We start from the raw sequence: 54,719 nt of genomic DNA, 5'->3' as shown, positions 1-54,719 counted from the left end.
TCCACAGCCGCGCCGCCCGCACCGAGGAGAAGGACGGGTACAGCTGCACGAAGCCGGCGGCCTGCGCCGCGCGCTCGGCCAGCAGCACGACCGACTCGGCGCGCGCCAGGCGCGCGGCCAGGAAGGCGTGCGCGGTCGCCGCATCCGGCGCCTGCCCGTAGAACTGGCGGTAGGCGTCGAACAGCGCTGCCAGCGCCGGCAGGTCGTGCGCATCGGCCTGGCGCACGCGCAGGTTCATGGGCTGTCGCTCAGCCGCGCCAGCTCGTCGACCTGGTGCTCGTGGCTCAGGCGCCCGATCAGCGCGTCGAGGTCGCCCTCGATCACGTTCGGCAGGTCGTACAGGGTCAGCCCCTCGACACGGTGGTCGGTGATGCGGCCCTGCGGGAAGTTGTAGGTGCGGATGCGCTGGCTGCGGTCGCCGCTGCCGACCTGCAGCTTGCGGTCCTGCGCCTCGGCAGCGGCCTGCTTGCTGCGTTCGGCCTCCAGCAGCTGCGCCTTGAGCCGCTTCAGCGCCTTGTCGCGGTTGGCGTGCTGGCTGCGCTCGGTCTGGCACTCCACCACCACGCCGCTCGGCACGTGGGTGATGCGGATCGCCGACTCGGTCTTGTTGACGTGCTGGCCGCCGGCGCCGGAGGAGCGGAAGGTGTCGATCTTCAGGTCGGCCGGGTTGATCGCGATCTCCTCCACGTCGTCGGCCTCGGGGATGATCGCCACCGTCGCCGCGGAGGTGTGGATGCGGCCCTGCGACTCGGTGGCCGGCACGCGCTGCACGCGGTGCGTGCCGGATTCGAACTTCAGCCTGGAGTAGGCGCCGCGGCCGACGATGCGCGCCACGATCTCCTTGTAGCCGCCGTGTTCGCCGGGGCTGTCCGATTCCACCTCGACCTTCCAGCCCTGGCGTTCGGCGTAGCGGGCATACATGCGGAACAGGTCGCCGGCGAAGATCGCCGCCTCGTCGCCGCCGGTACCGGCGCGCACTTCCAGGAACAGGTTGCCGTCGTCGCGCGGATCGCGCGGTACCAGCAGCAGCGCCAGTTCCGCGTCCAGCTCGGCCAGGCGCGCCTGCGCGGCGGCGATTTCCTCCTCGGCCAGCTCGCGCAGCTCCGGATCGGCGCGCATCGCCTCGGCCGAGGCCAGGTCGGCCTTGGCCGCGGCCTCGGCGGCCAGCGCGGCGGCGACCGGCTCCAGTTGCGCGAACTCGCGCGAGTAGTCGCGGAAACGCGCGTTGTCGCTCACCACCTCGGGATCGGACAGCAGGCGTTCGAGTTCTTCGCGACGCTCGGCCAGCGCCTCCAGCTTACGGCGCAGGGTCGGTGTCATCGGTCTTCAGGATCGGGTGGAAATAGCCCGGCTTTTCCGGGAACAGGCGCTCGGCGGCGCGGGCCAGGTCGGCGTCGCCGCGCAGCGCCGCCTCGCGCAGCGCCGCGGTGGGCGGGTGCAGCAGGCGGTTGGTCAGGGTGTTGGCGAGGAACTCCAGCACCTCCTCGGCGGGCTTGCCGTGCGCCAGTTGTTGCCGCGCCTTGGCCAGCACGTCGTCGCGGGTGTTGTCGCCGTGCGCGCGCAGGCGCTTGAGCGGCGCCTGCCGGGTGCTGGCCTGCAGCGCCTCCATGTAGCGCACCACCTGCAGGTCGATGATCGCCTCGGCCGCCTCGGCGGCTTCGCGGCGGCCGCGGCGGTTGTCTTCGACCGCGCGCTCCAGGTCGTCGACGGTGTACAGGTAGGCGTCGGCCAGGTCGGCCACGCCGGCCTCGATGTCGCGCGGCACCGCCAGGTCGAACAGCAGCATCGGCTTGTGCTTGCGCGCGCGCAGCGCCTGCTCGACCTGCGCCCGGGTCACTACCGGCTCGCGCGCGGCGGTGGCCGAGAACACCACGTCGGCCTCGTGCAGGTGGCGCTCCAGCTCGCTCAGCGGCAGCGCCACGCCGCCGTGGCGGCTGGCCAGTTCCTGCGCGTGGGCGAGGGTGCGGTTGGCGATCAGCAGGCGCCGCACGCGGCCCTCGCTGAGATGCTTGGCGGCCAGCTCGATGGTCTCGCCGGCGCCGACCAGCAGCACGGTGGATTCGCTGAGCCGGGCGAAGGAGTTCTGCGCCAGGCGCACCGCGGTGGAGGCGACCGACACCGGATTGGCGCCGACCCGGGTGTCGGTGCGCGCGCGCTTGGCCACCGAGAAGGTCTGCTGGAACAGCCGGTCCAGGCGGCCGCCCATCGCCCCGTGCTCGCGCGCCAGCGACCAGGCGTCCTTCACCTGGCCGAGGATCTGCGGCTCGCCCAGCACCATCGAGTCCAGCCCGGTGGCGACCCGGAACAGGTGCCGCACCGCGTCCGCGTCCTGGTGCTGGTACAGGTAGCCGTGCAGGCCGGCGGCGTGCGAGTCCAGCCAGTCGGCCAGGTGCTGCGCATCGCTGGCGATGGCGTACAGCTCGGTGCGGTTGCAGGTGGACAGCAGCGCCGCTTCGGCGACATCGGGCAGCGCGCGCAGCGACTGCAGCGCGCGCGGCAACGCATCGCCGGCGAATGCCACCCGTTCGCGCAGGTCGACCGGCGCGGTCTGGTGGTTCAATCCGAGCACCCACAACGTCATCTGTTCAGTTGCTTGCGATAAGCTGCTGGCCATTCAAGGGCCCCATTTTACGGCCCGGCCGCTTCCGATGCCCGCACTGATTCGCATCCGTACCTTTCTGTTGCTGTCCGCAATCGCCGCCGTGGCCGCACCGGCCGCCGCCAAGGCGCCGAGCCCCGCTCAGGATGTGATGACGCCGGTGCTGGCCGGCGAGTTCGCCCTGCAGGCCGGGCAACTGGCCGACGCCTCGCGCTGGTACCTGCAGGCGGCCAACGCCAGCCCGGGCGATGCCGGCCTGGCCGAACGCGCCACCCGCATCGCGATGCTGGCCAACGACAGCACCGCCGCCGCCCAGGCCCTGGCGCTGTGGCGGCAGCGTGCGCCCGAGTCGCTGGCCATGCGCAGCGCCGAGGCCGCGCTGGCCCTGCGCAACGGCAACCTGCGCCAGGCGCGCAGCCTGCTGGTGGCCCTGCTGCGCGACAAGGACCCGCGCGGCTGGCGCTTCGCGCTGATCGCCCTGGTCAGCGGCAACCGCGATCCGGAGGTGGCGGCCAAAGCCCTGGACCAGTTGCTCGACGCCAACGCCATCCCCGACCAACTCGAGGCCTGGCAGGAGTTCGGGCGTCTGGCGCTGCGCCTGGATCAGCCCAAGCTGGCCGAACGCATCGTCGACCAACTGGTCAAGCGCTTCCCGCAGGAGCCGCGGGTCGCGCTGCTGCATGCCACGCAGTTGCAGCAGGCGGGCAAGACCGAACAGGCGCGGGTGCTGCTGCAGGGCGTCGAGCCCAAGGTGGCGGGCGACCCGGACCTGCGCACCGCGCTGGCCTACGCCTACGACGCGATCGGCGACACCGCTGCCGCGGCGCGGGTGCTGGCGCTGGGGCCGCAGACCACCCAGAACTACGGACTGCGCGCCTCGATGCTGGCCAAGCTGCAGGACAACGCCGCCCTGACCGCGCTGTACGACGAGCTGCGCAAGGGCGCCGACCGGCCCGATCCGGAGCGGCGCCTGCTGCTCGGCAAGATCGCCGAGTTCCTCAAGCGCAACCAGGAAGCGGTGGACTGGTACCGCGGCGTGCCGGGCGGCCCGCTGCGCAGCGAGGCGCGGCTGCGCGCCGCCGGCGCGCTGTACGCGCTCGGCCAGAAGGACGCCGCCTTCGCCGAGGCGCGCGCGCTGCAGGACGATGCCGAGGCCGACGATGCCGCGCGCCGCGACGCCTACGTGCTGGAGGCGGAACTGCGCCAGCGCAGCGGCGACGACGCCGGCGAGCTGCAGGTATTCGAGCGCGGCCTGGCCGCGTACCCGGACGACAACGCGCTGCTGTACGCACGCGGGTTGGCCTGGGAGCGCCGCGACCGCATCGACCGCGCCGAAGCCGACCTGCGCAAGATCCTGGTCACCGAGCCGGAGAACGTGGCGGCGCTGAATGCGCTCGGCTACACCCTGGCCGACCGTACCAAGCGCTACCGCGAGGCGCTACAGCTGATCGACCGCGCACGCACCGCCGATCCCGACAATGCCGCGATCATCGACAGCTACGGCTGGGTGCTGTACCGGCTCGGCAAGACCCAGGAAGCGTTGGTGCAACTGCGCCGCGCCTGGAGCCTGGTCAAGGATCCGGAAATCGCCGCACATATCGGCCAGGTGCTGTGGGAGCAGGGTAAGCGCGAGGAAGCCAACAAGTATTTCGAGGAGGCGCGCAAGCTCGATCCGGACAATCGCGCGCTGCGCCGCGCGTTGGAACAGGTGGCGTCGTGAGCTTCGGTCTGCGCACCGCCTGGGCGCTGGCCGCCGCGCTGCTGCTGGCCGGTTGCAGTGCGCTGCCGACGCGCGCCCCGGCGCCGGTCGCCGTCGCCGCGCCCGATGCCGCCGCGCAGCAGGCCGAGGCGGCACGCGTGCAGTGGCTGCAGGCGCATCCGGACTGGGCGTTCCAGGGTCGGGTGGCGATCACCAAGGGCCGCAACGGCGGCAGCGGCCGCATCGACTGGACGCAGCGGCAGCGGCAGTACGAAGTGCAGCTCAGTGCGCCGGTGACCCGGCAGAGCTGGCGCCTGATCGGCGACAGCCACTCCGAGGCCGGGCGCCTGGAAGGGTTGGAGGGCGGCCCGCGCGAGGGCGAGAACGCCGAGCAACTGCTGCTGGAGGCGACCGGCTGGGAAATCCCGGTCAACCTGCTGCCGGACTGGGTGCGCGGGCTGGTGGCGACCGACGCGCAGGCGCCGGAGCGGGTCGACTACGACGCGCAGGGGCGGCCGCACACGCTGCGGCAGATGGGCTGGGAGATCGAATTCCAGGACTGGTACCCGCCTAGCGACGGCCGTCCGGCACTGCCGCGGCGCATCGAGGCGCGCAACGGCGACGCCAAGGTGCGCCTGCTGGTCGACGCCTGGACCGTGCCCGCGCCATGAGTGGGACCATCGACGGGGGCTGGTCGTCCTGGCCGGCCCCGGCGAAGCTGAACCTGTTCCTACAGATCACCGGCCGCCGCGCCGATGGCTACCACCAGCTGCAGACCGTGTTCCGGCTGCTGGACTGGGGCGATACGGTGCACCTGCGGTTGCGTCCCGACGGGGTGGTGGCGCGGATCGGCCCCTCTGTGGCCGGCGTCGCCGAGGCCGACGACCTGCTGGTGCGGGCTGCGCGGCTGCTGCAAAAAGCGGCGAATGTCGCGCAAGGTGTGGAGATCCGCGTCGAAAAGCGCATCCCGGCCGGTGGTGGCTTCGGGGGCGGCTCGTCCGATGCGGCGACCGCACTGGTGGCGCTGAACGCGCTGTGGGGTGCTGGGCTGGACGAGGATGCCCTGGCCGCGCTCGGCCTGTCGCTGGGGGCGGACGTGCCGGTGTTCGTGCGCGGGCGCGACGCCTGGGCCGAGGGGGTGGGGGAGCGGTTGACCCCGCTCGCGCTGCCGCCGGCCTGGTATGTGCTCGCCGATCCGGGGGTGCACGTGCCCACCGCGGCACTGTTCCAGTCCCCCGATTTGACGCGGGATGCTGCGCCCGCGAAAATAGCGGACTTCGTTTCAGGTCTCCTGCTCGGCAACGCGTTCGAGCCGGTCCTGCTTCGCCGCGAGCCGGCCGTCCAGGCCACGTTCCAGGCGCTCGCGCGGATCGGCACGCCACGCTTGACCGGATCGGGAAGCGGTTGTTTCGTCGAGTTCGCCGATCGCGCTGCCGCCGTGCGCGCGCTGGCGGACTTGCCGGATGGGATGCGCGCCTGGGTGGCAGGCGGCGTCCCGCGTTCGCCGCTGCTCGACGCGCTGGAGGCTTGGCACAGGTTTACGCAGGGGCGTCGCCAAGAGGCCCAAGGCACCAGGTTTTGATCCTGGCATTCGTAGGTTCGAATCCTACCGCCCCTGCCATTGTTCCACGCGGATCCGCCTGCATGCGCATGCGCGGCCGGATCCGACAGGCGCGGCGCCGCCCCGCCTGACCGCCGCCGGTTCCACGTCGTTTCGTCGCTACACGCTCTTTGCAGCCACCCGAGAGACCCTCATGCAAGACCAACGCAACCTGCTGGTGTTCTCCGGCAACGCCAACAAGCCCCTGGCCAAAAGCATCTGCCGCGAGCTGGGCGTGCGCCCAGGCAAGGCGATGGTCTCCAGCTTCTCCGACGGCGAAGTGCAGGTGGAGATCGAGGAGAACGTGCGCCGGCAGGAAGTGTTCGTGATCCAGCCGACCTGCGCGCCCAGCGCGGAGAACCTCATGGAGCTGCTGGTGATCATCGACGCGCTCAAGCGCGCCAGCGCCGCCAGCGTCACCGCGGTGGTGCCGTACTTCGGCTACTCGCGGCAGGACCGGCGCATGCGCTCCTCGCGCGTGCCGATCACCGCCAAGGTCGCGGCGAAGATGTTCAGCGCGGTCAATGCCGACCGCGTGCTGACCGTGGACCTGCACGCCGACCAGATCCAGGGCTTCTTCGACATCCCGGTCGACAACGTCTACGCCTCCCCGCTGCTGCTGGCCGACATCTGGCGCGCCTACGGCACCGACAACCTGATCGTGGTGTCGCCGGACGTGGGCGGCGTGGTCCGCGCGCGCGCCGTGGCCAAGCGCCTGGACGATGCGGACCTGGCGATCATCGACAAGCGCCGCCCGCGCGCCAACGTGTCCACGGTGATGAACATCATCGGCGACGTCGAGGGCAAGACCTGCGTGCTGGTCGACGATATCGTCGACACCGCCGGCACCCTGTGTGCCGCCGCGGCCGCGCTGAAGGAGCGCGGCGCGCTGAAGGTCGCCGCGTACTGCACGCACCCGGTCCTGTCGGGCCCGGCGGTGAGCAACATCACCAATTCGCAGCTGGACGAACTGGTGGTCACCGACACCATCCCGCTGTCGGAGGCCGCCCGCGCCTGCGGCAAGATCCGTCAGCTCAGCGTCGCCGAGCTGCTGGCCGAAACCATCCGCCGCATCGCCTTTGGCGAGTCGGTGAGTTCGTTGTACGTCGATTAAGGCTGGGAATGGGGAATCGGGAATAGGGAATGGGCCGAGCGCGGCATTGTGCTGTTGCGATTCCCCATTCCCGATTCCCCAATCCCGGCTTCACAGACTCTTCTGGTCGCGGAAGAGTCCCTCAAACCGCCGCGAGGCGGTTCATTCAACCAAGGTAGTAAACACAAATGGCAACCACGCATGAAATCAAGGTTCAGCGCCGCGAGGTCGAGGGTAAGGGTGCGAGCCGCCGCCTCCGTCGCGACGGCCTGATCCCGGCCATCGTCTACGGTGGCGAGCTGAAGCCGGTCAACATCCAGCTCGACCACAACGAAGTCTGGCTGGCCAGCCAGAACGACTGGTTCTATTCGTCCATCCTCAGCCTGAGCCTGAACGGCGACGTGCAGAAGGTGCTGCTGCGCGATATGCAGCGTCACCCGTTCAAGCAGCTGATCATGCACATCGACTTCCAGCGCGTGAACGACAACGAGGCGCTGCACGCTTCGGTGCCGCTGCACTTCATCAACGAGGACGTGTCCCCGGCCGGCAAGTCGGCTGAAGTCGTCGTCACCCACGAGCTGAACGAAATCCAGGTCGTGTGCCTGCCGAAGGACCTGCCGGAGTTCGTCGAAGTCGACCTGTCCGCGCTGTCGGTCGGCGACGTGATCCACCTGTCCGACCTGAAGCTGCCGGCCGGCGTCGAGCTGCCGGAACTGAAGCTGGGCAAGGAGCACGACGTGGCGGTGGTCATCGCCAAGCACGGCCGTGTCGAGGAAGAGCCGGAAGCCACCGACGCGGCGGCCGCCGCCGAGCCGGCCAAGAAGGACGCCAAGTAATCGCCTGCGCGGCGTCCGGGCCTTCGGTCCGGGCGTCGCGGCGATGCATTGCGCATGACTGGTCTGCGGCTGATCGTCGGCCTGGGCAATCCCGGTGCCGAACACGCGAACACCCGGCACAACGCCGGGTTTCGTTTTGTCGACGCGTTGGCCGAGCGGGCCGGCGCGCGCTGGAGCGTGGACGCCAAGCTGTTCGGCGAGACCGCCAAGGTCGAGATCGCCGGGCAGGCGGTATGGCTGCTAAAGCCGGCCACCTTCATGAATCTCAGTGGCAAGTCGGTGACCGCCGCGCTGCGCTTCTGGAAGATCGAACCGGCGCAGGCGCTGCTGGCGCACGACGAACTGGACCTGGCGCCGGGCACGGCGCGGCTCAAGTTCGACGGCGGCCACGGCGGCCAGAACGGACTGCGCGATACCATCCGCCTGCTCGGACATGCCGGCTTCCATCGCCTGCGCATCGGCATCGGCCATCCCGGGCACAAGGACAAGGTGGTGCCTTGGGTGCTGGGACGCGCCGGCAAGGACGACCAGATCCTCATCGATCGCGCCATCGACGACGCCATCGCGGTGTTGCCGCTGGCGGTGCAGGGCGACTTCAACGAGGCGATGAAGCGGTTGCATACGCAGGGGAAATAGGGAATGGGGAATGGGGAATGGAAAGGCGGCTATGCTTTCCGATTCCCTATTCCCGATTCTCCATTCCCGGATTACACACATGGGCATCAAATGCGGCATCGTCGGCCTGCCCAACGTCGGCAAGTCGACCCTGTTCAATGCGCTGACCAAGGCGGGCATCGCCGCGGCCAACTTTCCGTTCTGCACCATCGAGCCGAACGTGGGCGTGGTGCCGGTGCCGGATCCGCGTCTGAACGCGCTGGCGGCGATCATCAATCCGCAGAAGGTCGTGCCGACCGCGGTCGAGTTCGTCGACATCGCCGGCCTGGTCGCCGGTGCGGCCAGCGGTGAAGGCCTGGGCAACAAGTTCCTGGCGCACATTCGCGAAGTCGACGCGATCACCCACGTGGTGCGCTGCTTCGAGCACGGCGACATCATCCACGTGAACAACAAGGTCGACCCGGTCTCGGACATCGAGACCATCGACACCGAGCTGGCCCTGGCCGACCTGGACAGCGTGGAGAAGGCGCTCAACCGCGCCGAGCGTTCGGCCAAGGGTGGCGACAAGGACGCGGCGGCGCGCAAGCCGGTGCTGGCCAAGCTGCAGGCCGCGCTGGCCGAGGGCAAGGCCGGGCGCAATGCGGGCCTGGACGAGGAGGAGAAGGCGCTGGTGCGCGACCTGTTCCTGCTCACGCTCAAGCCGGTGATGTACATCGCCAACGTGCTGGAAGACGGGTTCGAGAACAATCCGCACCTGGACGCCGTGCGCGCGCATGCCGCCGCCGAGGGCGCCGAGGTGGTGCCGGTGTCGGCGGCGATCGAGGAAGAGCTGTCGCAGTTGGACGACGCCGACCGCGATGCGTTCCTGGCCGACCTGGGCCTGAGCGAGCCCGGCCTGAACCGGGTGATCCGCGCCGGCTACACCTTGCTGGGGCTGCAGACCTACTTCACCGCCGGGGTGAAGGAAGTGCGCGCCTGGACGGTCAAGGCCGGGTCGACCGCGCCGCAGGCCGCGGCGGTGATCCACACCGACTTCGAGAAGGGCTTCATTCGCGCTGAAACCATCGCCTACGACGACTTCATCAAGTACAAGGGCGAGGCCGGGGCCAAGGAAGCCGGGCGTCTGCGCCTGGAGGGCAAGGAATACCGCGTGCAGGAAGGCGACATCCTGCATTTCCGCTTCAACGTCTGAGGCGTGCGTGCGTCCTGGCCGGGCGCACGCGGGCAGCGACGATTTCCTGCGACATCGCGTCAAAATAGTGTTGACAAGACGGGGATGTCAGGGAAGAATAGCGGGCTGTTTCACCCCTCTCTGATTTCGGCCTCACAGCCGGGTCCGAGTGGGCAGTTGGAGGGATACCCAAGCGGCCAACGGGGGCAGACTGTAAATCTGCTGGCTTACGCCTTCGGTGGTTCGAATCCACCTCCCTCCACCAGTTATTTTGTTGTGGCAATGCGGCATCCCGTAGCGGGAGTAGTTCAACGGTAGAACCTCAGCCTTCCAAGCTGATGGTGCGGGTTCGATTCCCGTCTCCCGCTCCATTGAACGCGCTTGTGTCACAATAGAACAACGCTCACGTAGCTCAGTCGGTAGAGCACCTCCTTGGTAAGGAGGAGGTCGAAGGTTCGATTCCTTTCGTGAGCACCATATTCAGTCGTCAAATCTTTCTACGATCATCGAGAAGAAGCAGCCATGGCCAAGGGTAAGTTCGAGCGCACCAAGCCGCACGTCAACGTCGGCACCATCGGTCACGTCGACCACGGCAAGACCACGCTGACCGCGGCGCTGACCAAGATCGGCGCAGAGCGCTTCGGCGGCGAGTTCAAGGCGTATGACGCGATCGACGCGGCGCCGGAAGAGAAGGCACGCGGCATCACGATCTCGACCGCCCACGTGGAATACGAATCCCCGACGCGCCACTACGCGCACGTGGATTGCCCGGGTCACGCGGATTACGTGAAGAACATGATCACCGGTGCGGCGCAGATGGACGGCGCGATCCTGGTGTGCTCGGCCGCTGACGGCCCGATGCCGCAGACCCGCGAGCACATCCTGCTGTCGCGTCAGGTCGGCGTGCCGCACATCGTGGTGTTCCTGAACAAGGCCGACATGGTCGACGACGCCGAGCTGCTCGAGCTGGTCGAGATGGAAGTGCGCGAGCTGCTGAGCAAGTACGACTTCCCGGGCGACGACACCCCGATCATCCACGGTTCGGCCCGTCTGGCGCTGGAAGGCGACCAGAGCGAGATCGGCGTGCCGGCGATCCTGAAGCTGGTGGACGCGCTGGACTCGTTCATCCCGGAGCCGCAGCGCGACGTGGACAAGCCGTTCCTGATGCCGGTGGAAGACGTGTTCTCGATCTCGGGCCGCGGCACCGTGGTGACCGGCCGTATCGAGCGCGGCGTGATCAAGGTGGGCGACGAAATCGAAATCGTCGGCATCCGTGCGACGCAGAAGACCACCGTGACCGGCGTGGAAATGTTCCGCAAGCTGCTGGACCAGGGCCAGGCGGGCGACAACGCGGGCCTGCTGCTGCGCGGCACCAAGCGTGACGACGTGGAGCGCGGCCAGGTGCTGTGCAAGCCGGGTTCGATCAAGCCGCACACCGACTTCGAAGCCGAAGTGTACGTGCTGTCGAAGGACGAGGGCGGCCGTCACACCCCGTTCTTCAAGGGCTACCGTCCGCAGTTCTACTTCCGCACCACCGACATCACCGGTGCGGTGCAGCTGCCGGAAGGCGTGGAAATGGTGATGCCGGGCGACAACGTCAAGATGGTGGTGACGCTGATCAACCCGGTGGCGATGGACGAAGGCCTGCGTTTCGCGATCCGCGAAGGCGGCCGTACCGTCGGCGCCGGCGTGGTGGCCAAGATCATCAAGTAATGCCCTCCGGCGGCCGTGGCCGCCGGGCTCGACGGCAGGACGGCGGCCTCGGTCGCCGGAATCCGACGAGGTGCAAGGCGGCTCCGGCCGCCGGGTTCAGCGAAGGGCGGGCCGGAACCTTCGGTCCGCCTTCGCCGTCTCAGGGAAGTGCAGTCGTTCTTACTACACGCCAGTAGCTCAATTGGCAGAGCAGCGGTCTCCAAAACCGCAGGTTGGGGGTTCGAGTCCCTCCTGGCGTGCCAATCTGCCGCTCCCTATCCAGTGACCTCGGTCGCATAGCAGCAAGAGTCGGATGAACAGCAAGATCGAGCATTCCAAAGGCCCCGCCGCATCCTCTGGCGGCGATATCGTCAAGTACGTCATCGCTGCGCTGCTGGTGGTCGCCGGCCTGTTTGTCTGGTTCTGGTTCGGCGAGCCGAGTCGTGCTGCGCAATTGGGAGGCTGGTCCGGTCCGTTGCGCGGACTGGCCGTGTTGGCCGGCCTGGTCGCCGGTGCCGCGGTGTTCCTGTTGACCGCCAAGGGCCGCGAAAGCCGCGAGTTCCTGTCCGAATCCCGATTCGAACTGCGCAAGGTGGTGTGGCCGACCCGTCAGGAAGCCATTCGCACCACCTGGGTGGTGATCGTGGTGGTGATCATTCTGAGTCTGCTGCTGGGCGGGTTCGATTTCCTGATCCAGAAGCTGATGCAGTGGTTCGTGAGCCGTTGAGGAGAGTGCAGCAGTGAAGCGTTGGTATGTCGTTCACGCCTATTCAGGCTTCGAGAAGTCCGTGGCGCAAGCGCTGCGCGACCGTATTGTGCGTGACGAGATGCAGGAGCGCTTCGGCGACGTGCTGGTCCCCACCGAGGAAGTGATCGAGATGCGCTCCGGCCAGAAGCGCCGTTCCGAGCGCAAGTTCTTCCCGGGTTACGTGCTGGTGCAGATCGAGACCCACGACGAAGGCGGCATCCCGCGCATCGACAACGAAAGCTGGCACCTGGTCAAGGAAACGCCGAAGGTGATGGGCTTCATCGGCGGCACCGCCGACCGTCCGCTGCCGATCCGCGACGAAGAGGCCGATGCGATCCTGCAGCGTGTTCAGGATGGCGTGGAAAAGCCGCGTCCCAAGGTGTTGTTCGAGCCGGGCCAGATGGTCCGCGTCACCGACGGCCCGTTCAACGACTTCAACGGCGTGGTCGAGGAAGTCAACTACGAGAAGAGCCGCCTGCGCGTGGCGGTGCTGATCTTCGGTCGCTCCACCCCGGTGGAACTGGAATTCGGCCAGGTCGAGAAGGCCTGAGCCCGCCCCGGCGCGGCTGCGCCGGGCGCCAAAATCTCTGCTATACTGCGCGGCTCCCTGTCCAGGCAAGCCGCCGGGCAGAACGGAAGCCGCCGCGAGGCGGCTTTCTGCGCACTTCAAAAACGTGATGGCGGGACACGTGATTTTCCCGTCGCGATGGGGAGCCTGCGGTTCAGGCGCTAGCACCCGGAGACACTAAAATGGCAAAGAAAGTCGTCGGTTACATCAAGCTGCAGGTGAAGGCCGGTCAGGCCAACCCCTCGCCGCCGGTCGGTCCTGCGCTGGGTCAGCGCGGTCTGAACATCATGGAATTCTGCAAGGCGTTCAATGCCGCCACGCAGAAGCTGGAGCCGGGCCTGCCGACTCCGGTCATCATCACGGCCTATTCGGACCGTACCTTCACCTTCGTCACCAAGAGCACCCCGGCCAGCGTGCTGCTGAAGAAGGCCGCGGGCGTCAGCTCCGGCTCCAAGCGCCCGAACACCGAGAAGGTGGGCAAGGTGACCCGCAAGCAGCTCGAAGAGATCGCCAAGGCGAAGGAAGCCGACCTGACGGCGGCGGAGCTGGAAGCGGCGGTACGCACGATTGCGGGTTCCGCCCGCAGCATGGGCCTGACGGTGGAGGGTTAAGCAATGGCACAGACCAAGCGACAGAAAGCGATCCGTGCTGCCGTGCAGCCGGGCAAGGCGTATTCGATCGACGAAGCGCTGAAGATCGTCAAGACCACCAGCAAGGCCAAGTTCGTCGAAGCCGTCGACGTGGCCGTGCGTCTGGGCGTGGACGCCAAGAAGTCCGACCAGCAGGTGCGCGGTTCCACCGTGCTGCCGGCCGGTACCGGCAAGAGCGTGCGCGTGGCCGTGTTCGCCCCCGCCGGCGCCAAGGCTGACGAAGCGCTGGCCGCCGGTGCCGACGCGGTCGGCATGGACGACCTGGCCGAGAAGATGCAGGGCGGCGACCTGAACTACGACGTGGTCATCGCCACCCCGGACGCGATGCGCGTCGTCGGCAAGCTGGGCACCCTGCTGGGCCCGCGCGGCCTGATGCCGAACCCCAAGGTCGGCACCGTGTCCGCCAACCCGGCCGAAGCGGTCAAGAACGCCAAGTCGGGTCAGGTGCGCTACCGCACCGACAAGGCCGGCATCATCCACTGCACCATCGGCAAGGCCAGCTTCGAAGACGACGCGCTGAAGAGCAACCTGCAGGCGCTGCTGCTGGACCTGGTCAAGGCCAAGCCGGCCACCTCGAAGGGCACCTACCTGCAGAAGATCTCGGTGAGCTCGACCATGGGTCCGGGCGTCACCATCGATCAGGCCTCGCTGTCCCTGAAGTAATCGCAACACGGCGCCGCCCCTCAGGTGCGGCGCCGGTTTCACCCTTTTGAAGGCGTCGCCCGGGGCAACCCGGCGCGAAGCCGTCAAAGACCGCAGGCGCGGTCTGCGCACACCGACGACGGGCACGGAAGCTCGACACGGCAAGGAGTCGCCGTCGGTACAGCGGGATCGCTTAATCCAGTCCCCTCGGGGACGCGCCGGCGTAGATGGTGCCGCCTTTCTGGAGTTTTTCTGGTGCAGGCCAGCCCGGTGTTCCGGGCGCGCTCACTCCAGGTCTGGAACGGCCACCAACTGGGATGCCATGCGGCATCCCCGGCATCCAGGAAGGACGCCGCCCAGGACCGCAAGCGGCAGGAGCCGCGAGCGGAGTAAGTTTGAAGCAGGGATTCGAGATTAGAGATTGGGGATTGGCAAGAGCGGCGTTGCGGCTCCTGACGAATCCCGAATCACCAATCCCAAATCCCGGCTTTAACGGAGGAGTGCAATGGCTCTCAATCTGTCCCAGAAGCAAGAAGTCGTCGCCGAACTGGCCGACGTCGCCGCGAAGGCCCACTCCTTGGTTGCTGCCGAGTACGCCGGCATCACGGTCTCCCAGATGACCGCGATGCGCAAGAAGGCGCGCGAAACCGGTGTGTACTTGCGTGTTGTCAAGAACACCCTGGCCGCGCGTGCCGTTGCCGGTACCGAATACGAGTGCGTCCAGGACGCGCTGGTCGGTCCGCTGCTGTATGCGTTCTCGACGGAAGAACCCGGCGCTGCCGGTCGTCTGATCAAGGAATTCGCCAAGGGTAACGACAAGCTGCAGGCCAAGGTCGTGTCGCTGGGTGGTCAGCTGTATCCGGCCGCTCATCTCGAGGTGTTGGCGTCGCTGCCGACCCGCGAGCAGGCGCTGGCCATGCTGGCACGCGTCCTGGCCGAGCCGGCGAGCATGTTCGCCCGTGCGGTCAAGGCCGTGGGCGACAAGCAGGGTGGCGGCGACGCCGCTCCCGCCGACGCCGAAGCGGAAGCCCCGGCCGAAACGGCTTAAGTTCGCGACACCTGAAACGGTTCAATAGAACCTCATCCAGAAAAAATTCCAAAGGTAATCACAATGTCCCTGTCTAACGAGCAGATCGTCGACGCAATCGCCGAAAAGACCCTCATGGAAGTGATGGAGCTGGTCAAGGCCATCGAAGACAAGTTCGGCGTCTCCGCCGCCGCCCCGGTCGCCGCTGCCGGTCCGGCCGTGGCCGCCGCGCCGGTCGAAGAGCAGACCGAGTTCAACGTCATCCTGGTCGACGCCGGCGCCAAGAAGGTCGACGTCATCAAGGCTGTCCGCGCCATCACCGGCCTGGGCCTGAAGGAAGCCAAGGACCTCACCGAGGCCGGCGGCGTGCTGAAGGAAGCCGTGTCGAAGGAAGACGCCGACAAGTTCAAGAAGGACCTGGAAGCCGCTGGCGCGAAGGTCGAAGTCAAGTAAGCAGTCCCTTGCATCGCCAGCCGTTCAAGGCGATGCACTGAAGGCTGGGGGCGAAAGCCCCCGGCCTTTGGCCGTTTCAGGCGGGAACCGGGAATCGGGAATGGAGAATCGGAACAGCCACGGCACGTGCGCTCCACGATTCCCCTTTCTCCAGTCCCCATTCCCCGCTTCACCGAGTTGGTAGTTGGAAGTAGCGGGAGAAGGCGTGCTGGTGCCGGCAATACCAGCGACTTCCAACTGACAATTTATGTTCACTCAGGGCCGCGGACGCGCGGCCCGCATCAGCCAAGGTGATACCTCATGACGTCTTATTCGTTCACCGAAAAGAAGCGTATCCGCAAGGACTTCGGCAAGCAGCGCTCGATCCTCGAAGTGCCGTTCCTGCTCGCCATCCAGGTGGATTCCTACCGCGAATTCCTGCAGGAGAACACCGACCCGAACAAGCGTTCGGACCACGGCCTGCACGCGGCCCTGAAATCGGTGTTCCCGATCTCCAGCTACAGCGGCAACGCGGCGCTGGAGTACGTCGGCTACAAGCTCGGCGAGCCGGTGTTCGACGAGCGTGAATGCCGCCAGCGCGGCATGAGCTACGGCGCGCCGCTGCGCGTGACCGTGCGCCTGGTGATCTACGACCGCGAGTCCTCGACCAAGGCGATCAAGTACGTCAAGGAGCAGGAGGTCTACCTCGGCGAAATCCCGCTGATGACCGACAACGGCACCTTCATCGTCAACGGTACCGAGCGCGTCATCGTCTCGCAGCTGCACCGTTCGCCGGGCGTGTTCTTCGACCACGACCGCGGCAAGACCCACAGCTCGGGCAAGCTGCTGTACAGCGCCCGCATCATTCCCTACCGCGGCTCCTGGCTGGACTTCGAGTTCGACCCGAAGGACGCGCTGTTCACCCGTATCGACCGCCGCCGCAAGCTGCCGGTGTCGATCCTGCTGCGCGCGCTCGGCTATTCGAACGAGGAGATGCTGTCCGAGTTCTTCGAGATCAACACCTTCCACATCGACCCGAAGGAAGGCGTGCAGCTGGAGCTGGTGCCCGAGCGCCTGCGCGGCGAGACCCTGAACTTCGACCTGGCCGATGGCGACAAGGTCATCGTCGAAGCCGGCAAGCGCATCACCGCGCGTCACGTCAAGCAGCTCGAGGCCTCCGGCATCGCCGCGCTGGCCGTGCCCGATGAATACCTGGTCGGCCGCATCCTGTCGCACGACGTGGTCGATGCCTCGACCGGCGAACTGCTGGCCAGCGCCAACGACGAGATCAGCGAAGATCAGCTGACCGCGTTCCGCAAGGCCGGCGTCGACGCCGTGGGCACGCTGTGGGTCAACGACCTGGATCGCGGTCCGTACCTGTCCAACACCCTGCGCATCGATCCGACCAAGACCCAGCTCGAGGCGCTGGTCGAGATCTACCGCATGATGCGTCCGGGCGAGCCGCCGACCAAGGACGCCGCGCAGAACCTGTTCCACAACCTGTTCTTCACCTTCGAGCGCTACGACCTGTCCACGGTCGGCCGCATGAAGTTCAACCGCCGCGTCGGCCGCAAGGAAGTCACCGGCGAGTCGGTGCTGTACGACAAGAAGTACTTCGGCGAGCGCAACGACGAGGAGTCCAAGCGCCTGGTGGCCGAACACGGCGACAGCTCCGACATCCTGGACGTGATCAAGGTCCTGACCGAGATCCGCAACGGCCGCGGCGTGGTCGACGACATCGACCACCTGGGCAACCGTCGCGTGCGCTCGGTCGGCGAAATGGCCGAGAACGTGTTCCGCGTGGGCCTGGTCCGCGTCGAGCGCGCGGTCAAGGAGCGCCTGTCGATGGCCGAGTCCGAGGGCCTGACCCCGCAGGAACTGATCAACGCCAAGCCGGTGGCCGCGGCGATCAAGGAGTTCTTCGGCTCCTCGCAGCTGTCGCAGTTCATGGACCAGAACAACCCGCTGTCGGAAGTGACGCACAAGCGTCGCGTGTCCGCGCTGGGTCCGGGCGGTCTGACCCGCGAGCGCGCCGGCTTCGAAGTGCGCGACGTGCATCCGACCCACTACGGCCGCGTCTGCACCATCGAAACGCCGGAAGGCCCGAACATCGGCCTGATCAACTCGCTGGCGGTGTACGCCCGCACCAACCAGTACGGCTTCCTGGAGACGCCGTACCGTAAGGTCGTGGACGGCCAGATCACCGACGAAGTCGAATACCTGTCGGCGATCGAAGAGAACGAGTACGTCATCGCCCAGGCCAACGCGCTGCACGACGCCAAGAGCCGCCTGACCGAGCAGTTCGTGCCGTGCCGCTACCAGGGCGAGTCGCTGCTGAAGCCGCCGGCGGAAGTGCACTTCATGGACGTGTCGCCGATGCAGACCGTGTCGATCGCGGCCGCGCTGGTGCCGTTCCTGGAGCACGACGACGCCAACCGCGCGCTGATGGGCGCGAACATGCAGCGCCAGGCCGTGCCGACGCTGCGTGCGCAGAAGCCGCTGGTCGGTACCGGCATCGAGCGCGCCGTGGCGCGCGACTCGGGCGTGACCGTGAACGCGCGCCGTGGTGGCGTGATCGAGCAGATCGACGCCGGCCGCATCGTGGTCAAGGTCAACGAGGCCGAGATCGGCGGCGGCACCGACGCCGGCGTGGACATCTACAACCTGATCAAGTACACGCGTTCCAACCAGAACACCTGCATCAACCAGCGTCCGCTGGTGAACGTGGGCGACGTGATCGCGCGCGGCGACGTGCTGGCCGACGGTCCCTCGACCGACATCGGCGAGCTGGCCCTGGGCCAGAACATGCTGATCGCGTTCATGCCGTGGAACGGCTACAACTTCGAGGACTCCATCCTGCTCTCCGAGCGCGTGGTGGAAGAGGATCGCTACACCACGATCCACATCGAAGAGCTGACCTGCGTGGCGCGCGACACCAAGCTGGGGCCGGAGGAAATCTCCGCCGACATCCCCAACGTGTCCGAGCAGGCGCTGAACCGTCTGGACGAGAGCGGCGTGGTGTACATCGGTGCGGAAGTGCGCGCCGGCGACATCATGGTCGGCAAGGTCACGCCGAAGGGCGAGAGCCAGCTGACCCCGGAAGAGAAGCTGCTGCGCGCGATCTTCGGCGAGAAGGCCTCCGACGTGAAGGACAGCTCGCTGCGCGTGCCGCCGGGCATGGACGGCACCGTCATCGACGTGCAGGTGTTCACCCGCGACGGCATCGAGAAGGACAAGCGCGCCCGCCAGATCGAGGAAAACGAGATCAAGCGGGTCAAGAAGGACTTCGACGACCAGTTCCGCATCCTCGAGAGCGCGATCTACGCACGTCTGCGCACCCAGCTGATCGGCAAGGTCGCCAACGGCGGTCCGAACCTGAAGAAGGGCGACACCATCAGCGACGCCTACCTGGACGGCCTGAAGAAGTCCGACTGGTTCGCGCTGCGCATGAAAGACGAGGACGCCTCCGAGGCGATCGAGCGCGCGCAGAAGCAGATCCAGGCGCACGAGAAGGAGTTCGAGCGTCGCTTCGCCGACAAGCGCGGCAAGATCACCGCCGGCGACGACCTCGCCCCGGGCGTGCTGAAGATGGTCAAGGTGTTCCTGGCGGTGAAGCGCCGCATCCAGCCCGGCGACAAGATGGCCGGTCGTCACGGCAACAAGGGTGTCGTGTCGATGATCCAGCCGATCGAGGACATGCCGTACATGGCCAACGGCGAGACCGTGGACATCGTGCTGAACCCGCTGGGCGTGCCGTCGCGCATGAACATCGGCCAGGTGCTGGAAGTGCACCTGGGCTGGGCCGCCAAGGGCCTGGGTCGCAAGATCCAGAACATGCTCGAGGCCCAGGCCAAGGTCGCCGACCTGCGCAAGTTCCTGGCGCAGATCTACAACCACGACCAGAAGCTGGGCGAGGACCGCGTGGATCTGGACCAGTTCAGCGACGCGGAGCTGCTGGCGCTGTCGAAGAACCTGACCGACGGCGTGCCGATGGCCACCCCGGTGTTCGACGGTGCCACCGAGGCCGAGATCAAGCACATGCTCGAACTCGCCGACCTGCCGATCAGCGGCCAGACCCAGCTGTACGACGGCCGCACCGGCGAGGCGTTCGATCGCCACACCACGGTCGGCTACATGCACATGCTGAAGCTGAACCACCTGGTCGACGACAAGATGCACGCGCGCTCCACCGGCCCGTACTCGCTGGTCACCCAGCAGCCCCTGGGCGGCAAGGCGCAGTTCGGCGGCCAGCGCTTCGGCGAAATGGAAGTCTGGGCGCTGGAAGCCTACGGCGCGGCCTACACCCTGCAGGAAATGCTGACGGTGAAGTCCGACGACGTGCAGGGCCGCAACCAGATGTACAAGAACATCGTCGACGGCGAGCACGAGATGGTCGCCGGCATGCCGGAGTCCTTCAACGTGCTGGTGAAGGAAATCCGCTCGCTGGCGATCAACATGGAACTGGAAGACTGAGGGCAGGGAATGAGGAGTCGGGAGTAGGAAACCGCCCGGGCGCGTGCCGACAGGCCGCCGGCGTTTCCCACCCCGACTCCCCGCTTCCAACGATTCCCTATTCGCTATTCCCGATTCCCGGAGAAATCAAATGAAAGACCTGCTCAACCTCTTCAACCAGCAGCGCCAGACGCTGGACTTCGACGCGATCAAGATTGCGCTGGCCTCGCCGGACCTGATCCGTTCGTGGTCCTTCGGCGAAGTGAAGAAGCCGGAAACCATCAACTACCGTACCTTCAAGCCGGAGCGCGACGGCCTGTTCTGCGCCGCCATCTTCGGTCCGATCAAGGACTACGAGTGCCTGTGCGGCAAGTACAAGCGCATGAAGCACCGCGGCGTGGTCTGCGAGAAGTGCGGCACCGAAGTGACCCTGGCCAAGGTGCGTCGCGAGCGCATGGGCCACATCGACCTGGCCTCGCCGGTCGCGCACATCTGGTTCCTGAAGTCGCTGCCGTCGCGCATCGGCCTGATGCTGGACATGACCCTGCGCGACATCGAGCGCGTGCTGTACTTCGAAGCCTACGTGGTGACCGAACCGGGCCTGACCGCCCTGGAGCGCCGCCAGCTGCTGACCGAAGAGCAGTACCTGACCGCGCGCCAGGAGCACGGTGACGACTTCGACGCCGCCATGGGCGCCGAGGCGGTGTACGAGCTGCTGCGCACCATCGACCTGCAGTCGGAAATGACCCGCCTGCGCGAAGAGATCGCCGGCACCGGGTCGGAAACCAAGCTCAAGCGCCTGACCAAGCGCATCAAGCTGATCGAGGCCTTCATCGAGTCCGGCAACCGTCCGGAGTGGATGGTGATGACCGTGCTGCCGGTGCTGCCGCCGGATCTGCGTCCGCTGGTGCCGCTGGACGGCGGCCGCTTCGCGACCTCCGATCTGAACGACCTGTACCGCCGCGTCATCAACCGCAACAACCGCCTGCGCCGCCTGCTCGAGCTGAACGCGCCAGACATCATCGTGCGCAACGAAAAGCGCATGCTGCAGGAATCGGTCGATGCGCTGCTGGACAACGGCCGCCGCGGCCGTGCCATCACCGGCACCAACAAGCGCCCGCTGAAGTCGCTGGCCGACATGATCAAGGGCAAGCAGGGCCGGTTCCGCCAGAACCTGCTCGGCAAGCGCGTGGACTACTCCGGCCGTTCGGTGATCGTGGTCGGCCCGACCCTGCGCCTGCATGAGTGCGGCCTGCCGAAGAAGATGGCGCTGGAGCTGTTCAAGCCGTTCGTGTTCGCCAAGCTGCAGCGTCGCGGCCTGGCCACCACCATCAAGGCCGCCAAGAAGCTGGTCGAGCGCGAAGAAGCCGAGGTCTGGGACATCCTGGAAGAGGTGATCCGCGAGCACCCGGTGCTGCTGAACCGTGCGCCGACCCTGCACCGCCTGGGCATCCAGGCGTTCGAGCCGGTGCTGATCGAAGGCAAGGCGATCCAGCTGCACCCGCTGGTCTGCACCGCGTTCAACGCCGACTTCGACGGTGACCAGATGGCCGTGCACGTGCCGCTGTCGCTGGAAGCGCAGCTGGAAGCGCGCGCGCTGATGATGTCCACCAACAACATCCTGTCGCCGGCCAACGGCGAGCCGATCATCGTGCCGTCGCAGGACGTGGTGCTGGGTCTGTACTACATGAGCCGCGCCCTGGAGAACAAGAAGGGCGAGGGCATGGTGTTCGCCAACATCGCCGAAGTGAAGCGCGCCTACGACAACCGTGCGGTCGAACTGCACGCCAAGGTCAAGGTCCGCATCACCGAGACGGTGATCGACGAAGAGGGCAACCGCAGCAAGAAGACCTCGATCGTGGACACCACGATCGGGCGCGCGCTGCTGGCCGAGATCCTGCCGGAAGGCCTGCCGTTCGCGCTGGCCAACACCGAGCTGACCAAGAAGAACATCAGCCGCCTGATCAACTCCAGCTACCGCCAGCTGGGCCTGAAGGACAGCGTGGTGTTCGCCGACAAGCTGATGTACACCGGCTTCGCCTACGCCACCCGCGCCGGCGTGTCGATCGGCATCGACGACATGCTGATCCCGTCGGAGAAGAAGGGCATCCTCGGCGAGGCCGAGCAGGAAGTGCTGGAGATCCAGGAGCAGTACCAGTCCGGTCTGGTCACCGCCGGCGAGCGCTACAACAAGGTCGTGGACATCTGGTCGCGCACCAACGAGCGCATCGCCAAGGCGATGATGGACACCATCGGCACCGAGAAGGTGGTCAACGCCAAGGGCGAGACCATCGACCAGAAGTCGATGAACTCGCTGTACATCATGGCCGACTCCGGCGCGCGTGGTTCGCAGGCGCAGATCCGTCAGCTGGCCGGCATGCGCGGCCTGATGGCCCGCCCGGACGGCTCGATCATCGAGACGCCGATCAAGGCGAACTTCCGCGAAGGCCTGAACGTGCAGGAGTACTTCAACTCCACCCACGGTGCCCGTAAGGGTCTGGCCGATACCGCGCTGAAGACCGCCAACTCCGGTTACCTGACCCGTCGCCTGGTCGACGTGGCGCAGGACGTGGTGATCACCGAGCCCGATTGCGGCACCACCGACGGCCTGACCATGACCCCGATCGTGGAAGGCGGCGACGTGGTCGAGCCGCTGCGCGACCGCGTGCTCGGCCGCGTGGTGGCCGAGGACGTGTTCCTGCCGGGCAACGACGAGGATCCGATCGTCACCCGCAACACCCTGCTCGACGAGCAGTGGGTGGCCAAGCTGGAAGAGGCCGGCGTGCAGTCGGTCAAGGTCCGCTCGACCATCACCTGCGAATCGGCGTTCGGCGTGTGCGCGCGCTGCTACGGCCGCGACCTGGCCCGTGGCCACCTGGTCAACATCGGCGAAGCGGTCGGCGTCATCGCCGCGCAGTCGATCGGCGAGCCGGGTACCCAGCTGACCATGCGTACCTTCCACATCGGCGGCGCGGCCTCGCGTGCGGCGGCGGTGGACAACATCACGGTCAAGACCACCGGTTCGATCAAGTTCAACAACCTCAAGTCGGTCGAGCACGCCAACGGCTCGCTGGTGGCGGTGTCGCGCTCGGGCGAACTGTCGGTGCTCGACGGCCACGGCCGCGAGCGCGAGCGCTACAAGCTGCCGTACGGCGCCACCATCACCGCCAAGGACGGTGATGCGGTCAAGGCCGGCCAGTCGGTGGCGAACTGGGATCCGCACAACCACCCGATCGTGTCGGAAGTGGCCGGTTTCATCCGCTTCATCGACTTCATCGACGGCGTCACCGTCATCGAGAAGACCGACGAACTGACCGGCCTGGCCTCGCGCGAGATCACCGATCCGAAGCGTCGCGGCACCCAGGCCAAGGACCTGCGCCCGATCGTGCGCATCGTCGACGCCAAGGGCAACGACCTGACCATCCCGGGCACCGATCTGCCGGCGCAGTACCTGCTGCCGCCGCGCTCGATCGTCAACCTGCAGGACGGCGCACCGGTCGGCGTGGGCGACGTGGTCGCCAAGATCCCGCAGGAAGCGTCCAAGACCCGCGACATCACCGGCGGTCTGCCGCGCGTGGCCGACCTGTTCGAGGCGCGCAAGCCGAAGGATCCGGCGATCCTGGCCGAGCGTTCGGGCATCATCAGCTTCGGCAAGGACACCAAGGGCAAGCAGCGCCTGATCATCAAGGACACCGACGGGTCGGAGCACGAAGAGCTGATCCCGAAGTACCGCCAGATCATCGTGTTCGAAGGCGAGCACGTGGCCAAGGGCGAAACCGTGGTGGACGGCGAGCCGAGCCCGCAGGACATCCTGCGCCTGCTGGGCGTCGAGCCGCTGGCCGCGTACCTGGTCAAGGAAATCCAGGACGTGTACCGCCTGCAGGGCGTGAAGATCAACGACAAGCACATCGAGGTCATCACCCGGCAGATGCTGCGCAAGGTCGAGATCATCGACCAGGGCAACAGCAAGTTCCTCAACGGCGAGCAGGCCGAGCGCCAGCGCGTCATCGAGGAGAACGCCCGCCTGGTCGCGCGCAACGAGCTGCCGGCCAAGTACGAGCCGGTGCTGCTGGGCATCACCAAGGCCTCGCTGGCCACCGAGTCGTTCATCTCGGCGGCGTCGTTCCAGGAGACCACCCGCGTCCTCACCGAGGCGGCGGTCCGCGGCACCAGCGACACGCTGCGCGGCCTGAAGGAAAACGTGATCGTGGGTCGCCTGATCCCGGCCGGTACCGGCCTGGCGTACCACAACACGCGCCGCCGCAATGCCAGCGGCCTGACCGAGTCGGAGATGCAGACCCTGTCCGGCGGCAGCGCCGAGCCGGCGGTCGAGACCTCCGCAGCGGCGGCTGCCGGCAGCGAAGAGTAAGCAGCACGCCGGACCGGTCCCGCCCGCGGGGCTGGTCTACCAAGCGAAAGGGGGCGCAGCGGAAGCGCCCCGTATTCCGGCCCCGGATGGGCCAGCAAGTAAAAATTCCGTTGTGTTGACGGCGCTTTGACTTGCCCGCTATACTTTCCTGTCTCGGCAGGCCGTCCTTCGGCCTGCCTTCGTTTTCACGCATCCAGGCCCGACGGCCTCAATCAGAAGAATCCACTGATGGCGACGATCAACCAGCTGGTCCGCAAGCCGCGGCAGGCGACCACCTACAAGAGCGCCTCTCCGGCGCTGGACAAGTGCCCGCAGCGCCGTGGCGTCTGCACGCGCGTGTACACCACCACCCCGAAGAAGCCGAACTCGGCCCTGCGCAAGGTCGCCAAGGTGCGCCTGACGAACCAGGAAGAGGTCATCAGCTACATCGGCGGCGAAGGCCACAACCTGCAGGAGCACTCCGTGGTCCTGATCCGCGGCGGCCGCGTCAAGGACCTGCCGGGCGTGCGCTACCACACCGTGCGCGGTTCGCTCGACGCCGCCGGCGTTGCCAAGCGTCGCCAGGGTCGTTCCAAGTACGGCGCCAAGCGCCCGAAGAGCTAAGGGAAAGTACACATGTCTCGTAAAGGTAATACGCCGCAGCGCGCCGTTCTCCCGGATCCCAAGCACGGGAGCGAAACCATCGCCCGCTTCATCAACATGGTGATGCTGAGCGGCAAGAAGTCGGTCGCCGAAAAGATCGTCTACGGCGCGATGGACGTCATCGGCGAGAAGAACCCCAGCGCCATCGAGCTGGTGCAGAAGGCGCTGGACAACGTCGCTCCGGCGGTCGAAGTCAAGTCGCGCCGCGTCGGCGGTGCCACCTACCAGGTGCCGGTCGAGGTGCGTTCCTCCCGTCGCATGGCGCTGGCGATGCGCTGGCTGATCGACTCGGCGCGCAAGCGCGGCGAGAACTCGATGCCGCGCAAGCTCGCGGCCGAGCTGGTCGATGCCTCGGAAAACCGTGGTGGCGCCATCAAGAAGCGCGAAGAGACTCACCGCATGGCGGAAGCGAACAAGGCGTTCGCGCACTACCGCTGGTGACCTTCCGGGCCTTGGAAACGGGGCCCGCTGGCACCATCTGAGTGCCGCTAGCCGCGCCGTTGCGCGCGGCACAAATCCGAAGGCCGCCGCAAGGCGGCGTTCGGCCATCCGAAATCCAAGAAATTTGAGAGGCTCCCTGTGGCCCGTACCACTCCCATCGAGCGTTACCGCAACTTCGGCATCATGGCCCACATCGATGCCGGCAAGACCACCACCTCCGAACGCATCCTGTTCTACACCGGCGTCAGCCACAAGATCGGCGAGGTGCATGACGGTGCCGCGACGATGGACTGGATGGAGCAGGAGCAGGAGCGTGGCATCACGATCACCTCCGCGGCCACCACCGCGTTCTGGACCGGTATGGACAAGTCCATGCCGCAGCACCGCTTCAACATCATCGACACCCCCGGGCACGTGGACTTCACCATCGAAGTCGAGCGCTCGCTGCGCGTGCTCGACGGCGCGGTGTTCGTGCTGTGCGCGGTCGGCGGCGTGCAGCCGCAGTCCGAGACCGTGTGGCGTCAGGCCAACAAGTACGCGGTGCCGCGTCTGGCGTTCGTCAACAAGATGGACCGTACCGGCGCCAACTTCGACAAGGTCGTCGAGCAGCTGAAGGCCCGCCTGGGCGCCTACCCGGTGCCGATGCAGGTGCCGATCGGCGCCGAAGACGGCTTCGAGGGCGTGGTCGACCTGGTCAAGATGAAGGCGATCCACTGGGATACCGCTTCGCAGGGCACCGTGTTCGAATACCGCGACATCCCCGCGCACCTGGTCGACAAGGCCACCGAGGCGCGCGCGTTCATGGTCGAGGCCGCGGCCGAAGCCAATGAAGACCTGATGGACAAGTACCTCAACGAGGGCGACCTGTCCGAGGCCGAGATCCTGGGCGGTCTGCGCGAGCGTACCCTGAAGGTGGAAGTGGTGCCGGTGTACTGCGGTACCGCGTTCAAGAACAAGGGCGTGCAGGCCATGCTCGATGGCGTGATCCAGCTGCTGCCGTCGCCCAGCGACCGCCCGCCGGTCAAGGGCATCGACGAGGACGAGAAGGAAGACAGCCGTCCGGCCACCGACACCGCGCCGTTCTCGGCGCTGGCGTTCAAGATCATGACCGACCCGTTCGTCGGCTCGCTGACCTTCTTCCGCGTCTACTCGGGCACGCTGAACTCCGGTGACCAGGTGTACAACCCGGTCAAGTCGAAGAAGGAGCGCGTGGGCCGCATCCTGCAGATGCACTCCAACAACCGCGAAGAGATCAAGGAAGTGCGCGCGGGCGACATCGCCGCGGCGGTGGGCCTGAAGGACGTCACCACCGGCGACACGCTGTGCGCGCAGGACCACATCATCACCCTGGAACGCATGGTGTTCCCGGAGCCGGTGATCTCGATGGCGGTCGAGCCGAAGACCAAGTCGGACCAGGAAAAGATGGGCATCGCGCTGAGCCGTCTGGCGCAGGAAGATCCCTCGTTCCGCGTCAACACCGACGAAGAGTCCGGCCAGACCATCATCCGCGGCATGGGCGAGCTGCACCTGGAAATCATCGTCGACCGCATGAAGCGCGAGTTCAACGTGGAGGCCAACGTCGGCAAGCCGCAGGTGGCCTACCGCGAGACCATCCGCAAGGCGGTCAAGCAGGAAGGCAAGTTCGTGCGCCAGTCCGGCGGTAAGGGCCAGTACGGCCACGTCGTGCTCGAGATCGAGCCGCAGGAACGCGGCCAGGGCTACACCTTCGAGAACGCGATCGTCGGCGGCGTGGTGCCGAAGGAATACATCCCGGCGGTGGACAAGGGCATCCAGGAAGCGGTGGCCAACGGCGTGATGGCCGGCTACCCGATCGTGGACGTCAAGGTGCGCCTGATCGACGGTTCGTACCACGACGTCGACTCGTCGGAAATGGCGTTCAAGATCGCCGGCTCGATGGGCTTCAAGGAAGGCTTCAACAAGGCCAACCCGGTGCTGCTGGAGCCGATCATGAAGGTCGAGATCGTCACCCCGGAGGACTACCTGGGCGACGTGATGGGCGACGTGAGCCGCCGTCGCGGCATCCTGCAGGGCCAGGACGACAGCCCGTCGGGCAAGGTGATCAACGCGATGGTGCCGCTGGGCGAAATGTTCGGCTACGCCACCACGCTGCGCTCGATGTCGCAGGGTCGCGCCACGTTCTCGATGGAGTTCGACCACTACGCCGAAGCGCCGGCCAACATCGCCGACTCGGTCATCAAGAAGAACTGAGATTAGAGCGGCGGGATGCGTGCCGCGGACCGGGTCCGCGCCGCATCCCGCTCGCTCGTTCCCCAATACGAATCACGAGGTAGAGAAGACATGGCAAAGGGTAAGTTCGAGCGCACCAAGCCGCACGTCAACGTCGGCACCATCGGTCACGTCGACCACGGCAAGACCACGCTGACCGCGGCGCTGACCAAGATCGGCGCAGAGCGCTTCGGCGGCGAGTTCAAGGCGTATGACGCGATCGACGCGGCGCCGGAAGAGAAGGCGCGCGGCATCACGATCTCGACCGCCCACGTGGAATACGAATCCCCGACGCGCCACTACGCGCACGTGGATTGCCCGGGTCACGCGGACTACGTGAAGAACATGATCACCGGTGCGGCGCAGATGGACGGCGCGATCCTGGTGTGCTCGGCCGCTGACGGCCCGATGCCGCAGACCCGCGAGCACATCCTGCTGTCGCGTCAGGTCGGCGTGCCGCACATCGTGGTGTTCCTGAACAAGGCCGACATGGTCGACGACGCCGAGCTGCTCGAGCTGGTCGAGATGGAAGTGCGCGAGCTGCTGAGCAAGTACGACTTCCCGGGCGACGACACTCCGATCATCCACGGTTCGGCCCGCCTGGCGCTGGAAGGCGACCAGAGCGAAATCGGCGTGCCGGCGATCCTGAAGCTGGTGGACGCGCTGGACTCGTTCATCCCGGAGCCGCAGCGCGACGTGGACAAGCCGTTCCTGATGCCGGTGGAAGACGTGTTCTCGATCTCGGGCCGCGGCACCGTGGTGACCGGCCGTATCGAGCGCGGCGTGATCAAGGTGGGCGACGAAATCGAAATCGTCGGCATCCGTGCGACGCAGAAGACCACCGTGACCGGCGTGGAAATGTTCCGCAAGCTGCTGGACCAGGGCCAGGCGGGCGACAACGCGGGCCTGCTGCTGCGCGGCACCAAGCGTGACGACGTGGAGCGCGGCCAGGTGCTGTGCAAGCCGGGTTCGATCAAGCCGCACACCGACTTCGAAGCCGAAGTGTACGTGCTGTCGAAGGACGAGGGCGGCCGTCACACCCCGTTCTTCAAGGGCTACCGTCCGCAGTTCTACTTCCGCACCACCGACATCACCGGTGCGGTGCAGCTGCCGGAAGGCGTGGAAATGGTGATGCCGGGCGACAACGTCAAGATGGTGGTGACGCTGATCAACCCGGTGGCGATGGACGAAGGTCTGCGTTTCGCGATCCGCGAAGGCGGCCGTACCGTCGGCGCCGGCGTGGTGGCCAAGATCATCAAGTAATGCCCCCGGCGGCCGTGGCCGCCGGGTGGATCTGCCAGCGACCGCGGTCGCCGGCAGCGCGAAGGGTCGGTGCAAGCCGGCCCTTCGTCGTTTCCGGGGATGCCAACGGCCCCGCGATTTTTTGCCGTGCCGTGTTGCGCAGGCGTGAAGTCGTCGCTATAATGCGCGGCTCGGCGTTCCTGGGTAGGGCGCCGGCAAGACAGCGAAAAGAGAGGCAGGACGCCGCTCGTGTTCGCAGGACCGGGAAGGTCGCGTCGCATGGAGCACTCAACAACCCCGGGTTGTTGACGTTGCTCTAGCTGCGCATTATACTTTTCCGTCTGGGCAGGCCGGGTCGACTGGTCTGCCCCAGTTTTTGGGGCGGAGGAATGCCCCCGCCGAGCCGGATGCTTGGCGGTACGACTTCAGGAAACAACCGGGGCAGGTATCCCAGAGGCCTTGCCCGTCGCTCTTTTAACGAAGGAACCCACCGTCATGGCGGACCAAAAGATCCGGATTCGGCTGAAGGCGTTCGATCATCGTTTGATCGACCGTTCGGCCAGCGAGATCGTCGAGACGGCCAAGCGGACCGGCGCGCAAGTGCGTGGCCCGATCCCGCTGCCGACCAAGATCGAACGCTACACCATCCTCGTTTCCCCGCACGTCGACAAGGACGCGCGTGACCAGTACGAGACCCGCACGCACAAGCGCGTGCTCGACATCGTCGACCCCAACGACAAGACCGTGGACGCGCTGATGAAGCTCGAACTCGCGGCTGGCGTCGATGTCCAGATCAAGTTGACCTGAGGACTACGACCATGACGAAGAAGTATTCGTTGGGCTTCGTGGGCCGCAAGGCCGGCATGAGCCGCGTCTTCACCGAAGACGGCCGCTCCATCCCGGTGACCCTGATCGAAGCGACCCCGAACCGCATCACCCAGCTCAAGACCGTCGAAGCCGACGGCTACAGCGCCGTGCAGATCACCGTGGGCGCCCGTCGCGCCGCGCTGGTCAACAAGCCGGCTGCTGGCCACTTCGCCAAGGCGAAGGTGGAAGCGGGTCGTGGCCTGTGGGAGTTCCGCGTCGAGGACGCGCAGCTGGGCGAGTTCGCCGTCGGCGGCGAAATCAAGGCGGACATCTTCGCCGTCGGCCAGAAGGTCGATGTCCAGGGCGTCACCAAGGGTAAGGGCTTCCAGGGCACCATCAAGCGGCACAACTTCCGCATGGGCGACGCCACCCACGGTAACTCGCTGTCGCATCGCGCGCCGGGTTCGCTGGGCCAGCGCCAGACCCCGGGCCGCGTTTTCCCGGGCAAGAAGATGTCCGGCCACATGGGCGCGGTGCAGCAGAGCACGCAGAATCTGGAAGTGGTCAAGGTCGACGTCGAGCGTGGCCTGATCGCCATCCGCGGCGCTGTGCCTGGCGCTGCCGGTGGCGACGTGATCGTGCGTCCGGCTAGCAAGGCATAAGGAGAGATGACGATGGAACTCGTTATCACGGGTAGCAACAACAAGGTCTCGGTCTCCGACGCCGTGTTCGGCCGCGATTTCAGCGAGGATCTGGTCCACCAGGTCGTCGTCGCCTATCGCAACGCCGGCCGCGCCGGCACCAAGGCGCAGAAGACGCGTTCGGAAGTCAACGGCACCACCAAGAAGTCGAAGAAGCAGAAGGGCGGTGGCGCTCGCCACGGCGCGCTGACCGCTCCGATCTTCGTCGGTGGTGGCGTGACCTTCGCGGCCAAGCCGCGCAGCTTCGAGCAGAAGGTCAACCGCAAGATGTACCGCGCGGCCATCTGCGCGATTCTCTCGGAACTGAACCGCCAGGGCCGCCTGATGGTCGTCGACGCGTTCGACGTCGAGGCCAGCAAGACCAAGGGCCTGGTCGAGAAGCTGAAGGGTCTGGAAGTGGGCAAGCGCCCGTTGATCGTGACCGAAGAAGCCTCCGAGCATCTGTACCTGTCGGCCCGCAACCTTCCCTATGTGGAAGTGCGTGACGTGCAGGGCCTGGATCCGGTGTCGCTGGTCGGGGCCGACACGGTCGTGATCACCGCCGATGCGGTCAAGAAGGTCGAGGAGTGGCTGGCATGAGCAGCAACGAAAAAATCTTCAGCGTGCTGCGCGCTCCGCGTGTCTCGGAAAAGACCGCGCGCCTGCAGGAACTCTCCAATCAGTACGTCTTCGAGATTTCGAACGAAGCCACCAAGGCCGATGTCAAGGCCGCGGTCGAGCAGCTGTTCGACGTCAAGGTCGAGTCGGTCAACGTGTTGAACGTCAAGGGCAAGAACAAGTCCTTCCGTTCGCGCAGCGGTCGTCGCGGCGATTGGCGCAAGGCGTACGTGCGTCTGGCCGAAGGCCAGTCCATCGACGTAACGGCCAAGGCCTGAGGTACATCCCATGCCATTGATGAAATTCAAGCCCACCTCCGCAGGCCGTCGTTCGGCCGTGCGCGTGGTCACGCCCGATCTGCACAAGGGCGCCCCGCACGCTGCACTGGTGGAAAAGCAGAGCAAGTCCGGTGGTCGTAACCACCACGGCCGCATCACCACCCGCCACGTCGGCGGTGGCCACAAGCAGCACTACCGCGTCATCGACTTCAAGCGCAACAAGGAAGGTATCCCGGCGCGCGTGGAGCGGATCGAATACGATCCCAACCGCACCGCCCATATCGCCCTGCTGTGCTACGCCGACGGCGAGCGCCGCTACATCATCGCGCCGAAGGGTCTGAAGGCCGGCGACCAGGTGATCGCGGGTTCGGATGCGCCGATCAAGACCGGCAATACCCTGCCGCTGCGCAACATCCCGGTCGGTACCACCGTCCACGGGATCGAGCTGAAGCCGGGCAAGGGCGCGCAGATCGCGCGTGCCGCCGGCGCCGCGGTGCAGCTGGTCGCGCGTGAAGGCATCTACGCCACCCTGCGTCTGCGCTCCGGCGAAATGCGCAAGGTGCCGTCCGAGTGCCGCGCCACCATCGGCGAAGTCGGCAACGACGAGCACAACCTCGAGAAGCTGGGCAAGGCGGGCGCCAAGCGCTGGCGCGGCGTGCGTCCGACCGTTCGCGGTGCGGCCATGAACCCGGTGGACCACCCGCACGGTGGTGGTGAGGCGAAGGCCGGTCAGGGTAATCCGCATCCGGTCACCCCGTGGGGTGTCCCGACCAAGGGTTACAAGACGCGCCATAACAAGCGCACCGAACAATTCATCGTCCGCGATCGTAGGGGCTAATCGACCATGGCACGTTCACTCAAGAAGGGCCCGTTCGTCGATCACCACCTCGTCAAGAAGGTGGAGGCCGCGGCCGGTAGCAAGCGTCCGATCAAGACCTGGTCGCGTCGCTCGATGATCCTGCCGGAGATGGTGGGTTTCACCATCGCCGTGCATAACGGCAAGAACCACGTTCCGGTGCTGGTCAACGAGAACATGGTCGGCCACAAGCTCGGCGAATTTGCCGTCACCCGGACCTTCAAGGGTCACGGTGGCGACAAGAAGTCGGGCCGGTAAGGAGAGATGACGATGGAAGCGAAAGCAATCCTGCGCACCGCGCGCATCTCCCCGCAGAAGGCCCGCCTGGTCGCTGACCAGGTCCGCGGTCTTTCCGCCGAGCGGGCGGTCAACCTGCTGAAGTTCTCGGACAAGAAGGCTGCCCACCTGATCAAGAAGGTGGTGGAGTCGGCGATCGCCAATGCCGAGAACAATCAAGGCGCGGATGTCGACGAGCTGAAGGTCAAGACCATCATGGTTGATGAAGGTCCGACCCTGAAGCGTTTCATGGCGCGGGCGAAAGGCCGCGGTACCCGCATCCTCAAGCGCACCAGCCACATCACTGTGGTTGTGGGCGCCGCCAAGTAAGCGGAAAGGAAAAGACGATGGGTCATAAAGTTCATCCGATCGGAATCCGCCTGGGTATCGCCAAGGACTGGAATTCCAAGTGGTACGCCAACAAGGCCGAGTTCGCCGGTTACCTGGCGGCCGACCTCAAGGTCCGCGAAATGCTGCGCAAGAAGCTGGCGCAGGCGGGCATCAGCAAGATCCTGATCGAGCGTCCGGCCAAGACCGCGCGCGTGACGATCCACACCGCCCGCCCGGGCGTGGTGATCGGCAAGCGCGGTGAGGACATCGAGAAGCTGCGCAAGGAAGTGAGCGAGATGATGGGCGTCCCCGCCCACATCAACGTCACTGAAGTGCGCAAGCCGGAGCTGGATGCGCAGCTGGTCGCCGAGTCGATCGCGCAGCAGCTGGAGCGTCGCATCATGTTCCGCCGCGCGATGAAGCGCTCGGTCGGCAACGCGATGCGCCTGGGTGCCCTGGGCATCAAGGTCAACGTCGCCGGCCGTCTGAACGGTGCGGAAATCGCCCGTTCCGAGTGGTACCGCGAGGGCCGCGTGCCGCTGCACACGCTGCGTGCCGACATCGACTACGGCTTCGCTGAAGCCAAGACGACCTACGGCATCATCGGCATCAAGGTCTGGATCTACAAGGGCGAGATCTTCGATTTCTCCCAGGTTGGCCAGGAAAAGCAGGACGATTCCCCGCGCAACGATCGTAACGATCGCGGCGACCGTGGCGACCGTCCGTCGCGTCCGGCCCGTGAAGCGAGGTAACGGCAATGTTGCAACCCAAGCGAACCAAATACCGCAAGATGCACAAGGGTCGTAACGACGGCCTGGCGTGGAGCGGAAACGCCGTCAGCTTCGGCGAGTACGGGCTGAAGGCCACGGCGCACGGTCAGCTGACCGCGCGCCAGATCGAGGCGGCGCGCCGCTCGATCAGTCGCTACGTCAAGCGCGGCGGCAAGATGTGGATCCGCGTGTTCCCGGACAAGCCGATCACCAAGAAGCCGATCGAAGTGCGAATGGGCTCCGGTAAGGGTAACGTCGAGTACTGGGTCGCCCAGATCCAGCCCGGTCGCATGATCTATGAAATCGAAGGCGTCGGCGAAGATGTCGCGCGCGAGGCGTTCCGCCTGGCCGCTGCCAAGCTTTCGGTGACCACCACCTTCGTGACCCGGACGGTACGCTGATGGACATCAAACAACTCCGCGAGAAGTCGGCCGACGATCTGAAGGCCCACCTGACCGATCTGCGCAAGGAGCAGTTCGCCCTGCGCATGCAGCAGGTCACCGGGCAGCTGCCGAAGACTCACGAAACCCGCCGGGTGCGCCGCGAGATCGCTCGCGTCAAGCACCTGCTCGGCAGCACGAAGTAAGGATGGCCGCGATGAGCGACAATAACGAAAGCAAGACGCTGCGCACGGTCGAAGGCCGTGTGGTCAGCAACAAGATGGACAAGACCGTCACCGTGCTGGTGGAGCGTCAGGTCAAGCATGCGCTGTACGGCAAGTACATCAAGCGCTCGACCAAACTCCACGCCCACGACGCCGACAACGCCTGCAACGAAGGCGATGTCGTGCGCGTGACTGAGATTGCGCCGATGTCCAAGACCAAGAACTGGCGGGTGGTGGAAATCGTCACCCGCGCGGCCGAATAAGGGAGATCTGAATCATGATCCAGATGCAGAGCTACCTCGACGTCGCCGACAATTCCGGTGCCAAGGAAGTGATGTGCATCAAGGTGCTCGGCGGCTCCAAGCGCCGCTACGCGCACATTGGCGACATCATCAAGGTCACCGTCAAGGACGCGATCCCGCGCGGCAAGGTCAAGAAGGGCGAAGTCTACGACGCCGTCGTGGTGCGCACCCGCAAGGGTGTGCGTCGTCCGGACGGTTCGTTGATCCGCTTCGACGGCAACGCCGCGGTGTTGCTCAACAACAAGCAGGAGCCGATCGGTACGCGCATCTTCGGGCCTGTGACCCGCGAGCTGCGTTCCGAGAAGTTCATGAAGATCGTCTCGCTCGCTCCCGAAGTGCTGTGAGCGGAGGACATACACATGGCTAACCGTATCAAGAAGGGCGACCAGGTCGTCGTCACCACCGGCAAGGACAAGGGCAAGCAGGGCGAAGTCGTCCGCGTCGACGGCGACCGCGTGGTCGTCTCCAACGCGAACATCGTCAAGCGCCACACCAAGCCGAACCCGCAGGCGGGCGTCGCCGGCGGCGTGGTCGAGCGCGAAGCGTCGATCCATATTTCCAACGTTGCGATCCTCAACCCGGCGACGGGCAAGGGCGACCGCGTTGGCTTCAAGGTGCTGGAGGATGGACGCAAACTGCGTGTGTTCCGCTCCAGCGGTGAGGCGCTCGACGCCTGAGGAATGACACAATGACTTCCCGTCTCGAAAAGATCTACAAGGAAGAAGTGGTACCGGCTCTGATGAAGAAGTTCGGTTACACCAATCCGATGGAAGTGCCGAAGCTGGTCAAGGTCACGCTGAACATGGGCGTGGGCGAGGCCGCGACGAACAAGAAGATCCTGGAAAACGCCGTCGCCGACATGGCCAAGGTCTCCGGCCAGAAGCCGGTGGTGACCAAGTCGCGCATCTCGGTGGCCTCGTTCAAGATCCGCGATGGCTGGCCGATCGGCTGCAAGACCACGCTGCGTCGCGCCAAGATGTACGAGTTCCTGGATCGCCTGATCAACATCTCGCTGCCGCGCGTGCGCGACTTCCGCGGTGTCTCGGGGCGTTCGTTCGACGGCCGCGGCAACTTCAACATGGGCGTGAAGGAGCAGATCATCTTCCCGGAAATCGACTTCGACGCCGTCGACGCGATCCGCGGTATGGATATCGCCATCACCACCACCGCCAAGACCGACGCCGAAGCCAAGGCGCTGCTCGAAGCGTTCAAGTTCCCGTTCCGTAACTGATTGACGCCGGGATTCGGGACTCGGGATTCGGGATGGAAGGGCGTCACGCCCGCCACCCCGGATCCGCAGATCTCCAATCCCCAATCTCGAATCCCGAGGATTTACAGATGGCAAAGACCTCCATGGTCAACCGCGACATCAAGCGCAAGAAGCTGGCGAAGAAGTTCGCCGACAAGCGTGATGCGCTGAAGAAGATCATCGCCTCCGGCACCGCCTCGTACGACGAGAAGGCCGAGGCCGTGACCAAGCTGCAGAAGCTGCCGCGCGATTCGTCGCCGAGCCGCCAGCGCACCCGTTGCGAACTGTCCGGCCGCCCGCGTGGCGTGTACAGCAAGTTCGGCCTGGGCCGCAACATGCTGCGCAAGGCGACCATGAACGGCGACGTGCCGGGCCTGCGCAAGGCCAGCTGGTAATTCCAGCGGCGCCGGTCCCGTCCGCGGGGCCGGGGCAGGGCGGTCCCGCCGCCCGCGTGTCGTTCAGACAACGAGTCCGACGCAAGTCGGACTTTTTGTCGTATACTCCCGCTCCTTGCCTCGCGGCAGGGATGGGTATGCAGCCGTCGCGGGTTCCTCCGGCGGTTGCGCTTCACCCCCAGCGTCATTCCACAGCTCCACCACACAAGATTTTCGCGAAAGCGGATATCGGTGCACTCAAAGGTAGACACCATGAGCATGACTGATCCCATCGCCGACCTGCTGGTCCGCATCAAGAATGCGGCCGCGGTTGGCAAGCCGACGGTGAAGATGCCGTCCTCCAAGATCAAGGTTGCGATCGCGGAAGTGCTGAAGGCCGAAGGCTACATCAGCGATCTGCGCGTCAACGTGATCGAGAACAACAAGTCCGAACTGGAAATCGTGCTGAAGTATTTCGAGGGCCGTCCGGTCATCGATACGCTCAAGCGCGTTTCGCGTTCGGGTCTGCGCCAGTATCGCGGCAAGACCGAGCTGCCGAAGGTTCTCGGCGGTCTGGGCGTTGCCATCATTTCCACGTCCAAGGGCATCATGACCGATGCGCAGGCCCGTCAGGCCGGCGTCGGTGGCGAAGTCCTGTGCTTCGTGGCCTAAGGGAAGGAGTACTTACATGTCCCGCGTAGCCAAGAAGCCGATCTCCCTCCCGAAGGGCGTCGAACTCACCGTCCAGGCCGACCAGGTCAGCGTCAAGGGCCCGAAGGGCACCCTGTCGCTGCCGAAGCCCGCCGGCGTCGAAATCAAGCAGGAAAATGGCGTCGCCACGCTGTCGGCGAACGATCCGTCGCACATCGCCATCACCGGCACCGTCCGCGCCATCCTGGCGAACATGGTGCAGGGCGTGTCCGCGGGCTTCGAGCGCAAGCTCGAGCTGGTGGGCGTCGGCTACCGTGCCACGATGCAGGGCAAGGACCTGAGCCTGGCGCTCGGTTTCTCGCACCCGATCGTGTTCAGCGCGCCGGAAGGCATCACCCTGGCCGCTCCGACCCAGACCGAGATCCTGGTGCAGGGCGCCGACAAGCAGCGCGTCGGCGAAGTTGCCGCCAAGATCCGCGGTTTCCGTCCGCCGGAGCCCTACAAGGGCAAGGGTGTGAAGTACGCCGGTGAAGCCATCATTCGCAAGGAAGCCAAGAAGGCCTAAGCCAGGTCCTTCCGCCAGGAGTCCGGCCGCGAGGCCGGGTTCCCCACGAACGCCTCGCTTCCTTCAGCTTCCGTAGGACACAGACATGACCATCAACAAGAACATCGCCCGCCTGCGTCGCGCCAAGTCGACCCGCGCCCACATCCGCGAGCTCGGCGTCGCCCGCCTGTCGGTGCTGCGCACCGGCCAGCACCTGTACGCGCAGGTCTTCACCGCCGACGGCTCCAAGGTCCTCGCCGCGGCGAACACCCTGCAGGCCGACGTCAAGGAAGGCCTGAAGAACGGCAAGAACAGCGACGCCGCCGCCAAGGTCGGCAAGCTGATCGCCGAGCGCGCCAAGGCCGCGGGCGTCGAGAAGGTCGCCTTCGACCGCTCGGGCTACCGCTACCACGGCCGCATCAAGGCGCTGGCCGACGCCGCGCGCGAAGGCGGCCTGCAGTTCTGATCCTTGCGGGTGCGGCGATGCCGCGCCCGTCCCGCCGATGCGGGGTGCATCGGACCTTGGCGCGCCTTCTGCGCGCGTCCGGGGAACACGGCTCCAGACCACAACCACAAGCGGCAACGAAGCCGTAAATCTTTTCCTCTATCAAGGACATCACAATGGCTGAAGAACAGCGTGCACCGCGGGGTCGTGATCGCGACCGCAACCGCGAAGAGAAAGTCGACGACGGCATGATCGAGAAGCTGGTCGCGGTCAACCGCGTCAGCAAGACGGTCAAGGGCGGTCGCCAGTTCACCTTCACCGCGCTGACCGTGGTCGGCGACGGCAACGGCAAGATCGGTTTTGGCTACGGCAAGGCGCGCGAAGTGCCGGTCGCGATCCAGAAGTCGATGGAGTACGCGCGCAAGGGCATGCTCAACATCGACCTGAACAACGGCACCCTGTGGCACCCGGTGAAGTCCGGCCACGGCGCGGCGCGCGTGTTCATGATGCCGGCCTCGGAAGGTACCGGCGTGATCGCCGGCGGCGCGATGCGCGCCGTGCTGGAAGCGGTCGGCGTGAAGAACGTGCTGGCCAAGGCCGTCGGTTCGCGCAACCCGATCAACCTGGTGCGCGCCACCCTGCGCGGCCTGGAAGACATGCAGTCGCCGGCCCGCATCGCGGCCAAGCGCGGCAAGAAGGTGGAGGATCTGACCCATGGCTAATGAATCCACCAAGACGGTGAAGGTGCGCCTGGTGCGCGGCCTGCGTGGTACCCAGTCGCGTCACCGCCTGTCGGTGCGTGCCCTGGGCCTGAACAAGCTCAACGATGTGCGCGAACTGAAGGACAGCCCGCAAGTGCGCGGCCTGATCAACAAGGTTCAGTACCTCGTCCAGGTTGAGGAGTAATCGACCATGACTTTGCATCTGAATGATCTGAAGCCCGCGCCGGGCGCGCGCACCGAGCGCACCCGCGTCGGTCGCGGCATCGGTTCCGGCCTGGGCAAGACCGCCGGCCGCGGCCACAAGGGTTCTTTCGCGCGCAAGGGCGGCGGCAAGATCAAGGCCGGCTTCGAAGGCGGCCAGACCCCCATGCAGCGCCGTCTGCCGAAGATCGGCTTCCGTTCGAAGATGGCCAAGGACACTGCCGAAGTGCTGTCCTACCAGCTCGACAACCTGCCGGCCGGCGAGATCGATTTCGCTGCGCTGCGCGCCGCGAAGCTGGTCCCGAGCACCGCGAAGAAGGCCAAGGTGGTGCTGAAGGGCGAACTGACCAAGGCGTTCGTGCTGAAGGGCGTCGCCGCGACCGCCGGTGCCAAGGCGGCAATCGAAGCTGCCGGCGGCAGCGTGCAGGAGTAACACGCAGATGGCGCAGGCTGGCATGGGTAACCTCGGCGGCGGGCTCGGCAAGTTCACGGAACTTCGCCAGCGCCTGTTGTTCGTTCTCGGCGCATTGATCGTCTACCGCATCGGCTGCTACGTGCCGGTGCCGGGCGTCAATCCCGAAGCCATGCTTGCGCTGATGCAGGCGCAGGGCGGCGGCATCGTGGACATGTTCAACATGTTCTCGGGCGGCGCCCTGCACCGTTTCAGCATCTTCGCGCTGAACGTGATGCCGTACATTTCGGCATCGATCGTGATCCAGCTGGCCACGCACATCTTTCCGTCGCTGAAGGCGATGCAGAAGGAAGGCGAATCGGGCCGGCGCAAGATCACCCAGTATTCGCGCATCGGCGCGGTGCTGCTGGCGGTGGTGCAGGGCGGCAGCATCGCCCTGGCGCTGCAGAACCAGACCGCACCGGGCGGTGCGCCGGTGGTGTACGCCCCCGGCATGGGCTTCGTGCTCACCGCGGTGATCGCGCTGACCGCCGGCACCATCTTCCTGATGTGGGTCGGCGAGCAGGTGACCGAGCGCGGCATCGGCAACGGCGTCTCGCTGATCATCTTCGCCGGCATCGTCGCCGGCCTGCCGGCGGCGGCGATCCAGACCGTGGAGTCCTACCGCGACGGCAACATGAGCTTCATCTCGCTGCTGCTGATCGTGCTGACCATCCTCGCCTTCACCCTGTTCGTGGTGTTCGTCGAGCGCGGGCAGCGCCGGATCACGGTGAACTACGCGCGCCGCCAGGGCGGCCGCAACGCGTACATGAACCAGACCTCGTTCCTGCCGCTGAAGCTCAACATGGCCGGCGTGATCCCGCCGATCTTCGCCTCGAGCATCCTCGCCTTCCCGGCGACGCTGTCGATGTGGTCGGGCCAGGCCGCCTCCAACAGCACCTTCGGCAGCGTGCTGCAGCGCATCGCCAATGCGCTGGGCCCGGGCGAGCCGGTGCACATGATCGTGTTCGCCGCGCTGATCATCGGTTTCGCGTTCTTCTACACCGCGCTGGTGTTCAACTCGCAGGAAACCGCGGACAACCTGAAGAAGTCCGGCGCGCTGATCCCCGGCATCCGCCCGGGCAAGGCCACCGCCGACTATGTCGACGGCGTGCTGACCCGCCTGACCGCGGCCGGCTCGGTGTACCTGGTGATCGTCTGCCTGCTGCCGGAAGTGATGCGCGTCCAGCTCGGCACCACCTTCCATTTCGGCGGCACCTCGCTGCTGATCGCGGTCGTGGTGGTGATGGACTTCATCGCGCAGATCCAGGCGCACCTGATGTCGCACCAGTACGAAAGCCTGTTGAAGAAGGCCAACCTCAAGGGCGGCTCGCGCGGCGGCGGTTTTGCCCGCGGTTGATTGCTATACTGTTTGAATCCTTCCGCGAAGACGCCCCGGCTCCCGGGCGCAGTCTTCCGACTTGAAGGGCGGCCCGTGCAGCGGTCTCGTGCGCGGGTGAGACGTGGTGGTCCTGCGCTGGAGTAGCGCGGGCGGCAGGGTGGAGGTTTCTCCCTGTCAACGACGTCCGGCGCCGGAGCATGGGCACACTCCCCATGCCGGGCTTGCGGAACCGTGAGGTTCCGCGGGCTTCCATGTAACCCGAGACCTTGCTAGACTTACAAGTTCACTTTTTGATCCATCCTGCCGGATGGCGCCGTGGTGCGCCGTCGGGCCATCACTCAGTTGGAGAACCGCGTCATGGCGCGTATTGCAGGCGTCAACCTGCCAGCCCAGAAGCACGTCTGGGTCGGGTTGCAAAGCATCTACGGCATCGGCCGTACCCGTTCGAAGAAGGTCTGCGAAGCCGCAGGCGTGACCTCGACCACCAAGATCCGCGACCTGTCCGAGCCGGAAATCGAGCGCCTGCGTCTCGAAGTCGGCAAGTACATCGTCGAAGGCGACCTGCGTCGCGAAATCGGCATCGCCATCAAGCGACTGATGGACCTGGGCTGCTACCGCGGCCTGCGCCACCGTCGTGGCCTGCCCCTGCGCGGTCAGCGCACCCGTACCAACGCCCGCACCCGCAAGGGTCCGCGCAAGGCGATCAAGAAGTAAGGGACCGACATGGCTAAGCCCGCAGCAGCAAAGACCAAGAAGAAGATCAAGCGCGTCGTCACCGACGGCGTCGCCCACGTCCACGCTTCGTTCAACAACACCATCGTGACCATCACCGACCGTCAGGGCAATGCGTTGTCCTGGGCGACCTCCGGTGGCGCCGGTTTCCGCGGTTCGCGCAAGTCCACGCCGTTCGCGGCGCAGGTGGCCGCCGAGAAGGCCGGGCGCGCTGCGCTCGACTACGGCGTGAAGTCGCTGGAAGTGCGCATCAAGGGCCCGGGTCCGGGTCGCGAGTCCGCCGTCCGTTCGTTGAACAACGTCGGATACAAGATCACCAACATCATCGACGTGACGCCGATCCCGCACAACGGGTGCCGTCCGCCGAAGAAGCGTCGCGTCTAAAGGAGCGATAAGAAATGGCTCGTTATATCGGTCCTACCTGTAAGCTCGCGCGCCGCGAAGGCGCCGATCTTTCCCTCAAGAGCCCGGCGCGTGCGCTGGACTCCAAGTGCAAGCTGGAGCAGAAGCCCGGCCAGCACGGCGCGACCGCCCGCAAGGGCAAGCTGTCCGACTACGCCACCCAGCTGCGCGAAAAGCAGAAGGTCAAGCGTATCTACGGCCTGCTGGAGCGTCAGTTCCGCAACTACTACAAGAAGGCCTCGACCAAGAAGGGCAACACCGGCGAGAACCTGCTGCAGCTGCTGGAAACCCGCCTGGACAACGTCGTCTACCGCATGGGCTTCGCCGTCACCCGTCCGGCCGCGCGCCAGCTGGTGTCGCACCGTGGCGTGCTGGTCAACGGCAAGTCGGTGAACCTGGCCTCGTACCAGGTCAAGGCCGGCGACGCGATCGCCCTGTCGGAAAAGGCGCAGAAGCAGCTTCGCGTGCAGGAAGCGCTGAGCGTTGCCGAAACGCACGACCTGAACCCGTCCTGGGTCGAGGTCGATTCGAAGAAGTTCAGCGGCATCTTCAAGGCCGTGCCGGATCGTGCGGACCTGCCTGCCGACATCAACGAAGCGCTGATCGTCGAGTTGTATTCGAAGTAATCACATTGGAGAGCCTCCGGTCACGGAGGCTCGTCAGGAGAACCCGCAACATGACGGTTACCGCCAACCAGGTTCTGCGCCCGCGTGGGCCGCAGATCGAACGCCTTACCGACAACCGCGCCAAGGTCGTGATCGAGCCCTTGGAGCGCGGGTATGGGCATACGCTGGGCAATGCCCTGCGTCGCGTGCTGCTGTCCTCGATTCCCGGCTTCGCGATCACCGAAGTCGAGATCGACGGCGTGCTGCACGAGTACACCACGGTCGAAGGGCTGCAGGAGGACGTGCTGGAAGTCCTGCTGAACCTCAAGGACGTGGCCATCCGCATGCATACCGGTGACAGCGCCACGCTGTCGCTGTCCAAGCAGGGTCCGGGCACGGTCACTGCCGCCGACATTAAGACCGACCACAACGTCGAGATCCTCAACAACGACCACGTGATCTGCCACCTGACCAAGGACACGGCGATCAACATGCGTCTGAAGATCGAGCGTGGCTTCGGCTACCAGCCGGCCGCCGCGCGTCGCCGTCCGGACGAAGAGACCCGTACCATCGGTCGCCTGGTCCTGGACGCCTCGTTCTCGCCGGTGCGCCGCGTCGCCTACGCGGTCGAGTCGGCCCGTGTCGAACAGCGTACCGACCTGGACAAGCTGGTCCTGGACATCGAAACCAACGGCACGATCGATGCCGAGGAAGCCGTGCGCACCGCCGCCGATATCCTCAGCGACCAGCTGTCGGTGTTCGGCGACTTCACCCATCGCGACCGTGGCGCGGCCAAGCCGGCCAGCAACGGCGTGGATCCGGTGCTGCTGCGCCCGATCGATGACCTGGAACTGACCGTGCGTTCGGCCAACTGCCTGAAGGCCGAGAGCATCTACTACATCGGCGATCTGATCCAGAAGACCGAAGTGGAGCTGCTCAAGACCCCGAACCTGGGCAAGAAGTCGCTCACCGAGATCAAGGAAGTGCTGGCCCAGCGTGGCCTGTCGCTCGGCATGAAGCTGGAGAACTGGCCGCCGGCCGGCGTCGCCCAGCACGGCATGCTCGGCTGAGTCTTGCGTATCCGGCCGGTGCCGCAAGGTGCCGGCCGCGCGTTGTTCGCTTCATCCGCACCATCACGTCGACGGGTCGCCAAGCCCGCGGCGTCGCCCGGTCAAGGACGGCCGGCACGGACCATCCGCAGTCCACATTCAACGCCAGGACGGCGACAGCGATGTCCAACAGTCCCACTCTTCCATAGGAATCCCAACCCATGCGTCACCAGAAATCCGGCCGCAAGTTCAGCCGCACCAGCGCCCACCGCGAAGCGATGTTCAAGAACATGGCGGCGTCGCTGATCAAGCACGAGCTGATCAAGACCACCCTGCCGAAGGCCAAGGAACTGCGCCGCGTCGCCGAGCCGCTGATCACCCTGGCCAAGGTCGACAACGTCGCCAACCGCCGCCTGGCCTTCGCGCGCCTGCGCGACAAGGAAGCGGTGGGCACCCTGTTCACCACGCTGGGCCCGCGCTACCAGGCGCGCCCGGGTGGCTACCTGCGCATCCTCAAGTGCGGCTTCCGCGCCGGCGACAACGCGCCGATGGCCTACGTCGAGCTGGTCGACCGCCCGGCCGTGGCCGAGGAAGTGGCCGAGTAATCGGTCCGCCCCTGCAGCAGCAAGAAGCCCGGCTTGTCCGGGCTTTTTTGTTTTTGCGGCCGGGATTGGGGAGTCGGGATTGGGGATTGGTAGAGTACGGCGGCGGTGCGGGCAGGGCGGCCAATGGCGCCATGACACATGGTGATGGAACGCACGATCGCGGATAATGCGCGGATCGTCGCTGCGAGTCCGAGTCCGATGAATCCGTTACGCTGGGGTTTCCGCGCGCAGTTCCTGCTCGGCTTTCTGATCTGCGCCGGCTTGCTGGGCTATGCGATCTTCGTGCAGCTGCAGCTGGGCATCGAGCCGTGCCCGCTGTGCATCTTCCAGCGCATCGCCTTCGCCGCGCTGGGTGTGCTGTTCCTGCTCGGCGCCCTGCACGGGCCGCGCAGCGCCGGTGGGCGCAAGCTCTACGGCGTCCTGGCGTTCCTGGCCGCGGCCGTGGGCGCCGGCATCTCCACCAAGCACGTGTCGGTGCAGCTGTTCCCGGATCCGATGGCCTCCTGCGGCCCGCCGCTGAGCTTCCTGCGCGAGACCATGGGGCCGTTCGAGGTGTTGCGCCGGGTGCTGACCGGCACCGGCGACTGCGGCAACATCGACTGGCGCTTCCTCGGCCTGTCGATGCCGATGTGGTGCCTGATCTGCTTCGTGCTGCTGGCCGTGTTCGCGCTCTATGCCGGCTTCAAGAGCCGCCGGCGCACGCTGATCTGAGCGTGCCGCTGCGGCGCGCCGAGCGCGCGGCCTGACGGCGCCTTTGGGCGGCTGCCGCTGAGGCTGCCGCAGGCGGCGGCGCCTGCAAGCGCTCGCCGCCACACACCGAGGTTCTCCACCCGGTCCGGCCGGCGCCCCCGGCGATCGCGATGGCGAGCTGTGCGTCAGTGCGACGCGCTGGCCGGCGCCGGCGACGGTAAGGGTGTCGCCCGCGGGACGACCTGGGCGAGGAACGCCGCCACCGGCCTGGCCCACACCTTGGGAGTGGCCTGGGCAAAGGTCTTGTGGCCATCGTCGCCAAACGCCGGCAGGTCGACGAAGGTCACCGGTGGCCTTGAGCCGGCGCGGTAGGCCGCGTACATGCGGTGCGCCAGCTCGGGCCGGAAGAAGTGATCGTTCTCCGCGTACAACCACAGCTGCGGCAGCGTATTGGCCGCACCCAGGGTCTTTTCCGCGTCGACCAGGCGGTCCTCGCCGGCGCAGATGACCTCCTTGCCGTTGCTGCCGCGCCCGCCGGCGAAACTGATCACGCCGAGCACGCCCAGCGGCGGCGCATCGGCCAGCGCCACCGCGCCGAGGCCGCCGGCGGACTGGCCGACCACGACGATGCGCTGCGGGTCCACGCCGGGAAGGCGCGCGGCGGCGTCGACGATCGCCGCTTCGGCCGCGGCGATCTTGCGCCCGGCGACGACGAAATCGACGTCATGGCAGTTGCCGGCGCCTTCCAGGTAGCGTCCGCTGGAGCTGCCGTAGCCGGGCCGCAGCGCCAGCACCACCATGTAGCCGCGAGCGACGAACCAGCGGGCGGCACGGGCGAAGCCGAGGCGGGTGTCGGCGAGCTTGCGCTTGTCCGCAGGCGTGCCGTGGTGGATGACGATCAGCGGGAATGGGCCGGGGCCGGTGGGGCGATACACGCGTGCGGCGAGATCGTAGTCGACGCCTTGCACGGCGACCGGCATTCGGAAGTCCGTGACGCTTTCGGCATGCGCCAGCGGGGAGGCCGCGAGGAGGAGGAAGGCGCTCGTGAGGGCGGCGGCGAATAGGTGTTTGCGCATGGGCGGGACCTGGCATGGACGGAGGCGTGGCAACGCGTCGTGGCGGTCCGCTGCGATCGGCATGCCGTCGCGGGCCTGCCTGCGCTGGGCTAGGCCGCGGCCACGACGCGGCACGCGGGCTTCGCTGGAATGCCGGACGGGGCGCGGCAAGTGGCCGGACCCGTCGCGTCCTGCAGCGACCTGCCGTGGCGGATCGGGGCGGCGCGCCGCCGCTCCGCTGCCACGACGCCTGCGGCGCACGACCGGTGCGCCGCAGGCCACCACCCCGCCCTGCTCAGAAGTCCTGCTGCAGGCTCAGGTAGACGCCGCGGCGCGGCGCCCATTGCGGCGCGAACACGCCGATGCCGCCGCCGTCGCGCAACTGGTAGTGGCGGTCGAGCACGTTGAGCACCGCCAGCTGCGCGTGCAGCGGGTGGCTGCTGGCCAGGGCGAAGTCGTGGCCGGCGCTGAGGTTGAGCTGGAAGTACGCAGGCAGCTCGCCGCCGTTGGGCACGCCGTCGGCGTCGGTGCGCAGGCCGCTGCCGAACAGGTAGTCGGCGCCGATGCGGCTGTCGTCGGCCAGGGCGTAGTTGATGCCGCCGGAGGAGGTCAGCTTCTGGTCGTGGTCCAGGTGGATCCAGTGGTCGTAGGCGTAGGCCAGCGCATCCGGGTCGAAGTTGTATAGGCTGGTCATCACCCGCTTGCCCATGGCCTTGCTGTAGGCCGCGTTGAAGTAGGCGTTGATCGGGCCGTTGCTGTAGTCGGCGCTGAACTCGGCGCCGCGGATGCGGCCGTAGCGGTAGTTGAAGGTGGAATAGACGTAGGCGGCGCCGAACTGGCCTTCGTCCTGCAGGCGGTCGGCCTTGCGGTAGTAGGTGTCCAGGCCCAGGGTCAGGTGGTCGCCGACCATCTGCGAGATGCCCAGGTCGTAGTAGTCGCTGCGCTCGCTCAGCGGCTTGGTCGGGCCGCCCGCCGCCGACTGCTGGTTGGTGGTGCCGTCGTACAGGGCGATGTCGCTGGTGGAGATCAGCTCGGTGGCCGGCGGGGTGAAGTAGCGCGCATAGCCGGCGTGCAGGGTGGTGCTGTCGCTGGCGTGCCAGACCACGCCCAGGCGCGGGCTGAGTTGGCCCTCGGTGGTGCCGAAGGCCTTGTAGCGGTCGCCGCGCACGCCGTAGTTGATGGTCCAGGCGTCGCTCGGCTGCCATTCGTCCTGCAGGTAGACCGCGTAGGTGCTGGCGTGGAAGCGGCTGGCGTCGGGGATGAACAGCGGCACGTCGCTGCTCTGGCTGCCGTCGTCGTTGGCCGGGAACACGTAGGCGTTGTTGCTGGCGTTGGCGTGTTCGAAGTTGCCGTACACGCCATAGCGCAGGGTGTGCGTGCTGCCCCACGGCGTGGAGAAGTCGGCCTGCAGGGTGCTGGCGCGGTTGGCGCGCTGCACCTGCGAGGCGATGCCGTTGAAGATCAGGTCGCCGGCGATGTCCGGGGAGAACGCGACGCTGCTGTAGCGTTGGCCGGCCGACAGCTGGTAGCTGGTGTCGCCGAGCGCGCCCTGCAGCACCAGGGTGCCGAAGCGGGTGTTCTCGCGCTGGTTCTCGTCGAGCTGGGAGGAATCGAAGGTGCTGGTGCCCTGGTAGGTGAACGCCGGCGTCTGCCCCGGATTGTTGGGGATCTGGAAGCGGTTGTTGGCGTAGCCGACCAGCAGGCTGAGCCGGGTGTTCTCGTTCAGCAGGTAGCTGAGGTCGGCGAAGCCCTTGCCCTGGTGGGTCTTGTCGTGGATCGGGTTGGCGCTGTCGGTCGGATTCTCCATGCCGATGCGGTTCTGCAGGTAGTTGCCGCTGGCGAACCAGCTGAAGCGGCCGTCGCTGCCCCACCACGAGGCGTTGGGGTTGAGCGTGCCGTAGGAGCCGCCGGTGATGCCGACGCTGCCGCCGTTGCCCAGTTCCACGCCGTTCTTGGTGGTGATGTCGACCACCGCCGCGGTGCGGTCGCCGAACTGCGCCGGCAGCGCGCCGTCGAGCAGGCGGATGTTCTTGATCGTGCGCGGGTCCAGGGTCTGGCCGAAGCCGGAGATGGATTCGGGGATCATCACGCCGTTGATGCGGTACTGCAGGTTGGCGTGGTCGCCGCGCACATGGATGCCGCCATAGGAGTCCTGGACCACGCCCGGCGCCTGCAGCAGCACCTGGTTGAGCGGGGTGGAGGCGCCCAGCGGCAGGCGCGCGATGTCCTCGGCGCTGATCGCGTACTGGCTGCTGCCGATGTCCGGCGACAGCGCGTTGCGTGCGGCTTCCAGCTTGGCGGTGACGGTGACTGGGTCGAAATCGACGGTCGGCTCGGTGGCGGCGGCGGTGCTGTCGACGGCGTCGTCCGCGGCGAGGGCGAGACCGGGGGCGACCAGGAGGATCAGGGCGATGGCGGAGGAGAGGGGGCGACGTGTCATGGCAAGGCGGACCGAAGGGGAGGAATTGTTACTTAATAACAGTGTGCTTTCGCAAAAACGCCGGCGTAGGCCGGAAGTCATGGCGGCATCGCGATGTTGCTTGCCGTTCATGTCGTGGCGCTGCCAGCGTGACCGGCGCACGACGCTATGCGGCGCGCTCCGGCTCTGCGAACATCACACACTGCCAAGGAGTCCTTTCATGAATCTGTCCGCCGCCGCCGTGTCCGCATCCGCCTCGTCGTCCTGGTCGCCCGCGAGCTGGCGCGAGCGGCCGGCGTTGCAGATGCCGGTGTATCCGGACCCGCAGGCGCTGGAGGCCACGCTGGCGGAACTGCGGCAGTTGCCGCCGCTGGTGACCTCCTGGGAGATCTTCGCGCTGAAGAAGCAGTTGGCCGAGGCGCAGGAGGGCAAGCGGTTCCTGCTGCAGGGCGGCGATTGCGCGGAAAACTTCAACGATTGCGAATCCGGCACCATCTCCAACCGGCTCAAGGTCCTGCTGCAGATGAGCCTGGTGCTGGTGCACGGCCTGCGCCTGCCGGTGGTGCGCGTCGGCCGTTACGCCGGGCAGTACGCCAAGCCGCGCTCGGCCGACACCGAGACCCGCGACGGCGTGACCCTGCCCAGCTACCGCGGCGACGTGGTCAACGGGCCGGAGTTCACCGCGCAGGCGCGGGTGCCGGATCCGCGGCGCATGATCACTGCGCACTCGCGTTCGGCGATGACCATGAACTTCGTGCGTGCGCTGATCGACGGCGGCTTCGCCGACCTGCACCATCCCGAGTACTGGAACCTGAGCTGGGTCGGCTACTCGCCGCTGGCCGAGGACTACCAGAAGATGGTGGCCTCGATCGGCGATGCGGTGCGCTTCATGGAGACCCTGTCCGGCGCGCAGCTGTACAACCTCAACCGCGTCGATTTCTACACCTCGCACGAGGCCTTGCTGCTGCCCTACGAGGAAGCGCTGACCCGCGAGGTGCCGCGGCAGTGGGGCTGGTTCAACCTCAGCACGCACTATCCGTGGATCGGCATGCGCACCGCGGCGCTGGATGGCGCGCACGTGGAGTACTTCCGCGGCATCCGCAATCCGATCGCGATCAAGGTCGGGCCGTCGGCGCAGCCGGACCAGTTGCTGCGCCTGATCGACGTGCTCAATCCGGAAGACGAGCCGGGCCGGCTGACCTTCATCCACCGCATGGGCGCGGCGCAGATCGCCGAGAAGCTGCCGCCGCTGCTGGATGCGGTGAAGCGAGACGGCCGCCGCGTGCTGTGGGTGTGCGATGCGATGCACGGCAACACCGAGAGCACCAGCAACGGCTACAAGACCCGGCGCTACCAGAACGTGCTGGGCGAAGTGGAGCAGTCGTTCGACATCCATGCCGCGGCCGGGACCCGCCTGGGCGGCGTGCATCTGGAGCTGACCGGCGAGGACGTCACCGAGTGCACCGGCGGCGCGCGCGAGCTGACCGAGCGCGACCTGGAGCGCGCCTACCGCTCCAGCGTCGACCCGCGCCTGAACTACGAGCAGTCGTTGGAGATCGCGATGGCGATCGTGCGCAAGCAGAACGGGCGCAACGTCGCCACGCCGCTGGCCTAGTCGGTTGGTGTAGTTGGTTGGTCTAGTCGGCGGCGCGCGTACCCGCGTGTCGACGCTGTCGCCGTGCACAGATGCGCGTGGCGCCGCTGCAGTCCCCACGCGCCGGCATCGCGCGGCTGCCGCCGGCATGCGGCCCGGTGTTCGCAAGCGCTAGCGTGCGCGCCGGTGCGCCAGGCGGCGCCTGGCGCGTACGCTCGACATCGCGCTAATCCCCGCGCTGCCACACTGTCGCGACTCCTCCCCCCCGACACAGGAGCGCATCTTGGCCCTCGATCTCCACTGGCTGCCGTGGCGTGCCTACACGCTGCCGATCGGCGCCGCGCTGATTCTCGGTTTCCTGGCCTGGTGGCTGTTGCTGCGCATCGCCCAGCGCATGCGCGGCCGCGATTACCGGCGCGCGCGCATCGTGCGCGTGGTCAGCGTGCCGGTCGCCTTCCTGCTGCCGATGCTGATGCTCAGCTTCGCGCTCGAATCCACGCCGCTGGACGATGCGGCGCTGAGCGACCTGCAGCACCTGCTGCACATCGGCATGATCGGTTGCGTGACCTGGTTGCTGGTGCGCGGCGTGGCGGCGCTGGAAACGGCGATCCTGCGCAGTCATCCGATCGAGGTGGCGGACAACCTGACCGCGCGCCGCGTGCAGACCCAGACCCGGGTGCTGGCGCGGGTGGCGATGGGCACGATCATCCTGGTCGGCACCTCGATCGTGCTGTTGACCTTTCCGGCGGTGCGGCAGATCGGCACCACCCTGCTGGCCTCGGCCGGCATCATCGGCCTGGTCGCCGGTATCGCCGCCAAGCCGGTGTTCGGCAATTTGATCGCCGGCCTGCAGATCGCGCTGACCCAGCCGATCCGGCTCGACGACGTGGTCATCGTCGAAGGCGAATGGGGCCGCATCGAGGAGATCGGCAGTTCCTACGTGGTGGTGCGGATCTGGGACGAGCGGCGGATGGTGGTGCCGCTGACCTGGTTCATCGAGAACCCGTTCCAGAACTGGACGCGCAACAGCGCCGACCTGCTCGGCACCGCGTTCCTGTGGCTGGACTACCGCACGCCGATCGCGCAGGTGCGCGCCGAGCTCGAGCGGATCTGCAAGAGCGAGCCGCTCTGGGACGGACGGGTGTGCGTGACCCAGGTGACCGACACCAGCGAACGCACGATCCAGGTGCGCCTGCTGGTCAGCGCGCGCAACTCCGGCGATGCCTTCGACCTGCGCTGCATCGTGCGCGAACGCATGCTGGATTTCCTGGTGCGCGAGCATCCCTACGCCTTGCCGCTGCTGCGCGCGGAACTGGCGCCGGAGCCGGCGCAGCTGTCGCATCCGCCGGTGCGCGCCAGCGATTCGGAGGCGATGCGCTCGCCGGGTGCCGAGGATGGGGCGCCGGCGGTGAATGCCGCAACCGGCGAGGCACGCGCGGCGCGGTGATTGATCGCTGAGCGATGCTGCGGCAGAGGCGACATGCCGCGTTGGACGGGGCGCGCTGCGCACGCTCAACGGTGCGCCGGATGCCGGGCGCAGGAGCGCGCCACGCTGAAGCGCAGGCGCGTGTCGTTTGAAGGAAATCGGCGCCGCTGCGGCGCCGGGGGCGGCTCAGACCGCCGGAGGATGCCGCCGGCGCCGGACCAGGTCGCGGGCCAGGATGCCGACCACGGCGAGGTTGATCGCCAGCACCGCCCACGACGCCCAGCCGGGGTGGCGCACGATCGCGTAGACGTCGAACGGCAGGTAGATGGCCGCGGAGATGCAGCCCAGCAGCGAGGCCCAGGCCTTGGCGCGCCACAGGCCCCACGCCTCGATGAGGTGCAGCACGCCGTAGGCGAGCATGCCGGCGGCGGCCAGGTGCACCGCCCCCGGGCTGATCATGGTCAGCAGCGAGGGCAGGGCGCCGTGGTCCGGGTCCAGGCTGAAGCGCACGATCAGCCGGTCCACCCCCGCGCGCAGCGGGGCCGGCCCCATCAGTTCCAGCCCCGTGGCCGCCAGCACCGCCAGCAGGCCCTTGCTGGCCTCCAGCAGTGCGATCAGGTGCAGGCCCGGATGCGCATGCGGATCCGGGTTGTACGCCTTCTCGGCAGCCATGGGCGGGTGCTGTCGCTTAGCCCGCGCGACCGGCGCGCTTGCGCTCGTTTTCGGTCAGGTGCTTCTTGCGCAAGCGGATCTCCTTCGGGGTGACTTCGACCAGTTCGTCGTCCTCGATGAAGTCCAGCGCCTGCTCCAGCGTGTACTTGATCGCCGGGGTCAGCTTGATCGCATCGTCCTTGCCCGAGGCGCGCATGTTGGTCAGCGGCTTGGTCTTGATCGCGTTGACGGTCAGGTCGTTGTCCTTGGAGTGGATGCCGACCAGCTGCCCTTCATACACGTTGTCGCCTTCGGCGGCAAACAGGCGGCCGCGCTCTTCCAGCGGGCCCAGCGCGTAGGCGGGGGTGGCGCCCGGCGCATTGGCGATCATCACGCCGTTCTGGCGCTTGGCGATCGCGCCCTGTTCCTTCGGGCCGTAGTGGTCGAACACGTGGAACAGCAGGCCCGACCCCTGGGTCAGGGTGCGGAACTCGTTCTGGAAGCCGATCAGGCCGCGCGCCGGGATCATGTAGTCCAGGCGCACGCGGCCCTTGCCGTCCGGCTCCATGTTCTTCAGCTGGCCCTTGCGGATGCCCAGCTTCTCCATGACGCCGCCCTGGTGCTGCTCCTCGATGTCCACCACCAGCTGCTCGACCGGCTCCATCAGCTGCCCGTCGATTTCCTTGATGATGACTTCCGGGCGCGACACGGCCAGTTCGAAGCCCTCGCGGCGCATGTTCTCGATCAGCACCGACAGGTGCAGTTCGCCGCGGCCGGAGACCAGGAACTTGTCGGCGTCTTCCAGCTGCTGCACCTTCAGCGCCACGTTGTGCACGGTCTCGCGCTCCAGCCGGTCCTTGAGCTGGCGGCTGGTCAGGAACTTGCCGCCGGACAGGTCCTTGTTGCCGGCGAACGGCGAGTTGTTGACCTGGAAGGTCATCGAGATGGTCGGCTCGTCGACGGTCAGCGGCGGCAGCGCCTCGGGGGCTTCCAGCGCGCAGACGGTGTCGGAGATGGTCAGTTCCTGGATGCCGGAGATGGCGACGATGTCGCCGGCCTGCGCGCTGTCCTGCTCGATCCGCTCCAGGCCCAGGAAGCCCAGCACCTGCAGCACCTTGCCCTGGCGCTTCTTGCCTTCGCGGTCGATCACCGCCACCGGCATGTTCTTCTTCAGCACGCCGCGCTGGATGCGGCCGATGCCGATCACGCCGACGAAGTTGTTGTAGTCCAGCTGGCTGATGCGCATCTGGAACGGGCCGTCCGGATCCACGTCCGGCTTCGGCGCGTGCTGCATGATCGCTTCGTACAGCGGGGTCATGTCGCCGTCGCGCACGCTATCGTCCAGCGAGGCGTAGCCGTTCAGCGCCGAGGTGTAGACGATCGGGAAGTCGAGCTGCTCGTTGGTGGCGCCGAGCTTGTCGAACAGGTCGAACACCTGGTCGATCACCCAGTCCGGGCGCGCGCCGGGGCGGTCGATCTTGTTGACCACCACGATCGGCTTGAAGCCCATCGCGAACGCCTTCTGGGTCACGAAGCGGGTCTGCGGCATCGGCCCGTCCATCGCGTCGACCAGGATCAGCACCGTGTCCACCATCGACAGCACGCGCTCCACCTCGCCGCCGAAGTCGGCGTGTCCGGGGGTGTCGACGATGTTGATGCGGTTGCCCTGCCAGGTGATGGCGGTGTTCTTGGCCAGGATGGTGATGCCGCGTTCCTTTTCCTGGTCGTTGCTGTCCATCACGCGCTCGGCCAGCACCGTGCGCTCGGACAGGGTGCCGGACTGCTTCAGCAGGCAGTCGACGAGGGTGGTCTTGCCGTGGTCGACGTGGGCGACGATGGCGATATTGCGAAGATTTTCGATGGACATGCGAAAGGGGGCCAGCCGGCGCCAGGAGAAGGAAAGGAAGCCACCTAGTATACCCGGATCCCGTGACGCCTGCCGGCGGCCCGCGGCGGGAGGCCGGGCAGGGGCGTTCAGGTGCCGGCGGCAGGCGCGGGCGAAGCCTGAACAAGGCGCCGTGTATCCTATGCGCCCTTCATGACGCCCCCGTTTCCAAGGAATCCCATGTCCCTGATCGCCCATTTCGACACCGCCCGCGGCCCGATCAAGATCGAGCTGTATCCCGACAAGGCCCCGCTGACCGTGGCCAACTTCGTGAACCTGGCCAAGCGCGGCTTCTACGACGGGCTGAACTTCCACCGCGTGATCGCCGACTTCATGATCCAGGGCGGCTGCCCGGAAGGCTCCGGCCGCGGCGGCCCGGGCTACCGCTTCGAGGACGAGACCAACAACGGCGTGCGCCACGACCGCGGCGTGCTGTCCATGGCCAATGCCGGCCCCAGCACCAACGGCAGCCAGTTCTTCATCACCCACGTCGCCACCCCGTGGCTGGACGGCAAGCACACCGTGTTCGGCAAGGTGCTCGAGGGCCTGGACGTGGTCGACAGCGTCGCCCAGGGCGATGTGATCAACAAGATCACCATCGAAGGCGACGCCGAGGCGGTGCTGGCGGCCAAGGCCGACCGCGTCGCCGAGTGGAACCGCACGCTCGACGCCTGAGCCGCCCCCGTCCGCGCGGCCGGTCCTGCGGCCGGCCGCGCGGCGCAACCTGCTACCATTTCCCGGTTCACTGCCGCACCCGACCGCCGATGACGATGCGCCCCCTTGTGTTGTGCCTGCTGCTGCTCGCCATCGGCGGCGGCGTGCACGCGTGGTGGCGCAGCGCGGCCACGCCGCCGTCGGCCGCACTGGCCGCCGGCGACCCGCGCCTGCTGACCGGCGACGCCGGCATCGTCATGCTCGCCGCCGACTGGTGCGGCTACTGCCGCCGGCAACAGGCCGATTTCGCCCGCGCCCAGGTCCGCTACACGGTCCTGGACGTGGAGCAGGAGGCCGGCCGCCAGGCCGCCGCCGCGCTCGGCCTGGAAGGCGTGCCGATCACCGTGATCGGCCAGCACGTGGTCGAAGGCTACGACACCGCCGCCCTGGACCTGCACCTGCAGCCGCTGGGCTATCGCGTCTACTGATCCACCCCACCCACTTTCTTAGCAGAGGAATCCCCCATGAAAGCACCCGTTCGTGTTGCCGTGACCGGCGCCGCCGGCCAGATCGGTTATGCCCTGCTGTTCCGTATCGCCTCCGGCGAGATGCTGGGCAAGGACCAGCCGGTGATCCTGCAGTTGCTGGAACTGCCGATGGAGAAGGCCCAGGCCGCGCTGAAGGGCG

At 66.7% G+C, this 54,719-nt stretch carries 60 protein-coding genes and 5 tRNA genes (2 of these 65 cut by a window edge); 58 read left to right on the top strand and 7 right to left on the bottom strand.

The features are described from left to right. The 3 genes in view from AC1PME_RS16660 to hemA are tightly spaced (each overlapping or abutting the next) and all read right to left on the bottom strand, a layout consistent with a single transcriptional unit that may run on beyond the window. Positions 1–238, bottom strand: the 5' portion of a protein-coding gene (locus AC1PME_RS16660) for an N-acetyltransferase family protein (protein ID WP_481096456.1). It extends 215 nt beyond the left edge of the window; 238 of the gene's 453 nt are visible here — the first part of the coding sequence; the start codon lies at positions 236–238; its stop codon lies beyond the left edge, outside the window. Next, entirely contained in the window at positions 235–1,320 is a 1,086-nt protein-coding gene (gene prfA / locus AC1PME_RS16655; protein ID WP_254458969.1) for a peptide chain release factor 1, read from the bottom strand. Before prfA ends, AC1PME_RS16660 begins: the two co-directional genes overlap by 4 nt. Beyond that, on the bottom strand, positions 1,298–2,581 hold the full coding sequence (gene hemA, locus AC1PME_RS16650; protein WP_254458968.1) for a glutamyl-tRNA reductase: 1,284 nt from the start codon (positions 2,579–2,581) through the stop codon (positions 1,298–1,300). The genes prfA and hemA overlap by 23 nt, the downstream gene beginning before the upstream one ends. Before the next feature lie 67 nt (positions 2,582–2,648). On the opposite strand from hemA, the gene AC1PME_RS16645 reads away from it, so the two are divergent. The 53 genes from AC1PME_RS16645 to AC1PME_RS16385 all read left to right on the top strand — a co-directional run bounded on the left by AC1PME_RS16645 (position 2,649) and on the right by AC1PME_RS16385 (position 44,369). Further along, positions 2,649–4,319: a tetratricopeptide repeat protein gene (locus tag AC1PME_RS16645; RefSeq protein ID WP_481096455.1), complete on the top strand. Its 1,671-nt coding sequence runs from the start codon at positions 2,649–2,651 to the stop codon at positions 4,317–4,319. Further along, the gene (lolB, locus tag AC1PME_RS16640; RefSeq protein WP_481096454.1) at positions 4,316–4,969 is read left to right on the top strand and encodes a lipoprotein insertase outer membrane protein LolB; all 654 of its coding nucleotides are present in this window, start codon (positions 4,316–4,318) and stop codon (positions 4,967–4,969) included. The genes AC1PME_RS16645 and lolB overlap by 4 nt, the downstream gene beginning before the upstream one ends. Continuing rightward, the gene (gene ispE / locus AC1PME_RS16635) at positions 4,966–5,880 is read left to right on the top strand and encodes a 4-(cytidine 5'-diphospho)-2-C-methyl-D-erythritol kinase (protein WP_481096453.1); all 915 of its coding nucleotides are present in this window, start codon (positions 4,966–4,968) and stop codon (positions 5,878–5,880) included. The genes lolB and ispE overlap by 4 nt, the downstream gene beginning before the upstream one ends. Further along, positions 5,843–5,919: transfer RNA gene (locus AC1PME_RS16630), tRNA-Gln, on the top strand. The genes ispE and AC1PME_RS16630 overlap by 38 nt, the downstream gene beginning before the upstream one ends. Before the next feature lie 133 nt (positions 5,920–6,052). Continuing rightward, complete coding sequence (locus AC1PME_RS16625) at positions 6,053–7,012, top strand: ribose-phosphate diphosphokinase (RefSeq protein ID WP_160966991.1); 960 nt, start codon at positions 6,053–6,055, stop codon at positions 7,010–7,012. Positions 7,013–7,179: 167 nt separating this feature from the next. Continuing rightward, positions 7,180–7,827, top strand: a complete 648-nt coding sequence (locus AC1PME_RS16620) for a 50S ribosomal protein L25/general stress protein Ctc (protein WP_254458964.1) — start codon at positions 7,180–7,182, stop codon at positions 7,825–7,827. 54 nt (positions 7,828–7,881) lie between these two features. Beyond that, positions 7,882–8,463, top strand: a complete 582-nt coding sequence (pth, locus tag AC1PME_RS16615; protein WP_254458963.1) for an aminoacyl-tRNA hydrolase — start codon at positions 7,882–7,884, stop codon at positions 8,461–8,463. Positions 8,464–8,542: 79 nt separating this feature from the next. Beyond that, positions 8,543–9,634 (top strand): redox-regulated ATPase YchF, encoded by a 1,092-nt coding sequence (gene ychF / locus AC1PME_RS16610; protein ID WP_010341267.1) that lies wholly within the window; start codon positions 8,543–8,545, stop codon positions 9,632–9,634. Between the two features lie 158 nt (positions 9,635–9,792). Beyond that, positions 9,793–9,878 (top strand) — tRNA-Tyr (locus AC1PME_RS16605). Positions 9,879–9,910: 32 nt separating this feature from the next. Next, positions 9,911–9,984 (top strand) — tRNA-Gly (locus AC1PME_RS16600). A gap of 30 nt (positions 9,985–10,014) precedes the next feature. Further along, positions 10,015–10,090: transfer RNA gene (locus tag AC1PME_RS16595), tRNA-Thr, on the top strand. 45 nt (positions 10,091–10,135) lie between these two features. Then, a complete protein-coding gene (tuf, locus tag AC1PME_RS16590) occupies positions 10,136–11,326 on the top strand; it encodes an elongation factor Tu (protein ID WP_242081676.1) in 1,191 nt (396 codons plus the stop codon). A 166-nt stretch (positions 11,327–11,492) separates the two neighbouring features. After that, positions 11,493–11,568: transfer RNA gene (locus AC1PME_RS16585), tRNA-Trp, on the top strand. A gap of 50 nt (positions 11,569–11,618) precedes the next feature. After that, positions 11,619–12,032, top strand: coding sequence for a preprotein translocase subunit SecE (gene secE, locus AC1PME_RS16580; RefSeq protein ID WP_481096452.1), 414 nt, complete (start codon positions 11,619–11,621; stop codon positions 12,030–12,032). Positions 12,033–12,045: 13 nt separating this feature from the next. Beyond that, positions 12,046–12,603, top strand: coding sequence for a transcription termination/antitermination protein NusG (nusG, locus tag AC1PME_RS16575; protein ID WP_048490043.1), 558 nt, complete (start codon positions 12,046–12,048; stop codon positions 12,601–12,603). 200 nt (positions 12,604–12,803) lie between these two features. Then, positions 12,804–13,232, top strand: coding sequence for a 50S ribosomal protein L11 (rplK, locus tag AC1PME_RS16570; RefSeq protein ID WP_010341342.1), 429 nt, complete (start codon positions 12,804–12,806; stop codon positions 13,230–13,232). A gap of 3 nt (positions 13,233–13,235) precedes the next feature. Next, a complete protein-coding gene (rplA, locus tag AC1PME_RS16565; RefSeq protein WP_017908392.1) occupies positions 13,236–13,934 on the top strand; it encodes a 50S ribosomal protein L1 in 699 nt (232 codons plus the stop codon). Between the two features lie 484 nt (positions 13,935–14,418). Then, on the top strand, positions 14,419–14,961 hold the full coding sequence (gene rplJ / locus AC1PME_RS16560; RefSeq protein ID WP_010341340.1) for a 50S ribosomal protein L10: 543 nt from the start codon (positions 14,419–14,421) through the stop codon (positions 14,959–14,961). Between the two features lie 63 nt (positions 14,962–15,024). Continuing rightward, positions 15,025–15,393 (top strand): 50S ribosomal protein L7/L12, encoded by a 369-nt coding sequence (gene rplL / locus AC1PME_RS16555; protein WP_019797548.1) that lies wholly within the window; start codon positions 15,025–15,027, stop codon positions 15,391–15,393. 300 nt (positions 15,394–15,693) lie between these two features. After that, positions 15,694–19,845 (top strand): DNA-directed RNA polymerase subunit beta, encoded by a 4,152-nt coding sequence (gene rpoB / locus AC1PME_RS16550; protein WP_254458960.1) that lies wholly within the window; start codon positions 15,694–15,696, stop codon positions 19,843–19,845. A 130-nt stretch (positions 19,846–19,975) separates the two neighbouring features. Continuing rightward, on the top strand, positions 19,976–24,193 hold the full coding sequence (gene rpoC, locus AC1PME_RS16545) for a DNA-directed RNA polymerase subunit beta' (RefSeq protein ID WP_254458959.1): 4,218 nt from the start codon (positions 19,976–19,978) through the stop codon (positions 24,191–24,193). Between the two features lie 228 nt (positions 24,194–24,421). Then, positions 24,422–24,796 carry a 30S ribosomal protein S12 gene (rpsL, locus tag AC1PME_RS16540; protein ID WP_003469157.1) on the top strand — a complete coding sequence of 125 codons (375 nt, stop codon included), beginning with the start codon at positions 24,422–24,424 and terminating at the stop codon, positions 24,794–24,796. Between the two features lie 12 nt (positions 24,797–24,808). Further along, complete coding sequence (gene rpsG / locus AC1PME_RS16535) at positions 24,809–25,276, top strand: 30S ribosomal protein S7 (protein WP_481096451.1); 468 nt, start codon at positions 24,809–24,811, stop codon at positions 25,274–25,276. 138 nt (positions 25,277–25,414) lie between these two features. Further along, positions 25,415–27,505 (top strand): elongation factor G, encoded by a 2,091-nt coding sequence (fusA, locus tag AC1PME_RS16530; protein ID WP_017914774.1) that lies wholly within the window; start codon positions 25,415–25,417, stop codon positions 27,503–27,505. A gap of 90 nt (positions 27,506–27,595) precedes the next feature. Next, entirely contained in the window at positions 27,596–28,786 is a 1,191-nt protein-coding gene (gene tuf / locus AC1PME_RS16525) for an elongation factor Tu (protein ID WP_242081676.1), read from the top strand. A 474-nt stretch (positions 28,787–29,260) separates the two neighbouring features. Further along, positions 29,261–29,572 (top strand): 30S ribosomal protein S10, encoded by a 312-nt coding sequence (rpsJ, locus tag AC1PME_RS16520; RefSeq protein WP_010341589.1) that lies wholly within the window; start codon positions 29,261–29,263, stop codon positions 29,570–29,572. An 11-nt stretch (positions 29,573–29,583) separates the two neighbouring features. After that, positions 29,584–30,234 carry a 50S ribosomal protein L3 gene (gene rplC, locus AC1PME_RS16515; RefSeq protein ID WP_019796625.1) on the top strand — a complete coding sequence of 217 codons (651 nt, stop codon included), beginning with the start codon at positions 29,584–29,586 and terminating at the stop codon, positions 30,232–30,234. A gap of 12 nt (positions 30,235–30,246) precedes the next feature. Then, the gene (rplD, locus tag AC1PME_RS16510) at positions 30,247–30,852 is read left to right on the top strand and encodes a 50S ribosomal protein L4 (RefSeq protein ID WP_010341591.1); all 606 of its coding nucleotides are present in this window, start codon (positions 30,247–30,249) and stop codon (positions 30,850–30,852) included. Next, positions 30,849–31,148: a 50S ribosomal protein L23 gene (gene rplW / locus AC1PME_RS16505; RefSeq protein WP_010341592.1), complete on the top strand. Its 300-nt coding sequence runs from the start codon at positions 30,849–30,851 to the stop codon at positions 31,146–31,148. The genes rplD and rplW overlap by 4 nt, the downstream gene beginning before the upstream one ends. Positions 31,149–31,158: 10 nt before the next feature. Beyond that, positions 31,159–31,986 carry a 50S ribosomal protein L2 gene (gene rplB, locus AC1PME_RS16500; protein WP_010341593.1) on the top strand — a complete coding sequence of 276 codons (828 nt, stop codon included), beginning with the start codon at positions 31,159–31,161 and terminating at the stop codon, positions 31,984–31,986. 6 nt (positions 31,987–31,992) lie between these two features. Continuing rightward, on the top strand, positions 31,993–32,262 hold the full coding sequence (gene rpsS / locus AC1PME_RS16495) for a 30S ribosomal protein S19 (RefSeq protein ID WP_010341594.1): 270 nt from the start codon (positions 31,993–31,995) through the stop codon (positions 32,260–32,262). A 12-nt stretch (positions 32,263–32,274) separates the two neighbouring features. Beyond that, entirely contained in the window at positions 32,275–32,610 is a 336-nt protein-coding gene (gene rplV, locus AC1PME_RS16490; RefSeq protein WP_003470663.1) for a 50S ribosomal protein L22, read from the top strand. A 17-nt stretch (positions 32,611–32,627) separates the two neighbouring features. Continuing rightward, positions 32,628–33,362 (top strand): 30S ribosomal protein S3, encoded by a 735-nt coding sequence (gene rpsC / locus AC1PME_RS16485; protein ID WP_010341595.1) that lies wholly within the window; start codon positions 32,628–32,630, stop codon positions 33,360–33,362. A 5-nt stretch (positions 33,363–33,367) separates the two neighbouring features. Continuing rightward, positions 33,368–33,781 (top strand): 50S ribosomal protein L16, encoded by a 414-nt coding sequence (rplP, locus tag AC1PME_RS16480; RefSeq protein ID WP_003470657.1) that lies wholly within the window; start codon positions 33,368–33,370, stop codon positions 33,779–33,781. Further along, complete coding sequence (gene rpmC, locus AC1PME_RS16475; RefSeq protein WP_010341597.1) at positions 33,781–33,966, top strand: 50S ribosomal protein L29; 186 nt, start codon at positions 33,781–33,783, stop codon at positions 33,964–33,966. Before rplP ends, rpmC begins: the two co-directional genes overlap by 1 nt. Before the next feature lie 11 nt (positions 33,967–33,977). Beyond that, complete coding sequence (rpsQ, locus tag AC1PME_RS16470; protein ID WP_010341599.1) at positions 33,978–34,247, top strand: 30S ribosomal protein S17; 270 nt, start codon at positions 33,978–33,980, stop codon at positions 34,245–34,247. Positions 34,248–34,261: 14 nt separating this feature from the next. Beyond that, on the top strand, positions 34,262–34,630 hold the full coding sequence (rplN, locus tag AC1PME_RS16465; protein WP_003486699.1) for a 50S ribosomal protein L14: 369 nt from the start codon (positions 34,262–34,264) through the stop codon (positions 34,628–34,630). A gap of 15 nt (positions 34,631–34,645) precedes the next feature. Further along, positions 34,646–34,963 carry a 50S ribosomal protein L24 gene (gene rplX, locus AC1PME_RS16460; protein WP_010341604.1) on the top strand — a complete coding sequence of 106 codons (318 nt, stop codon included), beginning with the start codon at positions 34,646–34,648 and terminating at the stop codon, positions 34,961–34,963. Positions 34,964–34,974: 11 nt separating this feature from the next. Continuing rightward, a complete protein-coding gene (gene rplE, locus AC1PME_RS16455; RefSeq protein WP_010341606.1) occupies positions 34,975–35,517 on the top strand; it encodes a 50S ribosomal protein L5 in 543 nt (180 codons plus the stop codon). Positions 35,518–35,624: 107 nt separating this feature from the next. Continuing rightward, positions 35,625–35,930, top strand: coding sequence for a 30S ribosomal protein S14 (gene rpsN, locus AC1PME_RS16450; RefSeq protein ID WP_160967013.1), 306 nt, complete (start codon positions 35,625–35,627; stop codon positions 35,928–35,930). 252 nt (positions 35,931–36,182) lie between these two features. After that, positions 36,183–36,581, top strand: coding sequence for a 30S ribosomal protein S8 (gene rpsH / locus AC1PME_RS16445; RefSeq protein WP_481096450.1), 399 nt, complete (start codon positions 36,183–36,185; stop codon positions 36,579–36,581). Positions 36,582–36,597: 16 nt separating this feature from the next. Beyond that, positions 36,598–37,125: a 50S ribosomal protein L6 gene (rplF, locus tag AC1PME_RS16440; RefSeq protein ID WP_017908703.1), complete on the top strand. Its 528-nt coding sequence runs from the start codon at positions 36,598–36,600 to the stop codon at positions 37,123–37,125. Between the two features lie 85 nt (positions 37,126–37,210). Next, on the top strand, positions 37,211–37,570 hold the full coding sequence (gene rplR / locus AC1PME_RS16435; protein ID WP_254458958.1) for a 50S ribosomal protein L18: 360 nt from the start codon (positions 37,211–37,213) through the stop codon (positions 37,568–37,570). Positions 37,571–37,725: 155 nt separating this feature from the next. Beyond that, positions 37,726–38,271: a 30S ribosomal protein S5 gene (gene rpsE, locus AC1PME_RS16430; protein WP_010340449.1), complete on the top strand. Its 546-nt coding sequence runs from the start codon at positions 37,726–37,728 to the stop codon at positions 38,269–38,271. Beyond that, positions 38,264–38,455 carry a 50S ribosomal protein L30 gene (gene rpmD / locus AC1PME_RS16425; RefSeq protein WP_010340450.1) on the top strand — a complete coding sequence of 64 codons (192 nt, stop codon included), beginning with the start codon at positions 38,264–38,266 and terminating at the stop codon, positions 38,453–38,455. The genes rpsE and rpmD overlap by 8 nt, the downstream gene beginning before the upstream one ends. 6 nt (positions 38,456–38,461) lie before the next feature. After that, entirely contained in the window at positions 38,462–38,905 is a 444-nt protein-coding gene (rplO, locus tag AC1PME_RS16420; protein WP_019796105.1) for a 50S ribosomal protein L15, read from the top strand. Between the two features lie 7 nt (positions 38,906–38,912). Continuing rightward, positions 38,913–40,283 carry a preprotein translocase subunit SecY gene (gene secY, locus AC1PME_RS16415; protein WP_254458957.1) on the top strand — a complete coding sequence of 457 codons (1,371 nt, stop codon included), beginning with the start codon at positions 38,913–38,915 and terminating at the stop codon, positions 40,281–40,283. Between the two features lie 339 nt (positions 40,284–40,622). Continuing rightward, positions 40,623–40,979 carry a 30S ribosomal protein S13 gene (gene rpsM, locus AC1PME_RS16410; protein WP_010340453.1) on the top strand — a complete coding sequence of 119 codons (357 nt, stop codon included), beginning with the start codon at positions 40,623–40,625 and terminating at the stop codon, positions 40,977–40,979. 9 nt (positions 40,980–40,988) lie between these two features. Then, on the top strand, positions 40,989–41,381 hold the full coding sequence (rpsK, locus tag AC1PME_RS16405) for a 30S ribosomal protein S11 (protein ID WP_003470632.1): 393 nt from the start codon (positions 40,989–40,991) through the stop codon (positions 41,379–41,381). A gap of 14 nt (positions 41,382–41,395) precedes the next feature. Next, positions 41,396–42,025, top strand: coding sequence for a 30S ribosomal protein S4 (rpsD, locus tag AC1PME_RS16400; RefSeq protein ID WP_184502563.1), 630 nt, complete (start codon positions 41,396–41,398; stop codon positions 42,023–42,025). Positions 42,026–42,075: 50 nt separating this feature from the next. Continuing rightward, positions 42,076–43,074, top strand: coding sequence for a DNA-directed RNA polymerase subunit alpha (locus tag AC1PME_RS16395; protein WP_010340455.1), 999 nt, complete (start codon positions 42,076–42,078; stop codon positions 43,072–43,074). Between the two features lie 200 nt (positions 43,075–43,274). Continuing rightward, complete coding sequence (gene rplQ / locus AC1PME_RS16390) at positions 43,275–43,658, top strand: 50S ribosomal protein L17 (RefSeq protein WP_010340456.1); 384 nt, start codon at positions 43,275–43,277, stop codon at positions 43,656–43,658. Between the two features lie 198 nt (positions 43,659–43,856). Then, positions 43,857–44,369, top strand: a complete 513-nt coding sequence (locus tag AC1PME_RS16385) for a disulfide bond formation protein B (RefSeq protein WP_254458956.1) — start codon at positions 43,857–43,859, stop codon at positions 44,367–44,369. A gap of 164 nt (positions 44,370–44,533) precedes the next feature. On the opposite strand, the gene AC1PME_RS16380 is transcribed toward AC1PME_RS16385, so the two are convergent. Together AC1PME_RS16380 and AC1PME_RS16375 are read right to left on the bottom strand one after the other, a co-directional pair. Beyond that, on the bottom strand, positions 44,534–45,328 hold the full coding sequence (locus AC1PME_RS16380; RefSeq protein WP_481096449.1) for an alpha/beta hydrolase family protein: 795 nt from the start codon (positions 45,326–45,328) through the stop codon (positions 44,534–44,536). Between the two features lie 370 nt (positions 45,329–45,698). Then, positions 45,699–47,843, bottom strand: coding sequence for a TonB-dependent receptor (locus tag AC1PME_RS16375; protein ID WP_481096448.1), 2,145 nt, complete (start codon positions 47,841–47,843; stop codon positions 45,699–45,701). Positions 47,844–48,042: 199 nt separating this feature from the next. Between AC1PME_RS16375 and AC1PME_RS16370 the strand changes: the two genes are divergently transcribed. Together AC1PME_RS16370 and AC1PME_RS16365 are read left to right on the top strand one after the other, a co-directional pair. After that, the gene (locus tag AC1PME_RS16370) at positions 48,043–49,437 is read left to right on the top strand and encodes a class II 3-deoxy-7-phosphoheptulonate synthase (protein ID WP_481096447.1); all 1,395 of its coding nucleotides are present in this window, start codon (positions 48,043–48,045) and stop codon (positions 49,435–49,437) included. Between the two features lie 262 nt (positions 49,438–49,699). After that, on the top strand, positions 49,700–50,863 hold the full coding sequence (locus tag AC1PME_RS16365) for a mechanosensitive ion channel family protein (protein ID WP_254458952.1): 1,164 nt from the start codon (positions 49,700–49,702) through the stop codon (positions 50,861–50,863). A 165-nt stretch (positions 50,864–51,028) separates the two neighbouring features. On the opposite strand, the gene AC1PME_RS16360 is transcribed toward AC1PME_RS16365, so the two are convergent. Together AC1PME_RS16360 and typA are read right to left on the bottom strand one after the other, a co-directional pair. Beyond that, entirely contained in the window at positions 51,029–51,514 is a 486-nt protein-coding gene (locus tag AC1PME_RS16360; protein ID WP_481096446.1) for a DUF2127 domain-containing protein, read from the bottom strand. Between the two features lie 16 nt (positions 51,515–51,530). Beyond that, positions 51,531–53,360: a translational GTPase TypA gene (typA, locus tag AC1PME_RS16355; RefSeq protein WP_010340464.1), complete on the bottom strand. Its 1,830-nt coding sequence runs from the start codon at positions 53,358–53,360 to the stop codon at positions 51,531–51,533. 198 nt (positions 53,361–53,558) lie between these two features. Here typA and AC1PME_RS16350 point away from each other — a divergent pair, with 198 nt between their 5' ends. The 3 genes from AC1PME_RS16350 to AC1PME_RS16340 form a co-directional block, all read left to right on the top strand. After that, positions 53,559–54,053, top strand: a complete 495-nt coding sequence (locus tag AC1PME_RS16350; RefSeq protein ID WP_184502556.1) for a peptidylprolyl isomerase — start codon at positions 53,559–53,561, stop codon at positions 54,051–54,053. A gap of 89 nt (positions 54,054–54,142) precedes the next feature. Beyond that, positions 54,143–54,520 (top strand): glutaredoxin family protein, encoded by a 378-nt coding sequence (locus AC1PME_RS16345; protein ID WP_254458950.1) that lies wholly within the window; start codon positions 54,143–54,145, stop codon positions 54,518–54,520. 36 nt (positions 54,521–54,556) lie between these two features. Continuing rightward, positions 54,557–54,719 carry the start of a malate dehydrogenase gene (locus tag AC1PME_RS16340; protein WP_026143870.1) on the top strand. The gene runs 824 nt beyond the window's last position, so 163 of the gene's 987 nt are visible here — the first part of the coding sequence; it begins with the start codon at positions 54,557–54,559; the stop codon falls past the right edge of the window.

Source organism: Xanthomonas sp. NCPPB 901, from assembly GCF_056725085.1.
This window is presented reverse-complemented; position numbering and strand designations above follow the sequence as displayed.

Excerpts from the sequence above, each read along its gene's own strand:
- prfA (WP_254458969.1), bottom strand. The coding sequence starts at position 1,320 with ATGACACCGACCCTGCGCCGTAAGCTGGAGGCGCTGGCCGAGCGTCGC.
- hemA (WP_254458968.1), bottom strand. The coding sequence starts at position 2,581 with ATGACGTTGTGGGTGCTCGGATTGAACCACCAGACCGCGCCGGTCGAC.
- AC1PME_RS16645 (WP_481096455.1), top strand. The coding sequence starts at position 2,649 with ATGCCCGCACTGATTCGCATCCGTACCTTTCTGTTGCTGTCCGCAATC.
- ispE (WP_481096453.1), top strand. The coding sequence starts at position 4,966 with ATGAGTGGGACCATCGACGGGGGCTGGTCGTCCTGGCCGGCCCCGGCG.
- AC1PME_RS16625 (WP_160966991.1), top strand. The coding sequence starts at position 6,053 with ATGCAAGACCAACGCAACCTGCTGGTGTTCTCCGGCAACGCCAACAAG.
- AC1PME_RS16620 (WP_254458964.1), top strand. The coding sequence starts at position 7,180 with ATGGCAACCACGCATGAAATCAAGGTTCAGCGCCGCGAGGTCGAGGGT.
- pth (WP_254458963.1), top strand. The coding sequence starts at position 7,882 with ATGACTGGTCTGCGGCTGATCGTCGGCCTGGGCAATCCCGGTGCCGAA.
- ychF (WP_010341267.1), top strand. The coding sequence starts at position 8,543 with ATGGGCATCAAATGCGGCATCGTCGGCCTGCCCAACGTCGGCAAGTCG.
- tuf (WP_242081676.1), top strand. The coding sequence starts at position 10,136 with ATGGCCAAGGGTAAGTTCGAGCGCACCAAGCCGCACGTCAACGTCGGC.
- secE (WP_481096452.1), top strand. The coding sequence starts at position 11,619 with ATGAACAGCAAGATCGAGCATTCCAAAGGCCCCGCCGCATCCTCTGGC.
- rplK (WP_010341342.1), top strand. The coding sequence starts at position 12,804 with ATGGCAAAGAAAGTCGTCGGTTACATCAAGCTGCAGGTGAAGGCCGGT.
- rplA (WP_017908392.1), top strand. The coding sequence starts at position 13,236 with ATGGCACAGACCAAGCGACAGAAAGCGATCCGTGCTGCCGTGCAGCCG.
- rplJ (WP_010341340.1), top strand. The coding sequence starts at position 14,419 with ATGGCTCTCAATCTGTCCCAGAAGCAAGAAGTCGTCGCCGAACTGGCC.
- rplL (WP_019797548.1), top strand. The coding sequence starts at position 15,025 with ATGTCCCTGTCTAACGAGCAGATCGTCGACGCAATCGCCGAAAAGACC.
- rpoB (WP_254458960.1), top strand. The coding sequence starts at position 15,694 with ATGACGTCTTATTCGTTCACCGAAAAGAAGCGTATCCGCAAGGACTTC.
- rpoC (WP_254458959.1), top strand. The coding sequence starts at position 19,976 with ATGAAAGACCTGCTCAACCTCTTCAACCAGCAGCGCCAGACGCTGGAC.
- rpsL (WP_003469157.1), top strand. The coding sequence starts at position 24,422 with ATGGCGACGATCAACCAGCTGGTCCGCAAGCCGCGGCAGGCGACCACC.
- rpsG (WP_481096451.1), top strand. The coding sequence starts at position 24,809 with ATGTCTCGTAAAGGTAATACGCCGCAGCGCGCCGTTCTCCCGGATCCC.
- tuf (WP_242081676.1), top strand. The coding sequence starts at position 27,596 with ATGGCAAAGGGTAAGTTCGAGCGCACCAAGCCGCACGTCAACGTCGGC.
- rpsJ (WP_010341589.1), top strand. The coding sequence starts at position 29,261 with ATGGCGGACCAAAAGATCCGGATTCGGCTGAAGGCGTTCGATCATCGT.
- rplC (WP_019796625.1), top strand. The coding sequence starts at position 29,584 with ATGACGAAGAAGTATTCGTTGGGCTTCGTGGGCCGCAAGGCCGGCATG.
- rplD (WP_010341591.1), top strand. The coding sequence starts at position 30,247 with ATGGAACTCGTTATCACGGGTAGCAACAACAAGGTCTCGGTCTCCGAC.
- rplW (WP_010341592.1), top strand. The coding sequence starts at position 30,849 with ATGAGCAGCAACGAAAAAATCTTCAGCGTGCTGCGCGCTCCGCGTGTC.
- rplB (WP_010341593.1), top strand. The coding sequence starts at position 31,159 with ATGCCATTGATGAAATTCAAGCCCACCTCCGCAGGCCGTCGTTCGGCC.
- rpsS (WP_010341594.1), top strand. The coding sequence starts at position 31,993 with ATGGCACGTTCACTCAAGAAGGGCCCGTTCGTCGATCACCACCTCGTC.
- rplV (WP_003470663.1), top strand. The coding sequence starts at position 32,275 with ATGGAAGCGAAAGCAATCCTGCGCACCGCGCGCATCTCCCCGCAGAAG.
- rpsC (WP_010341595.1), top strand. The coding sequence starts at position 32,628 with ATGGGTCATAAAGTTCATCCGATCGGAATCCGCCTGGGTATCGCCAAG.
- rplP (WP_003470657.1), top strand. The coding sequence starts at position 33,368 with ATGTTGCAACCCAAGCGAACCAAATACCGCAAGATGCACAAGGGTCGT.
- rpmC (WP_010341597.1), top strand. The coding sequence starts at position 33,781 with ATGGACATCAAACAACTCCGCGAGAAGTCGGCCGACGATCTGAAGGCC.
- rpsQ (WP_010341599.1), top strand. The coding sequence starts at position 33,978 with ATGAGCGACAATAACGAAAGCAAGACGCTGCGCACGGTCGAAGGCCGT.
- rplN (WP_003486699.1), top strand. The coding sequence starts at position 34,262 with ATGATCCAGATGCAGAGCTACCTCGACGTCGCCGACAATTCCGGTGCC.
- rplX (WP_010341604.1), top strand. The coding sequence starts at position 34,646 with ATGGCTAACCGTATCAAGAAGGGCGACCAGGTCGTCGTCACCACCGGC.
- rplE (WP_010341606.1), top strand. The coding sequence starts at position 34,975 with ATGACTTCCCGTCTCGAAAAGATCTACAAGGAAGAAGTGGTACCGGCT.
- rpsN (WP_160967013.1), top strand. The coding sequence starts at position 35,625 with ATGGCAAAGACCTCCATGGTCAACCGCGACATCAAGCGCAAGAAGCTG.
- rpsH (WP_481096450.1), top strand. The coding sequence starts at position 36,183 with ATGAGCATGACTGATCCCATCGCCGACCTGCTGGTCCGCATCAAGAAT.
- rplF (WP_017908703.1), top strand. The coding sequence starts at position 36,598 with ATGTCCCGCGTAGCCAAGAAGCCGATCTCCCTCCCGAAGGGCGTCGAA.
- rplR (WP_254458958.1), top strand. The coding sequence starts at position 37,211 with ATGACCATCAACAAGAACATCGCCCGCCTGCGTCGCGCCAAGTCGACC.
- rpsE (WP_010340449.1), top strand. The coding sequence starts at position 37,726 with ATGGCTGAAGAACAGCGTGCACCGCGGGGTCGTGATCGCGACCGCAAC.
- rpmD (WP_010340450.1), top strand. The coding sequence starts at position 38,264 with ATGGCTAATGAATCCACCAAGACGGTGAAGGTGCGCCTGGTGCGCGGC.
- rplO (WP_019796105.1), top strand. The coding sequence starts at position 38,462 with ATGACTTTGCATCTGAATGATCTGAAGCCCGCGCCGGGCGCGCGCACC.
- secY (WP_254458957.1), top strand. The coding sequence starts at position 38,913 with ATGGCGCAGGCTGGCATGGGTAACCTCGGCGGCGGGCTCGGCAAGTTC.
- rpsM (WP_010340453.1), top strand. The coding sequence starts at position 40,623 with ATGGCGCGTATTGCAGGCGTCAACCTGCCAGCCCAGAAGCACGTCTGG.
- rpsK (WP_003470632.1), top strand. The coding sequence starts at position 40,989 with ATGGCTAAGCCCGCAGCAGCAAAGACCAAGAAGAAGATCAAGCGCGTC.
- rpsD (WP_184502563.1), top strand. The coding sequence starts at position 41,396 with ATGGCTCGTTATATCGGTCCTACCTGTAAGCTCGCGCGCCGCGAAGGC.
- AC1PME_RS16395 (WP_010340455.1), top strand. The coding sequence starts at position 42,076 with ATGACGGTTACCGCCAACCAGGTTCTGCGCCCGCGTGGGCCGCAGATC.
- rplQ (WP_010340456.1), top strand. The coding sequence starts at position 43,275 with ATGCGTCACCAGAAATCCGGCCGCAAGTTCAGCCGCACCAGCGCCCAC.
- AC1PME_RS16385 (WP_254458956.1), top strand. The coding sequence starts at position 43,857 with ATGAATCCGTTACGCTGGGGTTTCCGCGCGCAGTTCCTGCTCGGCTTT.
- AC1PME_RS16380 (WP_481096449.1), bottom strand. The coding sequence starts at position 45,328 with ATGCCGGTCGCCGTGCAAGGCGTCGACTACGATCTCGCCGCACGCGTG.
- AC1PME_RS16375 (WP_481096448.1), bottom strand. The coding sequence starts at position 47,843 with ATGACACGTCGCCCCCTCTCCTCCGCCATCGCCCTGATCCTCCTGGTC.
- AC1PME_RS16370 (WP_481096447.1), top strand. The coding sequence starts at position 48,043 with ATGAATCTGTCCGCCGCCGCCGTGTCCGCATCCGCCTCGTCGTCCTGG.
- AC1PME_RS16360 (WP_481096446.1), bottom strand. The coding sequence starts at position 51,514 with ATGGCTGCCGAGAAGGCGTACAACCCGGATCCGCATGCGCATCCGGGC.
- typA (WP_010340464.1), bottom strand. The coding sequence starts at position 53,360 with ATGTCCATCGAAAATCTTCGCAATATCGCCATCGTCGCCCACGTCGAC.
- AC1PME_RS16350 (WP_184502556.1), top strand. The coding sequence starts at position 53,559 with ATGTCCCTGATCGCCCATTTCGACACCGCCCGCGGCCCGATCAAGATC.
- AC1PME_RS16345 (WP_254458950.1), top strand. The coding sequence starts at position 54,143 with ATGACGATGCGCCCCCTTGTGTTGTGCCTGCTGCTGCTCGCCATCGGC.